Here is a 55499-nt window from a genome sequence, read left to right as displayed (position 1 = left end):
TCGCGTCCGGCACCGGCGGCTACGGCGTGCTCGCCTACGCCAGCAACGCGTCCGGCACCGGCGCCGCGTCGGTCGCCATCTCCGAGGGCTCCGGCAACGGGCTCAACGCCAACAGCGAGCGGGGGACGGGCGTGGAGGGGAGCACGAACGCCGGTACCGGCGAGGCCGGCGTGATGGGCTGGGCGCCGAACTTCGTCGCGAACGGCACCGGCGTCCGGGCCGCGGTGTTCGGCCCGAACAGCGTCGCGCTGCGGGCGACCGCGTCCGACCCGACCTCTGACGCGGCCCGGTTCGAGGGCGACGTCGACGTCCAAGGCACGCTCACCAAGTCGGCGGGCACCTTCAGGATCGACAACCCGGCGAACCCGGAGGAGGAGTACCTGTCGCACTCGTTCGTCGAGTCGCCGGACATGAAGAACCTCTACGACGGCGTCGTCACCACCGACGCTGACGGGTTCGCAACGGTGACGATGCCTGACTGGTTCGACGCGCTCAACCGCGACTTCCGCTACCAGCTCACGGTCCTCGGCCGCTCGTTCGCCAAGGCCGTCGTGTGGGAGGAGCTGCGCGGCCGCGCGTTCCGCATCCGCACCGACGAGCCGCGCGTGAAGGTCAGCTGGCAGGTCACGGGCACCCGCGAGGACGCGTACGCGCAGGCCCACCGCACGCCGGTCGTCGAGCGCAAGACCGGCGCCGAGCGCGGCCGCTACCTGCACCCCGAGGCCTACGGCAGGCCCGCGTCGGAGGGGATCGCCGCCGGGGGCCGATGAGTCGCGGGCCCGCGGGCGGTCATAGGGAGCATGAGCCTTCCTGAGATCGTCTCCCGCGAGGAGTGGCTGGAGGCGCGCAAGGCGCTGCTGGTGCGCGAGAAGGAGCTCCAGCGCGCCCGCGACGCGCTCTCCGCCGACCGGCGGCGGCTGCCGATGGTCGAGGTGGAGAAGGAGTACGTCTTCGACACGCCGGACGGCCCCGCCACGTTGCGGGAGCTGTTCGGCGACCACCTCCAGCTCGCGGTGCGCCACTTCATGTTCGAGCCCGAGTGGGAGGACGGCTGCCCGAGCTGCACCGCCGGCGCCGACGAGATCAACGACGGCCTGATCCGCCACCTCGCCGTCCGCAACACCGGCCTCGTGGTGGTCGGCGCCGCGCCGCTGCCGAAGATCGAGCGGTACAAGGCCAAGCGCGGGTGGACGTTCCCGTTCGTCTCCTCGTACGGCAGCGACTTCAACGCCGACTACGGCGTGCGCGTCGACCCCGCGACGCCCGGCCAGGACACCTACAACTACGTGAAGGTCGACTGGGACGGCCCGTACGAGATGCCCGGCACGAGCTTCTTCCTGCGCGACTCAGGCCGCGTCTTCCACACGTACTCGACGTACGCGCGCGGCAGCGAGTGGCTCGGCGGCTCGTACGCCTGGCTGGACCTGACCGCGCTCGGGCGGCAGGAGGACTGGGAGGAGCCGAAGGGCCGCGCCGAGCACGTGCGCCGCGACGTGCGGCCGGACTTCGCCACCTAGATCGCGCGCGCGACCGCCCGCAGGAGCGCGAGCCCGTCCGCGAGCGGCGGCAGCGCGATCCACTCCGTCGGCCGGTGCGCGTCGGCGCCGCGGGTGAGCCCGATGCCGGTGGTCGGGACGCCGGCGGCGTAGGCGGCGTTGCACTCGGTCGAGGAGACGTCGTCGCGCGCGGGCGGCAGACCGAGCGCGGCGCGCGCGTCGCGGACGACCCGCAGCAGCGGGGAGCCGGGCGCCGTGCGGCCGGCGGGGCGGTGGCCGATCCGCTCGACCTCCGCGGCGATGCCCGGCGGCACCGCGGCGAGCGCACGCTCGACGGCGCGGGTCGTCGCGCCCAGCGTCCGCTCGTCCTCGTCGCGCAGGTCGACGACCAGCTCGGCCTCCTGCGCGATCGCGTTGACCGTCGTGCCGCCGCCGACCGTCCCGACGTTGACGTGGCGGCCAGCGGGGACGGCACGCACCGCGGCGGCGCCGCACGTCAGCGCGGCGTGCACGGCGCTGGGCGTGCCGCGGTCGCTCCACGAGTGGCCGCCGGGGCCGCGGTAGCGGGCGCGCAGGCGCACCGAGCCGACCGCGCCGGTGACGACGTCGTCGAGCATGTGGCCCTCCAGCGCGACGAACGCGCGCGCCGGGACGGTTGCGAGGAGGTGCTTGGCGCCGCGCAGGTCGCCCAGACCCTCCTCGCCGACGGTCGCGGCGAGCAGGAGCGGCCGGGCCGGCGGCGCCGCGACGAGCTCCTCCGCGAGGAGCACCAGCGCCGCCACGGCCACCGTGTCGTCGCCCACGCCCGGGCCGTGCAGCACCTCGTCGCCGTCCCGCCGGACGTCGAGCGCGACCTCGGGTCCGAAGACCGTGTCGAGGTGCGCGGAGAAGACCGCGGGCGGCTCGCCGTCGTCGCCGCCGGCCGCGGGCCCGATCCACGCCAGCACGTTGCCCAGCGCGTCGCGCTCGACCCGCGTGACGCCCGCCGCCGCGAACCGCGCCGCCACGTCGTCGCCGCGCGGGCCCTCGGCGAAGGTCGGCGCGGGGATGCGCGTCAGCTCGGTGGTCAGCGCGACGAGGCGCTCGACGTCGTCGGGGAGCGGCACGCCGCCGGAGGCTAACCGTCGCGCCCGCGCCGCCCAGCGGCCGCGCGCCGCCGCGCCACACGCCATCATCCGCCCGGCCGTGCCGCTCTCCTTCGACCAGGTCACCGTCCGCGGCGCCGACCGCCCGCGGCTCGACGGCGTCACCGCCGCGGTGCCCGACGCGGGCGTCACCGCGATCGTCGGCCCCTCCGGCGCGGGCAAGTCGACGCTGCTGCGGCTCGGCAACCGGCTGATCGCGCCGGACGCGGGCGTCGTGCGCTACCGCGGGGCGGACCTCGCGACGGTCGACGTGCTCCAGCACCGCCGCCGCGTCGGGATGGTCTTCCAGCGGCCGCTGATGTTCGCCGGCACCGTGCGCGACAACCTCCACGTCGCCGCGCCGGACGCCACCGACGACGAGCTGCGCGCGCTGCTGGACCGGTGCGAGCTGCACGACGACGTGCTCGACCGCGTCGGCGACACGCTCTCGGGCGGCGAGCAGCAGCGCGTGTGCCTGGCCCGGACGCTCGCGACGCACCCCGAGACGCTGCTGATGGACGAGCCGACCTCGTCGCTCGACGCGGAGGCCACGCACGCGCTCGAGCGGCTGATCCGCGGCGAGGCCGCGCGCGGCGTCCCGGTCGTCCTCGTCAGCCACGACCCCGCGCAGGTCGACCGGGTCGCGGACGCGCGCATCGCGCTCGACCACGGCCACGTGACCGTGGGCTGAGGCGTGTCGAGCGCGACCGACATCGGGTGGCTGGGGCTCACGCTCTCGCTGCTCGCGGTCGCGCTGGCGGCCGGCGCGTCGTGGCGGCTCGGGCTGCGGCTGGAGCGCGACGTGCTCGGCTCGTCCGCTCGCGCGCTCGTGCAGATGCTCATCGCGGGCGCCGCGCTCGGGTTGGTGATCGGCGACGACGCGCCGCTCGCCCTCTCCTGGCTCTGGGTCGCCGGGATCATCGTGTACGCCTCGGTGGCGATCCAGCGCCGCGCGCCCGAGCTCCCCGGCGTGCTGCCCGTCGCGTTCGCGTCGACCACGGGCACCGCGGCGGTCGGGCTCGGCATCGCGTTCGGCACCGGCATCTTCCCGGTCGAGGGGCGCACGGTCGTGCCGGTCGCGGCGATGCTCGTGGGGAACGCGCTGAAGTCGGGCATCGTCGCGGCGACGCTCCTGCGCGACGACGTCGGGGCGCGGCGCGAGGAGATCGAGGCGCGCCTGGCGCTCGGGCTCTCCTCCGTGGACGCGTCGCAGCCGATGATCCGCCGCATCCTGCGCACGGCGATCAGCCCCCAGGTCGAGAACATCCGCGGCCTGGGGATCGTGTTCCTCCCGGGCGCGATGACGGGCCTGATCCTGGCCGGGGTCGACCCGCTCGACGCGGTGCTCGTGCAGTTGGCGCTGATGTACCTCATCCTGGGCGCCGTCGTGGTGACCACCGTGTTGACCACGCTCGGGGCCAGGCAGCACCTGTTCACGGGGGATCACAGGCTCGTGCCGCTTGCTCGTGCGGTCCGTGACGAGTAGTCAGCGCGCGATTTGCGGGAGGTTTGCGGGCAGTTTCTCAACCATGGAGGGATGAGTTCTGCGAAGGTCGGCTAACTAGTGGTTCCGAGGTGATCCACATGACACCGACCACACGGCACGAGCGAGCTTCACATGGCGACGACGGCGAGCATGGCTGAGAACCGTCCCCGCAAGCGGGCGGACGCACAGCGCAATCGCGAGACGGTGATCGAGACCGCGATCAGCGTTCTCGCCGAGCGACCCCAGGCGAGCATGCGCGACATCGCGGATGCGTCCGGGCTGGGCCGGACGACCGTCTACCGCCATTTCGCGACCCGCGACGACCTGGTCCGCGCGCTGTTCGAGCGCGTCGTGGCCGAGTCCCGCGACACGATCCGCGCGGCGTCCGAGCCGGGCGGCAGCGCGGCCGACGTCCTACGCCGGCTGGCGCGCGAGCTGGTCGCGCTGAGCGACCGGTACCGGTTCCTCGAGCACCACCGCTCGCTCCAGGGCGACCGGCTCCCCAGCGAGGAGGACAGCCAGCCGTTCCTGGAGTGGTTCTCCGGCGCGCAGGAGCGCGGCGAGCTGCGTCGCGACATCCCGGTCCCGTTCATGCTCACGATCCTGCGCGGCACCGCCGTCGCGACGGCCGACGAGCTGACGTCCGACCGGATGGACCGCGACGAGGCGAGCCGGCTGCTCGGCGAGGTCCTCGTCTCCTCCTTCGGCGCCAGCTAGCGCGATGCACCGCAACCTGGAGCCATGCGGATGGTTCCGGGGGCGATGCGACGACTCACGGCAGCACTCCTCCTCGGCGTCCTGATCGCGCTCGCAGCGCTCGTCCCGGCGGGCTCGGCGAGCGCGCGGACGGGCATCCGTGTCGGCATCGGCGACCAGCAGGTCGCCATGTTCGACCAGCCCGCGTTCCAGCGCGCGAAGTTCAAGCGCGTCCGCTACTTCATCCCGTGGAACGCGATGGACAACGCAGGCCAGCGGCTCGCTGCGCGGGCGTTCGTGCAGCGCGCCCGCCGGTCGGGCATCTCGGTCTTCCTCCACGTCTCCAGCCACGACCTGCGCATCAAGCGGGCCAAGCTGCCGAGCGTCTCCGCGTACCGGTCCAAGGTCGGGCGGCTCGTGCGGTACTTCCGCGGGCTCGGCGTCCGCGAGTTCGGGACGTGGAACGAGGCCAACCACGCCTCGCAGCCGACCTACCGCTCGCCGCGCCGGGCCGCGCAGTACTTCCGCGAGATGTACCGGCTCGTCAAGCGGCGCTGCTCGGGCTGCGCCGTCGTCGCGCTCGACGTGCTCGACCAGACCGGCGTCGAGCGGTACATGCGCAGCTGGTACCGCTCGCTCTCCTCGACCTGGCGCCGGCGCGCGACGATCGTCGGCCTGCACAACTACGGCGACGTCAACCGCAAGCGCACGCGCTTCACGCGCAACATCATCCGCCAGTCGCGCAGGTACAACCGCCGCACGAAGTTCTGGTTCACCGAGACCGGCGGCCTCGTCAAGTTCGGCTCGAACTTCCCGTGCTCGCAGTCGCGTGCCGCGAGCCGGCTGCGGGGCATGTTCTCGCTCGCGCGCAAGTACCGCCGCTCGGGCGTGCGGCGCGGCTACGTCTACAACTGGACCGGCGCCGGCTGCGCCGCCCGGTTCGACGCCGGCCTGACGAACCCCGACGGGAGCACGCGGCCGGGCTACGCCGAGGTGCGGCGGCAGATGCGCGACTTCCTGCGCTGAGCACGCTCCGGGAACCGGCGCATCGTGGCGGACGCCCGCGTAGCGTTCGCCACATGCGACGGGTCCTGGGGGTCTTGGCGGTGGCGTGCGCCTGCGCGTGCGCGGTGGTGCCGGCGACGGCGCGCGGGGAGGACCCGCCGTTCGTCAACTGGCCGGCGCTGCTGCCGCCGCTGGCGCTCGGGTTCACGCCGTCGACGTTCGACGTGTGCGCGGACGGCGCGCCGGAGTGCGTGGACGCGACGCTCGCGGAGATGGACCGGCGGCTGGCCGCCCACGACGCTCGGTGCGACCACAACGCGCTCTTCCTGCGCAACTACCGGCTCGTCACCCAGACGTACGCGGACCTGCCGGCGGGCTACTTCGACGACGACCGCTACCTCGCGCACGAGGACGCCGTGTTCGCGAAGCTCTACTTCGACGCGGAGGACGCCTGGCAGGAGGGGCGCCGCGCGGACGTGCCGGAGGCGTGGCGCATCGCGTTCGACGCCGCTGACGACCGCCGCGTCCAGGGCGCCGCCAACCTCCTGCTCGGGATCAACGCGCACGTCCAGCGCGACATGCCGTACCTGCTGGCGGGCATCGGCCTGACGGCACCCGACGGCACGTCGCGCAAGCCCGACCACGACCGGTTCAACGCGGTCCTCAACGCCTCGTACGACGACGTGCTCGCGCAGGCGGCGCGGACCGACGACCCGGCGCTCGCGGACTACGACCTGCCGACGGCGCTCGACGGGTTCCTCGAGTTCCAGGCGATCGCCGCGTGGCGCGAGGGGGTGTGGCGCAACGCCGAGCGGCTCACGCTCGCCCGCACCGCTGCGCAGCGCGCGCGGGTGGCGGCGTCGATCGAGGCGAACGCGACGGCGTGGGCGCGCCTGATCGAGGCCGCGTTCCCCATCGGCGGGCCGTTCACCAACGCGCGGCGCGACGCGCTGTGTGAGCAGCGCGGCGGGTCGCTACCGTGAGCCGCAGATGCTCCACGGAGTCCGCCACGCCCTGACGCCCGGCACGCCGGTCTACGGCGCGCTGAAGTTCGGCGCGCTCGGGAGCGTCTTCCTGCTCCAGCGGACGGTGCGCAAGCGCGCGCACGCGAAGGCGGAGGAGGAGCGGCTGGAGCGCGAGCGGCAGGTGGCCGAGGTGCGCCGCGCGGCCCGCGAGGCGCACCCGCGCAGCAAGAAGAAGAAGCGCCGGCGCCGCTAGCGGTCGCTGCGCGACTCGAGCCAGCCGAGCAGGTCCATGTCCGCGAGGACGAACCCGTCGGCGGGCAGGTGCACGAGCACCTCGGCGACGAGCTCCGCGCACAGCTCGACGCTCGGGTACATCCCGGTCAGGTCCTCGAGCAGCGCGTACGCCAGCTCGATCGACCCCGCCGACTGCACGGCCCAGTCGAACGGCTCCATCGACCAGCGCCGGTGGTGGCGCAGGTCGCGGACGGCGTGCCGGCCGACGGCCTGGACCGTGAGGTTGACGGTGGCGCCGCCGATCGCCACCGAGCGGCGGCCGACGTAGTAGTTGGGGTGCTCCTCGCCCGCGGCCCGCGGAGCGGCGGCGTGGTGGAGGAGGCGGGCGGTGGAGAGGTCCATGACACCTCCGAGTGTGGATGCGCACGATCCACTTCCGTGTGTCCTGCGTCAACCACGGCGCCGCCCGTGGACGAACGGCTCAGGTCGTGGCGCGCGCGGGCTCGGGGTCGGTGAACTCGCCCGGCTGCTTGGTCATGCCGGCCGTCACCGCCGCGATCTGGTTGGGGGAGCCGAGCAGGCCGACCTGCAGCTCCGTCTCCAGCACGAGCGCCGCCGCGGCGTCCGCGCCGCTCCACGTCTCGTCGTAGAGCCGCTTGGCCGCGCGCACCGCGTCGGGGGAGCGCCCGGCGATCTCGCGCGCGAGCTCCTGCGCCGCCGCCAGCGGGTCGTCCGCCGTGCGCGTGACGAGCCCGAGCGCCGCCGCCTCCTCGCCGGAGACGACCTTGGCGGTGTACGTCAGCTCCTTGGCGACGTCGATCGGGACGAGCCGGGGAAGGGTCGAGGTGATGCCCATGTCGGGCACGAGGCCCCACTTGGCCTCCATCACGCTCAGCTTCGCGTCGGGCGCCGCGATGCGGATGTCGGCGCCGAGCGCGATCTGCAGCCCGCCGCCGAACACGTTGCCGTGGAGCGCGGCGATGACGGGGACCGGCAGGTCGAGCCAGTCGATCGCGACCCGCTGCGCGAGGTTGCCGCGGTGGCCGCCGCGCTCCAGCAGGTCCTGCATCCCGATCCCGTCGCCGCCGCTCATCAGCGACGCGACGTCGAGGCCCGAGCAGAAGCTCTTGCCCTCGCCGTGCAGGACGACCGCGCGCACGCCGGGCGTGGCGGCGACCTCGGCGGCCGCCGCGAGGATGCCCTGGAACATCGCGCCGTCGAGCGCGTTGTGCTTGTCCGGCCGGGTGAGGGTGACCGTCGCGACGTGGTCGGCGACGGCGACGCTGACGCGCTCGCTCATCCCTGCACCTGGAAGGTCGCGCGGAGCGTCGCGCGCGCGAGGACGTTGAACGTCGCGTTGAAGCCGACGTAGGCGGGCGTGGCGGTCTCGTCGACCTCGAGCCTGGCCTTCAGCGCGTGGACCGCGAAGACGTAGCGGTGCTCGCGGTCGCCGGGCGGCGGCGACGCGCCCCCGTAGCCGCTCTCGCCGTAGTCGTTGCGCGCCTCGCCGGCGCCCTGGGGGGCCGCCGCGCCCTGCCGGAGCTCGGTGACCGACGCGGGGACGTTGAAGAGGACCCAGTGCCAGAACCCGCTGCCGGTCGGCGCGTCCGGGTCGAAGCACGTGACGAGGAACGCCTCGGTCTCGGCCGGGAAGCCGGACCACCGCAGGTGCGGCGACACGTTCTCGCCGCCCGCGCTGCCGTGCGCGAACTTCGCGTCGAGAGGCTGCCCGTCGGCGAGGTCGTCGCTCTCGAGCGTGAACGACGGGACCGCAGGCAGCAGGTCGTACGGATCGGGGGCGACTGGCCGGTCGAGCGACATGCGCCGGACCCTACCCAACCGTTCCTACCGCGAACTTGCCGGCGCGTTGTGCCCACGATCCGGGGGTACTCAAACGCGGGTCACCGCGTGCCGCCGCCCGGTCTCGTAAGGTGTGCGGCTGCTCGACCCGGCTGCGTTGGGGGACGCCGTCGGCCACCGCGCGCGCGTGCCGTTGTCCGGAGGACGGTGATCACGTGCGTCGAACCGTCCAACACGAGGAGGACGACATGAGGTTCACCATGCCGATCCGTGCTGGCTTCGCCGCCGCCATCATCGCTGCACTCCTAGCCGCCCTGGCGGTGGTCGCCGTACGCCCGGCCGCTGCGCCGGCGGCGCCTGGCGCCAAGGCGAAGAAGGCCGCCAGCTGCCCGGGGGCCGACTCCTGGACCAACACGAAGGCCGCGCGCAAGGCGCTCCTGTGCCTGGTCAACAGCGAGCGGGCCAAGCGCGGCCTGCCCGCCATGCGCTACTCGTCGAAGCTCTCGCGGGTCGCCGCGGTCCACGCCGCCGACCTCGTCAAGTACCGCTTCATCGGCCACACCTCGCCGGCGCACGGCGGGCTCATGAAGCGCGTCAAGAAGTCCGGCTGGGCCGCCGGCAGGTCGCGTTGGACCTACGGCGAGATCATGGGCGACGGGCTCAACGCGGGCGCGACGCCGCGCCGCATCGTGCGCGCCTGGATGACGCGGCCGATCCACTCCCGCGCGATCCTGCACCACCGCTTCACGAGCATGGGCGTCGGCGCGGTCAAGGGCCGCCCGCGCGGCAAGGCGGGCAAGAGCCGCACCCGCACCTACGTCATGACGTTCGCCGGCTAGCGCCGGTCCCGGCTCCCACGCATGCGCGCGCTCCAGGTCAGCTCCCTCGACGGCCCGGACGCGCTCCGGCTGGTCGACGACCTCCCCGAGCCCGAGGCGAGCCACATGCTCACGCCGGGCGCGGGCGTCGTCGTCGACGTCAAGGCGGCCGCCGTCTCGTTCCCCGACGTCCTGCAGACGCGGGGCCTGTACCAGTTCCGCGCCGAGCCGCCGTTCGTGCCCGGCGCGGAGGTGGCGGGCACGGTGCGCTCTGCTCCTGACGGCAGCGGGTTCGCTCCCGGCGACCGCGTGATGGCCTTCACGGCGCTGAGCGGCCTGGCGGAGGTCGCAGTCGCGCCGGTGTTCATGACGTTCGCGCTGCCCGAGCAGCTCGACTTCGCCGAGGGCGCCTCGATCATCCTCAACTACCACACGGTCTACTTCGCGCTGAAGCTGCGCGGGCGGCTGGCGGCCGGGGAGCGCGTGCTCGTGCACGGCGCGGCCGGGGGCGTCGGGACCGCCGCGCTGCAGGTGGCGAAGGGCCTCGGCGCCACGACCGTCGCGGTGGTGTCGAGCGACGAGAAGGAGCGCGTCGCGCGCGAGGCGGGCGCGGACGACGTGTTCCGCAGCGACGGCCCGTGGAAGGACCAGGTGCTGGAGAGCGGCGGGGTCGACCTCGTGCTCGACCCGGTCGGCGGGGACCGCTTCACCGACTCGCTGCGCTCGCTGCGCGAGGACGGCCGCGCCGTGGTCGTCGGCTTCACCGGCGGCTCGATCCCCGAGGTGAAGGTCAACCGCCTGCTCCTCAAGAACACCGAGGTCATCGGCGCCGGCTGGGGCGCGTACGCGATGGCCAAGCCCGAGCTCAACCGCGAGATCGGGGCGGCGCTCGACGACCTCGTCGCCAAGGGCTTCGTGAAGCCGATCGTCGGCGCGCGCATCCCGTTCGCGCAGGGCGCCGACGCGTTCCGCCTCATCGACGAGCGGAAGGCCGTCGGCAAGGTGGTCGTCGAGCTCTAGAGCGAGTCGAGCAGCTCGTGGCGGAGCGCGTAGCGGACGAGCTCCGCGCGGGACGTCGCGCGCGCCTTCTGCATGAGGTTCGCGCGGTGCTTCTCGACCGTCCGGACGCTGAGCACGAGCTGCTCGGCGATCTCCGGGTTCATGTAGCCGAGCGCGAGCAGGCGGAGCACCTCCACCTCGCGCTCGCTGAGGCCGTCGGGCCGCGCGGTCGGCGGCTCCGCCTCGGTCATCGCCGGATCGAGGTGCGTGCGGCCCGCGCGGGCGGCGTGGATCGCCTCGACCAGCTCCGCGTGCGCGGCGTCCTTGAGCACGTAGCCCGCCGCGCCGGCCTGCAGCGCCGCGCGTGCGAACGCCGGCTCCTTCTGCATCGTGAGCACGACGACGCTGGTGCTGGGCGACGCGTCCAGCAGCTCGGGGATCGCCTGGAGCGAGTCGCGGCCGGGCATCGTCAGGTCGAGCACGACGACGTCCGGGTGCAGGCCGCGCGTGGACTCGATCGCCGCGTCGGCGTCGGCCACCTGCGCGACGACGCGCATGCCCGCCTCGCCCTCCAGCAGGAGCCGGAGCCCTTCGCGGACCACGGCGTGGTCGTCGGCGAGGACGACGGTCGCAGGTGGGCTGGTCACGGCGCGACGCTACCGGCTAGCGTTGCGCCGTGTCCAGCCGCCCGCGCGACCAGGAGCTGCGCCGCGCCGTCGAGGCGTCAGAGCGCGAGCGGCTGCGCTGGGCGCACGAGCTGCACGACGAGACGCTGCAGGACCTGAGCGCGCTCAAGCTCGTCCTCCAGACGGCACGGGCGCAGGACGATCCCGCGCAGGTCGCGCACATGCTCGACGAGGCGATCCAGCGCGTGGACGGCCAGGTGGAGAACCTGCGCGGCCTCATCACGCGGCTGCGGCCGGCAGCGCTCGACCGCCTCGGCCTCGCCGCCGGCCTGGAGGCGCTGGCCGCCGACACGTCGTGGCGCAGCGGGCTGGACGTCGGCGTCCGCGTCGACCTCGCGTACGAGGCGGGCCGCCACCCGGTGCGGCTCGTGCCCGAGATCGAGCTGGCCGTCTACCGCATCGTCCAGGAGGCGCTGACCAACGTCACGCGCCACGCGGCCGCCACGCGCGCGGTGGTCTCGGTGGTGGAGCGGACCGACGAGCTGGTCGCGGAGGTCGCCGACGACGGCGCGGGGTTCGACCAGGAGACGACCGAGCGCGGGTTCGGGCTGCTCGGGATGGAGGAGCGCGCGTCGCTCGTGGACGGCGAGCTGGACGTGCAGTCGCGGGTCGGCGGCGGAACGCGGGTACGCGTCACCGTGCCCCCGCGTCACCGCAGGCCGTAGCGCGCCCAGACGAGCGCGTGGTCCGACGCGTGCGGGCCGCCGTCGGGCTGCAGCTCGTCCACGCCGCCCTCCAGCACCTCCAGCCCGCGGCTGAGGAGGTAGTCGAGCCGGCGCCGCTCGAGCGAGAACTGCGGCGCGTGGCCGAGCGTGCTGCGCCAGGCCTCGCCGAACGTCTGCTCGTTCATCGGCCACGTGGCGACCGGGTCGCCGTCCAGCGAGTCGGTCAGGTCCGCGCCGGTGAGCAGCGGGGCGACGTGCTCGGGCGTGTCGTTGAGGTCGGCGCCCAGGACGACGCGCTCGCCGGAGCGCCTGAGCAGCGCCTCGACCTGCTCGCGCCGTACGTGCTCGGGCACCGCGACGGTGTGGCCGCAGACGATCGTCACCGACTCCTCGGCGCACGCGATCGACGCGACGAGCACCTTGCGCGGCGGGTCGGACGTCGGCAGCGCCTCGGTGTGGACGCCGGTGAGCGGCAACCGGGAGAGCATCGCCAGGCCCTCGCTGCCCTCGTCGTTGCGGTGCCCCTCGACGGTCACCTGCTCGGGGTATCCGAGGATCTCCGCCAGCTCCGCCGCCTGGTCGCCGTCGCCGTCGTGGCGCACCTCTTGGAGGAGCAGCACGTCGGGGCCGGGCTGGGGGTAGCAGCGATCGAGCGCGGCGCGGCGTGCCGGCCAGTCGGCCCAGCGGCCCCAGACGTTCAGCGTCCCGACGGTGAACGTGGCGGGCATCGCGTCGCGCGCGCTCGTTACGCGGCGGCGCCGGCTCCCAGGAGCGCGGCGCGCTGGTCGGGCGTCAGGGGGCGGGAGCGGCGGGCGCCGGCGTCCCACGAGACGAGCACCGACGTGCCCTCCGCGGCGACGGTGCCGTCGGGGGTGAGGATGCGGTTCTCGATCGTGATGCTCGACTTGCCGACGTCGGTGACCGCCGACAGGATCTCGACGTGCCCGTGGTCCTTGCGGACCTCGTGGCGGTAGTTCAGCTCGACCTTCGCCAGGACGAACGCGAAGTCGCCCAGCAGCCGCCCGAGCTGCGCGACGAGCGCCGCACGCCCCTCCTCGAGGTACTCGTGGTAGACGGCCTGGTTGAGGTGGCCGAGCATGTCGAGGTCGCGCCAGCGCACGTCGACCCGGACCCGGTTCGTCAGAGTGCTCTCTTCCATCCGGCGGCGGAGGCTACCCGTCAGCGTCCGTGAGCCAATCCCGGATCAGCCGATGGGCGATCGCCTCGGGCGGCGGGAGGCGGTACGTCCCGGTCTCCGCGAGCGCGTCGCGCAGCTCGGTGCGGGTGAACCAGCGCACGTCGTCGAGCTCGCCGTCCTGCACCTGCGGCTCGCCGCCGGCGTAGATGGCGTGGAAGCCGAGCATGAGCGTGGTCGGGAACGGCCAGGGCTGGGAGGCGACGTAGCGCGGCGCGGGGTCGATGGCGACGCCGGTCTCCTCCCGCACCTCGCGCGCAACGGCCTCCTCCAGCGACTCGCCGGGCTCGACGAACCCCGCCAGCGCGCTGTAGCGGTTCGGCGGCCAGGTGGCCTGGCGGCCGAGGAGGATGCGGTCCGTCGCGGGGTCGGCGACGGCCATGATCACGACCGGGTCGGTGCGCGGGTGGTGCTGCGCGCCGCAGTTCGGGCACGTCCGGACGTACCCGGCGTCGGTGACGTCGGTGGCGTGGCCGCAGCGCGAGCAGTGCGGGTGGAAGCGGTGCCAGTTGAGCAGCGCGGACGCGTGCGCGGCGAGCGCGGCCTCCTCGGGCCGCAGCAGCGGCGCGGCGGTGCGCAGCGGCGTCGCGTCCTCGCGCCGGTCGCCGTCGACGGCGAACAGCGCGGCGCCGGCCTCGTCGATCCCCAGCAGCGTCCGCGGGGCGTCGCCGGGGAGCGGGAGGCGGGCCAGGCGCGTCTCGTCGGCGGGATCGACGAGCACGCCGCCGCCGCGCGTCGCGACGACGGCGCGCGCCGCCGGGTCGGCGGCGCGCGCGGCGACCCACGCGGGGTCCGAGCGATGCTCGCCGGCGCGGTCGAGCCGCTCGCCGGCGAAGGTCTCGCTCACCGGTCGATGGAGGACATGTCGGGGTAGCGCTCGCCCGCCGCCGCGCCCTGCGGGGCCGCGGCGTCGATGCGGCGCAGGTCGTCGGTCGACAGCTCGATCGCGGCGGCCGCGACGTTCTCCTCCAGGTACGCCACGCGCTTCGTGCCGGGGATCGGCGCGATGTCGACGCCCTGGTGGAGCACCCACGCGAGCGCGAGCTGGCCCGGCGTGACGCCCTTCTCGTCGGCGATCTCCTTCACGCGCTCGACCAGCTCCAGGTTCTTGGCGAAGTTGTCGCCCTGGAAGCGCGGGTTGTGGCGGCGGAAGTCGTCCTCGGGCAGGTCCTCCGGCGACGTGAAGCGGCCGCTGAGGAAGCCGCGGCCGAGCGGCGAGTAGGGGACGAACCCGATGCCCAGCTCGCGGACGGTGGGGAGGATCTCGTCCTCGGGGTCGCGCGTCCACAGCGAGTACTCGGTCTGCAGCGCGGAGATCGGGTGGACGGCGTGCGCGCGGCGGATCGTCTGCGGCGACGCCTCGCTGAGGCCGAGGTAGCGGACCTTGCCCTCCGCGACCAGCTCGGCCATCGCGCCGACGGTCTCCTCGATCGGGACGTTGAAGTCCACGCGGTGCTGGTAGTAGAGGTCGATGTGGTCGACGCCGAGGCGCTGCAGCGAGGCCTCGCACGCCTGCTTGACGTACTCGGCGTCGCCGCGGATGCCGAGCCGCTCGCCGTCCTCGCCACGGACGTTGCCGAACTTCGTCGCGAGCACCACCTCGTCGCGGCGGCCGGCGATCGCCCGGCCCACCAGCTTCTCGTTGGTGAACGGGCCGTACATGTCGGCCGTGTCGAGGAAGTCGACGCCGAGCTCCAGCGCGCGGTGGATGGTGGCGACGGCCTCGCCCTCGTCGGCCTGGCCGTAGAACTCCGACATCCCCATGCAGCCGAGGCCCTCGGCGGAGACGATCAGGCCCTGGGTTCCGAGCTTGCGATGCTCCATGACCTCTGGTGTACCGCAAGATCGCCGCGGCCCCGACGTTGGCGCGAACATGGGTCCTGTCCGCCGCGCGCTCCTCGCGTCGCTTGCCGCCGCCGCGCTCCTCGCTCCGCCCGCCGCCACGGCCGCCGCCGCGCCGGCGCCCGGCTCGCCCGAGTACGTCGCGCGCGACCTGCGCAACATCGCCGACGCGTACGGGCGTCAGAGCGGCCAGCAGCTCGCAGACCCGGACTACCTGCCGGGGCTGGTCACGGAGGGCGCGCGGGTGTCGCTCGGGCAGCTCGCCGACCAGCTCGCGAACCTCACGCGGCCGGCGATCACGCCGGGCAACCTCATCCCCGGGTGGAACGTCGGCAACCCGCTGCGGGCGGGGTGGAACGGCACGCGCGGCATCGAGGTCCCGGTGTCATGGGAGAACCGCTACGGCGCGCTCATCCGCGGCCACGTCTTCGCGCCCAAGCCGGGCGGGCGGGACCCGTACACCGGGCGCCGGCTGCCGTCCGGGCGGCTGCCGGGCGTCGTCATCACGACGGGCAGCGTGCAGGGCAGCGAGCGGATGTACTTCTGGCTGGCGCAGGACCTCGCCGAGCGCGGCTACACGGTCCTCACCTACGACGTCCAGGGCCAGGGGACGAGCGAGACCTTCCCGCACCAAGGCCCGATCAACGCCCTGCCGTTCTGCAACCCGTTCGCCGAGCCGGAGGAGCTCGAGCAGTTCGGCTGCCCCGGCGTGCCGTTCCAGCAGCCGGCGAACTTCGTCCACGGCACGACCGACGCGCTCGACTTCTTCACCTCCGACGCGAACCCGCTCCGCGGCCTGCTCGACGAGCGGCGGCTCGCCATCGCCGGGCACTCGCTCGGGGCGTTCGCGGTCTCGTACGTGCAGGGCGTCGACCCGCGCGTGAAGGCGGTGGTGGCGCTCGACAAGCTCGGCGGCGGCTCGGGCGGCAACCTCGGGATCGAGGGCGTCGAGCCGCGCGTCCCGGCGCTCGGCGTGCAGTCCGACTACGGCTTCATGGTCGCGCCGTACTTCGCCAACGGCGGCCTCGGCGGCGCGCCGTCCGGGCTGCCGAACCCGCTCGCCGCACCCGACCCCCGGCGCGAGCAGAAGACGGGCTTCGACGCGTGGCGCGCGAAGGGCGTCGACACGATGCTCGTCGTCCCGCGCGCCTCCACGCACCTCGACTACACCGACCTCCCGCTCGTGCTGCCCGCGTCGCGCTACGGCCAGGCGCTCACGAGCGTCTACACGCAGGCCTGGCTCGACAAGTACCTGCGCGGCGACCGCACCGCGGACGCGCGGCTGCTGGCGCGCTCGCACCGGTACCTGGAGCCGCAGGGCCAGGGCGAGTGGAGGGAGATCACCCTGAACCGGGACGCGCTGCTCTCGTTCTACTTCTGCAGCGGCTACGACTTCGCCACGAACGCCGGCGGCCGCGCGCGCGACCTCGATCCGGGTGGCGTCGGCGGCTGCTGAATCCTGGAAGGATCCCCGCGCATGGGGGAAGAACGCGCGCACGACATCGTCCTGTTCGGCGCGACCGGGTTCACCGGCAAGCTGACGGCCAAGTACCTGCTCGACCACGCGCCCGCCGGCACGCGGCTGGCGCTGGCGGGGCGCAATCGGGGGAAGCTCGAAGCGCTGCGCGAGGAGCTCGGCGCCCCCGAGCTGGAGCTCCACATCGCGGACGTCGGCGACGAGGCGTCGGTGCGCGGCGTCGCCGAGTGCGCGCGGGTGGTCGTCACGACCGTCGGCCCGTACCTGGAGCGCGGCGCGCCGCTCGTCGCCGCGTGCGCGAAGTCGGGCGCGGCGTACCTCGACCTCACCGGCGAGCCGGAGTTCCGCGACCGGATGTACCTCGAGCACCACGCCGAGGCGGAGCGGACGGGCGCGCGGATCATCCACGCGTGCGGGTTCGACTCGATCCCGTACGACCTCGGCGTCCTGCACACCGTGGGCCAGCTCCCGGACGGCGTGCCCCTGAAGGTGCGTGGGTTCGTGCGCGCGAGCGGGCTGGCGTCCGGCGGGACGTTCCACTCGGCGGTCGGCCAGTTCTCGCGCGCGTGGCAGATGCAGGGCGTGCACAAGGAGCGCCGCCAAGCGGAGGGTGCGCCTCCGGATGGGCGCAAGATCCGCGCGGAGGGCGGCAAGCCGTACCGCGAGGCCGCGATCGACGCCTGGGCGATCCCGCTCCCGACGATCGACCCGCAGATCGTGGCGGCGTCGGCGCGCGGGCTGCCGGAGGCGTACGGCCCGGACTTCACGTACGGCCACTACGCGTGGGTCAAGCACCTGCCGGTCGCGGTCGCGGGCGGGATGGGGATCGGCGCGGTGTTCGCGCTCTCGCAGCTCCCGCCGACGCGCAAGCTCCTCCTCAAGGCGCGCCCGCAGGGCAGCGGGCCGTCGGACCAGCAGATGGACAAGGCGTGGTTCCGCGCGCGGTTCGTCGGCGAGGGCGGCGGGCAGCGCGTGGTGACGCAGGTCTCGGGCGGCGACCCCGGCTACCGCGAGACGTCGAAGATGCTCGCCGAGGCGGCGCTCTGCCTGGCGGTCGACGACGTGCCGCACGTCGCCGGCCAGGTGACCACGGCGCAGGCGATGGGCACGCACCTGATCGACCGGCTGCAGGCGGCCGGCATCAGGTTCGAGACCGTCGGGTAGCGCCGCTGGGGTGAAGATCGGCTACTTCCTGTCGTGCGAGGAGCACGGCCCGCGCGAGCTGCTGCGCCAGGCGCGCGCCGCCGAGGACGCGGGCTTCAGCAACCTGTGGATCTCGGACCACTACCACCCCTGGGTCGACGCGCAGGGGCAGAGCGCGTTCGTCTGGTCGGTGATCGGCGCGCTCGCCGAGGCGACCGAGCGGATGACCGTCACGACCGGCGTGACGTGCCCGACCGTGCGCATCCACCCGGCGGTGATCGCGCAGGCGGCGGCGACGTCGCAGGTGCTGCTGGAGGGGCGCTTCCAGCTCGGCGTCGGCACGGGCGAGGCGCTCAACGAGCACATCCTGGGCGACCCGTGGCCGTCGGCGAACGTCCGCCTGGACATGCTCGAGGAGGCGGTCGACGTCATCCGCGAGCTGTGGACGGGCAAGCAGGTCGAGCACGCGGGCGAGCACTACGTCGTCGAGAACGCGCGGATCTACACGCTGCCGGACGAGCCGCCGCCCGTCCTGGTGAGCGGGTTCGGCCCGAAGGCGGTGTCGCTCGCGGCGCGGATCGGCGACGGCTACTGCACGACGGCGCCGGACGGCGAGCTGATCGGGCAGTACCGCTCCGAGGGCGGCGAGGGGCCGGTGCAGGCGGGAACGAAGGTCTGCTTCGGCACGGACAAGGCCGAGGCGGTGCGGACGGTCAAGCGCATCTGGCCGAACGAGGCGATCCCCGGCGAGCTCGCCCAGGTGCTCCCCAACCCGGCCCACTTCGAGCAGGCCGCGGAGCTGGTCACCGAGGAGCTGATCGCGGACGCCGTCCCGTGCGGGCCCGACCTCGACGAGCACGTCGAGGCGCTGCGGGAGTTCGAGAAGGCGGGCGTCGACGAGCTGTTCGTGCAGCAGATCGGGTCCGGCCACGACGCGTTCTTCTCCACGTGGGCGGACTACGTGCTGCCGAAGTTCGAGTCCGCCCGCTAGCCGTCGTAGCCCTCCTGGAAGCCGCGCCAGAACTCGTTGCGCACCGAGTCGTCGCTGTCTCCCAGGGCGTCGGTCTGCGTGCGGATCTCCTGGATCTGCGCACGGAGCTGATCGACGTCGCCGTCGGCGGCGAACTGCTCGCCGGCCGCCCGCAGCGCCGCGGCCTGCGTCTGGACCTCCGCGTCGACGTACTTGCGCGCGTCCTCGCGCAGGTCGCCGCGGGCGCTCAGCACCGCGGTGACCGCCGATGCGGCGGCCTCGGGGGAGGACGCGTCGTGCAGGTCGCGCACGGCCGCGCCGAGCTGCTCGCCGTCGTCGCGCGCCTCGTCCTCCGGGGAGTCTCCGCAGCCTGCGACGAAGGCGGCGCAGAGCAGGAGCGATGTCGCGAGCTTCCTCATGCCGCCGCCCGCAGGTCGCGGCTGACCTTCCGCCACGTCAGCCCGGCGACGATCTCCAGGGCGCCCTGGAGGATCAGGGAGACGCCGACGATGAGGACGAGCGTCACGAGCCCGATCCCCGGCTGCGCGAGGATGATCACGCCCGCCGCGACGCCGAGCGCACCCCACGCGAGCGTCGCCCAGCGGCCCTCGGGGACGGCGAGCCCGGCGGCGATCTGCAGCACGCCGAGGGTCGTCCACCAGAAGCCCAGCGCGAGCACCGCGGTCGCGACCGACTCCTCGGGCCGGACGAGCAGGAAGAGCCCGGCGAGCAGCGCGAGGACGGCGATGAGGACCTGCAGGACGCGCAGCAGCGTCGGCTCGGCGTGGTCGGTGAGCGCGCGGACGAGGAGCATCGCGCCCCACACCGCCAGGTAGGCGCCGAACAGGATGCCGACCGCGAGCAGCGTCGGGCCGGGGTAGAGGAGCGCGGCGAACCCGACGACGATCGAGAGCACGCCGGCGACGACGGGCAGCCACCAGTAGCGGCCGACGCGGTCGGTGCCGGCCGGCGCTTCCGCGCGCATGCCGGGGGTCGAGGCGAACGAGGCCATGCGGCGCATCCTGCGCGGCGCGGGGGTGAGGCGGGCTCACCTCGCGCGGGTGAACGCGCTGCCCGGCGCGGTCAGGCCTCGGCCGGCACGAGCGCGCCGGCGAGCAGCTCGCGCGAGTGCACGCCGAGCTTCTGGTACGCGCGGGCGAGGTGGTTCTCGACGGTCTTGACCGACACGAACAGGTCCTGCGCGATCTGCCGGTTCGTGCGCCCGCCCGCCGCCATCTCGGCGACCCGCCGCTCGCTCGCCGTCAGCGCCTCGGCGCCGCTGAACTGCAGCCGTCGTGGGCGCGCGCCGGCCGCCACGAGCTCCGCGTGCGCGCGCTCGGCCAGGGCGGTCGCGCCCGCCTTGCGCGCCGCGTCGAGCCCCAGGCGCAGCGGCTCGCGCGCGTCGGTCCGCCGCCCGGCACGGCGCAGCGCCGCGCCCAGCTCGGTCTGCGCCCGCGCCCACGCGAGGCCGGCCGGCGCGTGGTCGAGCGTCCGCACCGCTTCGGCCAGCAGCGTCGGCGCCTCCTCGCGCTGCGCCACCAGGCCCTTCACGGTCAGCGCCTGGCCGACGATCGACGCCGCCGCCCAGCGCCCGGCGACCTCCAGCTGCTCGTCGGCCAGCGCCCGCGCCGCCGCGTCGTCGCCGCGCCGCGCGTGGACGAGCGCCGCGCACCCGCGCCACTCGACCTCGGGGTCGGCGACGCCCCAGCGCCGCTCGCGGTCGGCGATCGCGTCGAGGTCGGCGAGCGCCTCGTCCGTCCGCTCCTGCGCGAGGCGCAGCGTCGCGCGCGCGAGCTGCAGCCGGGAGGCGACGAGCTCGTCGGGCAGCTCGCCCTGCGCGCCGTGGGCGGTCAACGCCGCGTCTGCCTCCTCCAGCGCCCCGCGCTCGACCAGCGCGTGGACGAGGCTGGCGAGCGGGAGCGCGACGAACGCCGCGTGGTCGTCCAGCGCGTCGAGGGCCGCGCGCGCGTCCGCCTCGGCCGCTGCGACCGCGCCGGTGCGGTGGCTCAGCATCGCCTGGCTGACCTCGGTGAACGCGAACCCGAGCGACGAGCCGCGCGCGCGGGCGTCGGAGAAGGCTGCCGCGATGGCCGCCGCGGCCGCCGCGTGGTCGTCGGCGAGGATGAGCGTCGCGACCGCGTGGTGGTAGGCGACCGCCTCGCTGCCCGCCTCGCCCGCCAGGTGGCCGCCGGCGAGCGCGCGCTTGGCCAGGCCGGCGACCTCGCTCGCGGGCCGGCCGGCGAGGTACGCGCGGCGGGTCAGCGCGGCGAGCACGAGGCACTCGGCCGCGGTCGCGCCGGGCAGGTCGGCGTGGCGGGCGAGGCGGTCGGCGGCGTGGCGGGCCGAGCCGGCGTCGCCCCCGAGGACGCTCAGCGAGGCCAGCTCGACCTCGGTGCGCAGCTCCAGCTCGCGGTCGCCGCCGGCGTCGCGCAGCGCGGTCTCGAGGATGGGGAGCGCGGAGCGCGGGCCGCTCGTGGCGCTGCGGGCGCGGGCGAGCTGGAGCCGCAGGCGCGCACGCTCGGTGGCCTGGGCGACGTCGCCGATCGCGTGCTCGAGGTGCGCGGCGGCGGACGCGTGGTCGCCTGCGCGCAGCTCGGCGGCGCCCAGCTCGGCCATCAGCGCCGCGCGCTCGGCCGGTGCGGGCGGCTCGGCCAGCGCGCGCTTGAGCGCTTCCACCGCGAACGCGGGCTCGCCCTCCTGGAGCGCCTGCGCGGCCGCCTCGCGGAGCTGGGCGACGACCGCGGGATCGCCGGCAGGGAGGGCGGAGAGCAGGTGCGGCGCGACCGCGCGGGCGCCCGCGCCCGCCCGCTGGAGCGCCGCGGCGGCGCGGGCGTGGGCGGCGGCGCGCTCCGCGGCCCCGAGCTCGTCGTGGACCGCGCGGCGGACGATCGGGTGGACGAAGTCGATCGTCGCCGCGCCGGGCTGGAGGAGGTCGACGCGGCGCAGCTCGTCCGCCGCGTGGGTCGCGTCGGCGGGGGAGAGGTCCGCGACGGTGGCGGCCAGGCCGGGGTCGGCGCCGTCGCCGAGGATCGCGGCCGCGCCGGCGAGCGCCTGCGCGGCGGGCCCGAGGCCGCCGAGGCGCAGGAGGATCGCGCGCGCGACGGTGCGCGGGCCGAGCGCCGGGATGCGCTCGGTGGCCTGGGCGGTGGGGGCGAGCCCGTCGCGGGCGACGGCGTCGGCAAGCTGGCGCAGGAGGAACGGGTTCCCCGCCGTGGCGGCGTGGCAGGCGGCGGCGAACGCGGGGTCGGGAAGTGTGTTGAGGACGTCGCCGAGCACCGTGCGGGCCGCGTCGACGGTGAGCGGGCGCGGCGCGAGGTGGCGCGCGGCAGGCTCGGCGAGCAGGCGGGTGAGCAGCTCGGGCGCGGCGCCGGGCTCGCCGGTGCGCACCCCGACCAGGAGCGCGATCGGGACGTCGTCGAGCCTCTGCGCAAGGTGCACGAGGAAGCGCAGCGACGCGGCGTCGGCCCAGTGGACGTCATCGACGGCGAGGACGACCGGGCGGCGCGCGGCGAGGTTCGCGACGAGCCAGTAGAGGCCGTTGAGGATCGCGAACGCGGGGTCGCCGGCCTGGGGCGGGGCGTGGGCGCCGCCGAGTCCGAGCAGCCCGGCCGCGACCCCGGCCGGGCCGGCGAGCAGCGCATCGCGCTCGTCGGGCGCGGCGGCGACGAGGGGGCGTTCGAGCAGCTGGCGCGCGACCGCGTGGGGGAACTCGCGCTCGAGCTCCCCGCCGCGCGCGGTCAGCACGGTGAGCCCGCCCGCCGCCGCGCTCACCCGCGCCGCCCGCAGCAGCCAGCTCTTCCCGGCGCCTGCCGGGCCCTCGACCACCACGAGCTGCCCGCTTCCCTCGCCGGCCCCGCGGAGGGCGGCGTCGAGCGCCCGGAGCTCCTCGTCGCGCTCGAGGAGCACGGGCGCCGCGGCGATGGTCATCGCGCCACTTTCCCCGCGCGCACCGCCCGCGTCAAGCGGTGCCGCGCCACCCGACGCCTGCGCCCCGCGCGCGGTCTCGCCGCCGCGGCCTGGGGGTGGGGACGCGAAAGTGGGGGGTGGGTCATTCATGACGTGGGGGTGCGGCGGCGGAGAGGGTCGGCCCATGCTCCATCGACACCTCCTCTCCCTCGCCACGGCGGCGGTCGCGATCGCGGTGGTCCCCGCCGCCGCGCACGCCGCCAACGCGAGCAACAACATCGGTTCCGCGCAGCTCGTCACCGGGATCGGGCCGCACACCGTCACCGCGCAGACGCAGTGGGCGAACAGCGAGGCGGGCGAGCCGCAGCACATCAACGCCGACTACGCGGGCAAGACCGTCTGGGTCAAGTGGAAGCCGACCAGCAGCGGCGGGGTCTTCGTCGACGGCTGCGGCGGCAAGCTCGGCATCGGCGACACGCTGTTCGTGCGGCAGGGCGGGCCGGCGTTCAACACCATGACCAAGCCGGCGTTCACGGCGCTGACGAGCGAGTGCCGCCAGCACTTCCCGGCGACGGCGAACACGACGTACTACATCGGCGTCGACCACAGCATCTACGAGCCGCAGTTCGAGAGCGACGGGTACTTCACGATCCAGCAGGCCGCGAACCCGTCCCCGACCGCCGCGTTCGTCGATCCACCCGTGAAGACCGGCGCGCGCCCGTACTTCCCCGCCAAGTCCGACGGCGCCTGGGGGAGCCACGCCGGCTACGAGTGCGAGATCGACGGCCAGCAGACGTCGTGCGACCTGGCGTACGGGGGCACGCCGCTCGCCAGCGGCACCCACGCCGTGCGCGTGCGCTTCCGCGACGACTACTGGAACCGGGGCCCGTGGTCGGCGAAGCACACGTTCGTCGCCGACGCGGACGCGCCGGTCATCACCTTCGGCCCGGCGCCCGACCAGCACACCGCGACGCCGAGCTTCACGTTCTCCGCGAACGAGCCCGTCACCGAGTTCACGTGCAGCTGGGACGCCGGCGCGTACACGCCGTGCACGTCGCCGTTCGCGCCGCCGAGCGCGAACATCGGCAACCACGTGCTGAAGGTCCGCGCGACCGATCTCGTCGGCAACCTGCTCGACAAGAACACCGCCGCGACGCTCGTCTGGGACCGCATGTACCAGGCGCCCAAGCCCGAGCCGAAGCCCGCCCCGCCGGCGACCATGTTCCCGGGCGGCGCCAGCACCGCCAAGCCGGGCTCGGCGCCCGGCAAGCCCAGCGGGAGCGCCGCCGCGCCGACCGCCCGCACCACGCCCGCGCCGCCCTGCCGGCCCGGCGTCGGCTTCGCCAAGGCGACCCGCCGCAAGCTCGCCTCGAGCGGGCTGGAGGTGCGGCTCCGCGCGAGCGAGCGGTGCGTCGTCGAGCTGCGGCTCCGTGCCGGCGGCCGCGACCTCGCCCGCGTCACACGGACCGTCGTGCCGCGCAAGGCGACGACCGTCCGCCTGCGCCCCGGCGCGGGGTGGAAGCGCGGCCAGCGGCTCGAGCTGCGCGTCACCACCCGCTCGGCCACCGGCGTCGCGTCGACCAAGCGCTACGGGGTGGAGGCGTGATGCGGGCGCGGACGCTCCTCGTTGCGGCCGCCGCCGCCGCCGCGGCCGCGACGCTCGCCACTGCCACCGCCGCGACGGCCGCCGAGGTCACCGCGAGCGACAGCAAGGGCAACGCCCCGGTCGTCGCCGGGCTCGGGCCGCACACGATCCACTACGCCACCACCGGCGCCGGGATCGACGCGTTCGAGCCGCGCTACGTCGGCGACGCCTACGTGGGTCAGACGGTGTGGGCGCGGTGGAAGGCCCAGCACACCGGGGGCGTGTGGCTGCGCTCCTGCGGCGCCGCGGCGGGGCTCGGCGACGGGTTCGCGGTCGTGATCGGCCCGAACGACTCGACGACGGGGAACATGAAGGTCGTGGCGCCGCGGGCGACGTCCTGCGGCGGGCGTGAGCTGAACTTCCACGCCGAAGCCGGCACGAGCTACTGGATCGTCGTCGACCACGCCAAGGACATGCCCCCGTCAGGCGGGGGGACGCTCACGCTCCAGCAGGGCGCCTTCAGCGCGCCGATCGCGCTGCTCCCGTCGGTCCCGGCCGTGACCGATCCGCGGCCGCTGTTCACCGTGACCACGAACGCGAACGTCGCCAAGCCCGTCACGTTCGAGTGCCAGGTGGACGACGTCGCGCGCGGGTGCAAGGACCTCGACGCGGCGCCGCTCGCCGGTGGCCTGCACACGATCCGGGCGCGCGCGGTGGACGCGTACCTCAACGCGGGCGAGTGGACGCCGCCGAAGGCGTTCACGGTCGACGCGACGCCGCCGGAGACGACGCTCACGCCCGACCTGCAGTTCTGGTCCAGCGAGCCCGGCGGCACGTTCCGCTGCTCGCTCGACGGCGGCGTCCCCAAGCTCTGCACGTCGCCGTACGTGCCGAAGCAGCCGCTCGGGCTCGGGGCGCACACGCTGACCGTGATCGCCTACGACGCGGTGGGGAACGCCGACCCGACGGCGGCGAAGCTGAGCTGGACGGTCACGCCCCCGGCGCCGCCCGCCGCGCCGGCACCGCCCGTCGCGGCACCGCCCGCGCAGGCGCCGGCCGGACCCAGCGCGGTCGCGCCCGCGGCCGCTCCCACACGCGGCACGACCGCGACCCCCGCGAGCACGCGCGCGGCGAAGAAGCCCCGCAAGGCGGCCAAGAAGCGCTGCGCCGCCCGCTCCACCCGCGCGGCCGCCAAGAAGCGCAAGCCGCGCGGGTGCAAGCAGCGCAAGGTCAGGCGGTCGGCGAGAGCCGCTCGCTGACCTGCCCCGGCTGGCCGACCTCGGCCGCCGCCGTGAGCGCGACGTCTGCGTACAGGCCCTTCTGCCCACGGAGGGCCTTGCGCAGCGTCCGCACCTGCGCCGCCGACAGCGAGAACCGGATGATCTTCGACTCGCCGGCCGGGATCTCGGTCTTCGTCGCCGTCAGCGTGACCACCGTCGGCTTCGGGGCCTTCTTGCCCTTGCCCTTCGGCTTCTTCGGCGCCGCCCGCGGCGTCAGCTTCAGCGTCCCGGTGATCGTGCACGCGGTGTCGCAGCCGACGCGCACGGGGAGGTTCCGCGCGCCCAGCACGCCCGCCGTGCGCAGCGCGCGGAACGTCACCGCCGGCCCCTCCGGGTCGGGCAGCGTGGGCGTCTTCGGGGCGGGCGGCGTCGCGGGCGCGCCCAGCGCGGCGCACGGCGCGGCGCTCGGGTTCGCCAGCTGGAACTGCTGGACGCGGTTGTTCTCGCGGTCGGTCACCGTGAGCTTGCCGGTGCAGTCCACGCTCACCGCCGACGGCGCCGTGAACTGGCCCGGGCCCGTCCCGCGCTCGCCGAACTTCGCCAGCCGCTCGCCGTCCGGGCCGAACTGCTGGATGCGGTGGTTGCCGGTGTCGGCGACCCACACGTTCCCCGCCAGGTCGAGCGTGATCTGGCCGGGCGCGTTGAGCTTGCCGAGCTTCGCGCCGCTCCCGCCGAACCAGTCGATCAGCTCGCCGGCCGCGTCGTAGATCGTGATGCGGTTGCGGTCCCCGGACGTGTAGATCCGCGACCCGTCCGGCGTCACCGCGATGCCGCGGATCGCCCCGACGTCGGTGATCGCGCCGAGGTAGGTGCCGTTCTTCGTGAAGCGCGCGATGCGGCGGTTGCCGGTGTCGGCGACGTAGAGGTTGCCGGCGGCGTCGGCGGCGATGCCGCTCGGGTCGAGCAGCTGGCCCGGGCCCTTGCCCTGCGAGCCGATCGGCGTCCCTGGTGTGCCCTTCGCCCGCGCGAACGGGAAGATGCGCGCGCGCCGCTGGTCGAGCACGTACGCGTCGCCCGCGCCGTCGAACGCGACCGCGACCGGGCGCTGGAGGATCGTCGGGCCGGGGTTGGGGGAGCCCCACACCGCCGCGACCTGCCCGTCCGGACCAAGCAGCTGGATGCGCCCGTTGATCGAGTCCGCGACCGCACGGAAGCCGGCGGCGTCGGCGCCGACGCCCGCAGGCGCGTTGAACTGGCCCGCCGCGCGGCCGCTGCGGCCGATCGAGCGGACGAGCTTGCCGCCGCGGTCGAAGACGTCGACGCGGTCGTTGCCCGTGTTCGTCACGTAGACGTTGCCGGCGCCGTCGGTCGCGATCGAGCGCGGGTACGCGAGCCGCCCGGGCTGCGTCCCGAACGCGCCCCAGCGGCCCTTGTACGGGTACGCGGGGCCGGTGCTGAACCGCACGACGCGGTGGTTCATGTTGTCCGCGACGAAGACGCGGCCCTGCGGGTCGAACGCGACGCCGTACGGGTGGGAGAGGTCGCCGCGGCCCGCCGACTGGTCGGTCTTGATCGTGTGGAGGAGCCGCCCGCCGTTGTCCATCACGAGCACGCGGTGGTTCTGGTTGTCGGCGACGAGGAGACGGGAGCCGCGCGCCGCGACGCCCTTCGGGTAGCCGAGCGTGCCGGGCGGGACGATGACGCCCTTCGGGTCGCCGCCGAGCGTGAAGCGCTGGATGCGGTTGTTGCCGCTGTCGGCGACGTAGACGAAGTCGCCGCCGACCGCGATGCCGCCGCCCGCGCCGGCGTCGTTGCCGCGCCCGCCGCCGAAGCGGAACTGCCCGACGTCGGTGCCCGGCCGGCCCCACTGGTTGAGGAACCCGCCGTCCGCGCCGAAGCGCAGGATGCGGTTGGAGCCGTCGACGGCGAGCAGCGACCCGTCGCCCGCGGTCGCCAGCGCGCCGACCGCCGTCACCTCGCCTGCGCGCGTGCCGGGCTTGCCGACCTCGCGCAGGAACGTCCCGTCGGTGCGGAACGCGTGGATCGTGTTCGACCCCTGGTCGCCGATGTAGAGCGTGTCGCCGGAGATCGCGACTGCCTGCGGGAACCGCAGCACGCCGCCGGAGCGCTCGCCGATCTCGCTCTGCGCGGTGTACACGCAGGCGGGCTCGGCGCCCGGGCACGCGGTCTGCGCGGAGGCGCCGGTGGTCGTGGCGGCGATGAGGCCGAGCGCCGCGATCGTGGCGGCCGCGGTGGCGGGTGGTCGTCGGAGTCGGGTCGAGCGCACGAGCATTCCGAACACCTTCGCGCGCGTCCTGTTGCGGTCCGCACGCCGGATTGCACGAACCACCGTCCGGCAGACACGCCCGCGTCCGGAGAAGTCCGCAACCACGAGCGCCCCGGATACGGATGCCGGAGCGCCAGGCCCGAGGGACGATCGGTGCGAGAGCCATGCAGACCGCGACCCCTCAGCGCACGCACGAGGCTCCCGCGGCGGCAGCGGCGGCGCGAGCGGGCACGGCCGTGACGGTCGTGGTCAACGCCAACGCGAGCTCGGCGCCGGCCGGGCGGCGCCTCGCGCGCCTGCTCGAGGCCGTGCGGGCCGCGGGTGGCGACGTCGATCTCGCGGTCACGTCGTCGCTGGAGGAGCTCGCCGACGTCCTGCGCCGGGACGACGGCCGGCGCGTCGTGCTGTGCGGCGGCGACGGCTCGGTCCACGCCGCGGTCAACGTCGGCGTCCCGCCGCGCGACCTGGCCCTCATCCCGTGCGGGAAGGCGAACAACGTCGCCCGCAGCCTGGGCATCCCGGTCGACGTGCCCCGCGCGGCGGCGCTCGCGGTCACGGGCGCGGTGCGGCCGGTCGACCTGATGGCCGCCCAGACGCCGGACCGGCGGCGGCTCGTCGTCGAGAGCGTGAGCGCAGGGTTCCTCGCCCAGGCCCGCGTCCGCTACCACGCGGGCAACTCCGGCGACGTGCTGGCCGGGCTCTCCGCGGGCATCCACGCGCTCGCGAGCTTCCACCCGCTCGCCGCCCACGTCGTCGGCCCGGACGGCGAGGCGCACGTCCCCTTGGCGCAGCTGTTCGTGGCCAACCTGCCGCTCTACGAGTTCGGCCTGCACGTCGCGCCCGGCGCAGATCCCGCGGACGCGACGCTCGACGTCGTCGGGATCGAGGCGCCGACCCGCCGAGCGGTGATCGCGATGGTCGCCGAGCTGCGGCGCGGCACCGCGTTCGCCCACCCCGGCACGCACCGGTGGCGCGCCGCGACGGTCGAGCTGCGGACCGGCGGGCGCACGCCGATCGTCGCCGACTCGCTCGACCTCGGGCCCGGTCCCGTGCGCCTGACGGCCGTCCCGGCGGCGCTCAGGCTGGTCCGGCCATGACGGCGGTCGCGCACGCTGCGCGGCTGCGCGCCCGGGCCCGCCGTGTCGCGCCGTTCGGGGTCGGGCCGCTCGTCGCGTTCAGCGCCGTGGCGGTGGGCGCCGGCCTGGGCCGCGGGCTCGTGACCACGTACCTGCCGGTGCTGCTGGAGCGCATCCGCGACGCGCCCGGGCTGATCGGCACGGTCATGCTGGTGAACACGGTCGCGGGCTTCGTGGTGCCGCTCGCGATCGGCGCGTGGAGCGACCGGCTCCGCGCCCGCGGCCACGGGCGGACGCTGCCGGTGGTCCTCGGCGGCACGCTGGTCGCGGCGGGCGGCCTCCTCGCGGTCGGGCTGGGCCACGCGAGCTCGTACTGGGCGCTCGCCCTCTGCGCCGCGATCGCCTACTTCGGCCTGAACGCGATGACCACGGGCCACCGCGCGCTCATCCCGCAGACGTACGGTGAGGACGAGCGCGGCGCGGCGACGGCGGGGGAGGAGCTCGCGATGCTCACGGGCACGCTCGCCGGGGTCCTCGCCGGCGGCGTCCTCGTGGAGGTCGCCGGCTGGGCGCCCTTCGCGCTCGGCGCGATCGTCCTGCCGCTCCTGGCGGTGCCGACCGTGCGGCAGATGCGCGGGCGTGAGCAGCCGCCCGGCGCCGATGACGCGCCGCCGCCCAGGAGCGTGCGCGACCTGTGGCGGGCGGCCTGCCGCCCGGGCGCCCGTGCGGTGCTCGTCGCTCAGGGCCTGTGGGTGCTGGGGTACGTCGGGCTGCCGCCGTTCTTCATGCTCTACGCCGAGCGGGAGCTGGGGCTGCGCCCGAGCGTCGCCGGCGCCGTGCTGGCCGTCTTCGGGCTGGTGACCGGCGCGGCGGTCCTGGCCTCCGGCGCCGTCCGTCCCGCTGCCCACAGCGCGGCGTGCTCGCGGCGGGCGCCGCCGTCATGGGCGGCGGGCTGCTCGCGGTGGCCCCCGCGTCGTCGCTGGTGGCCGCCGTCCCCGGCCTGCTCGCCGTCGCCGCCGGGTTCGGGGTCCTCACGACGCTGGGCTTCGCGGTCTACTCGGCGGCGATCCCGCCGGGGGAGGAGGGCACGTTCAGCGCCCTGTACTTCGCGGTCCGCTCGGTCGCCAGCGCCGTCGCCCTGCCCGTGGCCGGCTGGACGATCGACGTGAGCGGGAGCTACCGCGCGCTGTTCGTCCTCGGCGCAGTGCCGACGCTCGCGGCGCTCGTGCCGCTCGGCCATGCCGCCCGGCCGCCGTGGCGGCGGTGGGGACGTCGCGCGCTGCCGTACCTCCTGCTCGTCGCCGCGACCGCGCTGGCGCTCGCCGGCGGGGTCTTCGTCCAGCGCACCGAGCTGCTGCTGGCCGACGAGGCGGTGTTCCGCGCGCTCGCCGGGTTGGGTGAGACGCCGCAGGTCGTCGACGCCCTGCTGGTCGATCCGCACATCCGCAACTACGCCCTGATCGCGCTGCTGACCGGCGCGGTCGCGTGGCGCCGCCGGAGCGAGCCGCGGCGCGCCGTGGCCGACGTCGTGCTCGCCGGGCTGCTGGCGTACGCCGCCGTGCGGGCGTGCTGGCTGGTGTGGGAGCGGCCCCGGCCGGAGGAGCTGCTGGGCACCACGCCGGCGAACGGCCACGCGTGGGCGGACTACCCGTCGTTCCCGAGCGGCCACGTCGCGGTGACCACGGCGCTGGCGGTCGCGGCCGGCGTGCGCGTCCCGCCTCTGCGCTGGTGGCTCGCGGGGTTCGCGGCGATCATCGCGGTGACGCGCGTGACGTACGGTGCGCACTTCCCGTCGGACGTCCTGGCGGGGCTGGTCCTCGGCGCGCTCGCGGGGGCCGTCGCGGTCGACCCGGCGGGCGTGCGCGCCGCGGTGGCGCGGCGCTGGCGGCGGCCGTCCCCGGTCGCGCTGCGGCGGGTGGCGCGCGTCTGGAGCGCGGCGGCGATCGGCGGCTACGCGCTCCTGGCGTGGACGCTCGGGCCGCCCGCGGCGCCCGCGGGCGGGCTGCTCGACGACGCGCTCCAGCACGACCTGCAGCTCGCCCTGCTCGCGGTGAGCGCCGCCTGCGTCGCCGTGGCGTGGCGGCGTGACGTGGCGGGCGCGCTGCTCGTCGTGCTCGCCGCCGCGCTCGGGATCTTCGCCGCGGTGCAGTACACGCCGGGCTTCGCCGCGCTCGCGGTGGCGGCGCTGGGCGTCCCCGGCGTGCTGTTCCTGGTCGCCTGGGCGCGCGGGCGACGGCCGGCCGCGCTCGGCCTCGTCGGCGCCTTCGCGCTGGGCGTCCTCGCCGCAGGCGCGGCCGGCGCCGTCGCCGCCTACGACGCGGTGTACGGCCCCGCCCACCCGCAGTCCACGACGGCCGCCGCGCCGTCCGGCCCGGTCCGTTGGGCGTGGGCCGGCGCCGTCACCACGGACGGGTTCGCGGTCACCGTGCGGCTCCAGGCGGCGGGGCAGGTGCGCCTGCGCGTGGCCGAGCGCGGGGAGGCGCTCGACCGGCCGGTGCGGACCTCGCGCGCCGTCGCGGTGAGCGACGCCACCGACGGCCTGGCGACGCTCCAGGTCCGCGGGCTGCGGCCGGACGCGGCGTACGACTACGGCATCGAGGTCGACGGCCGCCTGGTCGACGGTCGTGAGGGCACGGTCCGGACGTTCCCCGCCGGGCCGGCGTCCTTCACGCTCGCGGTCGGTGCGTGCGCGCGCACCGGCTCGAACGGCGCGGTGTTCGACGCGACCCGCGCCCGCGATCCGCTGATGTTCCTCGTCACCGGCGACCTCTTCTACGGCAACGTCGACGACGACGCCCCGACGCGGATCCTCGACCAGTACGACCGGGCGCTCTCGCCGCCCGCGCCCGCGGCGCTGTACCGGCACGCGCCGATCGCGTACACGTGGGACGACCACGACTTCGGCGGCGACGGCGCGAGCAGCACGACGCGGTCGCGGCCGGCGGCGACGGCCGTCTACCGTCAGGCCGTCCCGCACTACCCGCTGCCGGCGGGCACGGACGGGGCGATCTACCAGGCGTTCGACGTCGGCGCCGTCCGGGTGCTCATGCTCGACACACGCGCCGACCGGATCGAGGGTCGCACGATGCTCGGCGCGGCGCAGAACGCCTGGCTGCGGCGGGAGCTCCTGCGCGCACGCGACCACGCGAAGCTCACGATCCTCGTCAGCTCCGTCCCGTGGATCGCGGACGCCGAGCCGGGCGCCGACCACTGGGGCGGCTACGCGGACGAGCGGCGCGCGCTGTCGCGGTTCGTCGCCGACCACGGCATCCGCAACCTCCTGATGCTGGCCGGTGACGCGCACATGGTCGCGCTGGACGACGGCAGCCACACCGACTACTCCGGCACCGGCCGGGCGGGCTTCCCGCTCCTGCACGCCGGCGCGCTCGACCGGCCGGGGCACGCGAAGGGCGGCCCGTACAGCGGCGGCGCGTTCCCCGGGGCGGGGCAGTACGGGACGGTCCGCGTGGAGGATCAGGGCGACCGGCTCGCGGTGACGCTCGAAGGCTGGCGGTACGACGGGCGGCGCCTGGTCGCGCACCGCTTCACGACCGAGCCGGTGGGCCGATGAGGCGGCAGGACGTCGCCGCGCTGATGCCGTGCTGCGGCGCGCCGCCGGCCGGGGACCTGCTGGCCGCGGTGCGCGCTCAGGTCGGCGCGCTCGTGGTGGTGGACGACGGGATGCCGCCGTGGACGGCCGACGAGCTCGACACACGGGCCGCCGCGCTCGGCGCCGACGTCGTGCGGCTTCCGGTTCGCCGCGGCAAAGGCCACGCGCTCGCGGCGGGGCTGGCCGCGCTGCGGGAGCGCCGGCGGCCGCCGGCCGCGGTGCTCACGATCGACGCCGACGGGCAACACCCGCCCGCGGCGATCCCGAGCTTCCTCGAGGCCGCCGCCACGGCCGACCTCGTGATCGGGGACCGGCTGGCGGACCCGCGCGGGATGCCGCTCGTGCGCTGGACGGCCAACACGTGCTCGAGCGCGCTGCTCTCGCTGGCCACGCTGCGGTTCGTGCCCGACGGCCAGTGCGGGATGCGCGTGCTGACGCGGCGCGCGCTGGAGGACGTCCCGTTCCGGGGTGGGGGGATGGAGGCGGAGACGCTGCACCTGCGGCGCTGCCTGGCCGCCGGCGTGCCGGTGGCATGGGTCGCGATCCCCGCGCTCTACGACGGCGAGGCCAGCGCGTTCCGCCACGTGCGCGACAGCGTCGCCGTGCTCGCCGCGACGTTCGCGCCCCGGCGCTGACGCTGGAGCGCGCGGCGGCGCGCCAAGTGACCGCGCTCACACGCCAGCGCGTGTTCGAACGTGCCGCTCGCAACGACCGTTCGTAACACGTTCGCACAAGCAAAACGCCTGCAAAAGCAGCTCAACAAGAACTTCGCTTGACACGTCTGTGATGAGCTGATGTGATCGTTCCTGTTCGTTACGGAGAGGGAATGGGTCAAAGCGAACAGGAACTCACAGAGGGTCGGTCGATGCTCGCCGACGCGCGCCGCACGGCGATCCTCACGCTGCTCAAGGCGGCCGGGTCGGTGTCGGTCGCGGAGATCGAGGCGCAGTTCGGCGTCTCCTCGATGACCGCGCGCCGCGATCTCGCGGAGCTCGAACGTCGAGGGGTAGCACGACGGACCCACGGCGGCGCGGTGCTGCCGTCGATCACGGCGCACGAGGACTCGTTCGCGTCGCGGCTCGACCGCGAGCCGCTCGCCAAGCAGCTGCTCGGCCAGCGGGCCGCCGACATGGTCCGCGAGGGGGAGTCGCTCTTCCTCGACGGCTCGTCCAGCGCCTACCACGTCGCCAAGGCGCTCGCCGAGCGCGGCACGCACTGCACGATCATCACGAACTCGCTCCCGATCATCGACCTGATCGGGACGCTGCCCACGCCCGGCATCGACCTCGTCGGTGTCGGCGGAACGCTGCGCCGCCTGACGAGCTCCTTCGTCGGCCCGCTGGCCACGCGGACGGTCGACGCGCACGTCGCAGACCGCCTGTTCTTCAGCGCCAAGGGCGTCTCCCGCGAAGGTCTGCTGACCGACGCGGACGCGCTCGAGGCGGAAGTGAAGCGCGCGATGATCGCGCGCGCCGGGGAGGTGACCCTGCTCATCGACGCCACCAAGCTGGAGTCGCGCGGCCTCAACGTCATCACGACGCTCGCCGACGTCCAGACCGTCCTCGCCCACGGCGTGGGCAACGACGACCTGCAGACCCTGAAGCTCGCCGGGCCGACGGTGCTCAAGGTCGCGGAGAGCGCCGCATGAGCGCCGCCGCCCCGATCCTCGAGCTCGACCGCGCGAGCAAGTCCTACGGCGCCGTCAAGGCGCTCGTGGACGGCACGCTGGCGATCGCGCCCGGCGAGGTCCGCGCGCTGATGGGCGAGAACGGCGCGGGCAAGTCGACCGTCGTCAAGGTCCTCGGCGGCGTCGTCCGCCGCGACCAGGGCGACATGCGCATCAACGGCGAGCCGGTCGACTTCCACAGCCCGACCGACGCGCGCGCCGCCGGCATCGCGGTCATCTACCAGGAGCCGACGCTCTTCCCCGACCTGTCGGTCGCGGAGAACATCGCGATGGGCCGCCACCCCCTCAAGCAGGGCCGGCGCATCGACTACAAGCGGATGGAGGCCGAGGCGCAGGAGCTGCTCGACCGGCTCGGCGTCAAGCTCAAGTCCGACCGCCCGGTCCGCGGCCTCTCCATCGCCGACCAGCAGGTCGTCGAGATCGCCAAGGCGCTGTCGTTCGACGCGCGCGTCCTGATCATGGACGAGCCGACGGCGGCGCTCTCCGGCCCCGAGGTCGAGCGCCTCTTCAAGGTCGTCCGGACGCTCAAGGAGCGGGGCGCCGCGATCCTCTTCATCAGCCACCGGCTGGAGGAGGTGTTCGCGATCTGCGACACGGTCACCGTCATGCGCGACGGGGCGGTCGTGTCGGACGCCAACACCGCCGACATCACCTCCGACGAGCTGGTGCGCCGCATGGTCGGCCGCGAGCTCGACGCGCTCTTCCCCAAGGAGGTCGCGGAGATCGGCAAGCCGCTCCTGCAGGTCGAGCGCCTCACGCGCGAGGGCGTCTTCACCGACGTCTCCTTCGAGGTCAAGGCGGGCGAGATCGTCGCCCTCGCCGGCCTCGTCGGCGCCGGCCGCTCCGAGGTCGCCCGCGCGATCTTCGGGATCGACAAGGCCGATGGCGGCTCGGTCACAATCTGCGGCACGAAGCTCCCCAACGGCAAGCCGACCGCCGCGATGGCCGCCGGCCTGGCGTTCGTCCCCGAGGACCGCCGCCAGCAGGGCCTGGTGATGGAGCTCTCCATCAAGCGCAACGCGACGCTGACCGGCCTCAAGCGCCTCTCGAAGTTCGGTCTCCTCGGGGGCGCGGCGGAGCGCGCGCAGGCGGCCGAGTGGGCCGAGAAGCTGCGGCTCAAGTTCCACTCCCTCGACGACGAGGTCGGCACGCTCTCCGGCGGCAACCAGCAGAAGGTCGTCCTCGCCAAGTGGCTCTCCACCGAGCCGCGCGTGCTGATCGTCGACGAGCCCACCCGCGGCATCGACGTCGGCACCAAGGCCGAGGTCCACCGCCTGCTGAGCGACCTCGCCGGTCAGGGCCTCGCCGTCCTGATGATCTCCAGCGAGCTGCCCGAGGTGCTCGGGATGGCCGACCGCGTGCTCGTGATGCACGAGGGCCGGCTGACCGGCGAGCTGTCCCGCGACGAGGCCGACGAGGAGCGCGTGATGCGCGCCGCGACCGGCCAGCTCCAGGAGGCCGCCGCATGAGCGCGCTCCCCGCCAACGCGCCGCTGCCGGAGACCCCGGCCGACTCCGGCGAGAAGGCCCACCGTCTCACCGAGACGATCTTCCGCGTGCGCGAGCTCGGCATCATCGTCGCGCTCGCCGTGCTCGTCGGCTTCACGGCGATCATGGAGCCGCGGTTCGTCGAGGCCGACAGCCTCCGCAACCTCGCGCTGAACGCGTCGATCTTCGCGATCCTCGCCGCCGGCCAGACGCTCGTCCTCATCACGCGCAACGTCGACCTGAGCGTCAGCTCGGTGCTCGGTCTGACCGCGTTCATGAGCGGCACGCTGCTCTCCAACTCGCCGGGGACGCCGATCGTCGTCGTCCTGCTGCTCGGGTTCGCGATGGGCGCGGTCGCCGGCGCGATCAACGGCTGGCTCGTGACGTTCGGCAAGGTGCCGGCGCTCGTCGTCACGCTCGGCACGCTCTACATCTTCCGCGGGATCGCGTTCCTGTGGACCGACGGCCGCCAGGTGAACGCCGAGACGCTGCCCGACGGCTTCCTCGACCTCGGCACCCAGACCCTCCTCGGGATCCCCGTCCTCGCGCTGATCGCCTTCGTCGTGGTGGTCATCGTGGGGGCGGGCCTCCGGGACCTGCGCTCGGGCCGGGAGCTGTACGCGATCGGGTCCAACCCCGACGCGGCGCGCCTCGCGGGCGTGCGCTCCGACCGCCGCGTGTTCACCGCGTTCGTGCTGTGCGGCGCCCTCGCGGGCCTGGCCGGCGTGCTCTTCACCGCGCGCTTCGGCACGGTCGACGCGACGGCGGGCACCGGCTACGAGTTCACGGTCATCGCGGCGGCGGTGGTCGGCGGCGTCGCGATCTTCGGCGGCGTCGGCACCGTCTACGGCGCGGCCATCGGCGCCGTCCTGCTGAGCACGATCACGTCGTCGCTGATCGTGCTGAAGGTCGACGCGTTCTGGCAGCAGGCCGCCATCGGCGCGCTGCTGCTGGTCGCGATCGCCTTCGACCGCTTCGTCGGGCTCCGCCTCGACGCCGCCCTGCGACAGAGGAGCGCACGCCGTGCCGGCTGACCTCACCACCGCGCCGGCGCCGCCCGCGCCGCCTGCGACCACCGCCGACCGCCGCCCGACCGGGCTGAACTGGCTGCGCTGGGAGACGCTCATCATCGCGCTCCTGGTCGTGACCGCGTTCGTCGGCCAGGGCCTGTCGAGCGAGTTCCTCAGCTGGGACTCGCTCACCACCGGGTCGCTGGACCTGAGCGAGGTCGCGCTGATGGCGCTGCCGCTCGCGCTGGTGATCGTCGCGGCGGAGATCGACCTGTCGATCGCGTCGGTGCTCGCGCTCTCCAGCGCGATCATGGCCGAGCTGTGGAACGCCGGCCTGCCGCTCGAGCTGATCATGCCGATCTGCCTCGTCGTCGGCGCGCTGTGCGGCGCGTTCAACGGCTTCCTCGTGACCCAGCTCGGGCTCCCGTCGCTGGCCGTCACGATCGGCACGCTCGCGCTGTTCCGCGGCCTCGCCTACGTCGTCATCGGCGACCAGTCGGTCACCGACTTCCCGACGACGTGGACCGACCGCGCGTTCGGCAACTTCGCCGGCACCGCGATCCCCAACACGATGATCCTGTTCGGGATCCTCGCGTTCTTCTTCGCGACGCTCCTGCACTACACGGGCTTCGGCCGCTCGATCTACGCGATCGGCGCGAACGAGGAGGCCGCGCGCTTCTCCGGCATCCGGGTCAAGCGCGTGAAGATGTGGCTCTTCGTGATGTCCGGGACGGTCGCCGCGCTGGCCGGCATCGTCATCTCGCTGCGGAACTCCACCGCGGCGGCCAACGTGGGCGTCGGGTTCGAGCTGACGGCGGTCACCGCGGTCGTGCTCGGCGGCGTCTCCATCTTCGGCGGTCGCGGGACGATCGCCGGTGTGGTCCTGGCTCTCTGCCTGGTCGGGGGGATCCAGAAGGCCCTGACCCTCAGTGAGTCGATCTCGACCTACTGGATCCAGATCGTGACCGGCGCGCTGCTCATCGGCTCCGTGCTCGGCCCGAACCTCGTGCAGCGTGCGCGGGAGGCACGTGCGCACTCACCCCGGTCCCGCGGCACGTGGCCGTCGCGCTCCGGGGCCTCTCAGACCAGGCCACAGGAGGAGAAGGCATGACCCTGTCCCGCATTCCGCGGATGCTGGCGGTGCTGAGCGCGCTGCTGGCGGTCGCGATGTTCGCCGTCGCGTGCGGTGAGACGAAGGACGACAGCAGCGAGTCGTCGGCGAGCGGCGGCAACTCGAGCGAGACGACGGCGGCGGCCGATCCGAACGCGGAGATCAAGTCCGGGCTCAAGACGGTCTCGATGCCCAAGCAGCTCGGCAACCCCTACGAGGAGATCGAGCACGGCGGCGTGACCAAGGCGCTGGAGGAGCTCAAGGGCTCCAACCGCGTCGTCGGCCCGACCGACGCCGGCGCGTCGTCGCAGGTCCCGCTCATCAACTCGACCGTCCAGCAGAAGCCGGACGCGATCATCATCGCCGGCAACGATCCCGACGCGGTGGCGCCGGCCCTCAAGCAGGCCGCCAAGCGCGACATCAAGGTCGTCGCCATGGACTCGGACGTCGCCAAGGACGCGCGGACGCTGTTCATCAACCAGGCCGAGTCCGAGCAGATCGGCCGTGACGAGGTGAAGATCCTCGCCGAGCAGATCGGCGAGAAGGGCGAGATCGCGATCCTGTCGGCGACGGCGAACGCGACGAACCAGAACGCGTGGATCGAGTTCATGAAGGACGAGCTCAAGAACTACCCGGACATGAAGCTCGTCAAGGTCGCGTACGGCGACGACGACGACCAGAAGTCCTTCCAGGAGACCCAGGGCCTGCTGCAGGCGTACCCGAACCTGAAGGGCATCATCTCGCCGACGACGGTGGGCATCTCCGCCGCCGCCCGCTACCTGTCCGACTCCAAGTACAAGGGCAAGGTCGCGCTGACCGGCCTCGGCACGCCGAACCAGATGCGCAAGTTCGTCAAGGACGGCACGGTGAAGGAGTTCGCGCTCTGGAACCCGGAGGACGTCGGCTACCTCGCCGGCTACGCCGCCGCGGCGCTCGCGTCGGGCCAGATCACCGGCGCCGAGGGCGAGAAGTTCAAGACCGGCAAGCTCGGCGAGCACACCATCGGCAAGGACGGGGAGATCATCCTCGGCCCGCCGACCCGGTTCAACAAGGACAACATCGACGACTTCGACTTCTAGTCGTCATGGCGACCAGCACCACCACCCCGAGCTGGTCCGCCGCTGATGGCCGCCGGCCCGCGCCTCGTGCGCGGGTCGGGGTCTTCGGCATCGGACTCCATGCCTACTGGGCCCAGTTCGAGGGCCTGTACGAGCGCTGCGTCGGCTACCAGCGGCGCGTGGAGGAGCGGATCTCCGCCCTCGGCGCCGAGGTCGTCTCGGCCGGGCTGGTCGACACCGCGCAGGGCGCCCGCGAGGCGGGCGACCTCTTCGCCTCCCAGCAGGTCGACATCGTCTTCTGCCACGCCGTCACCTACGCGACGTCCAGCCAGGTCCTGCCTGCGCTCCAGGCCGCGAAGGTCCCCGTCGTCCTGCTCGGCCTCCAGCCGACCAAGACGCTCGACTACGAGCGCACGGGCACCGGTGACTGGCTGGCCAACTGCGCGTCGTGCTGCGTGCCGGAGATCGCCGGCGCCTGCACCCGCGCGCGCATCCCGTACGACACCGTCGCCGGCACGATCGAGGACGACGAGCGCGCCTGGCGCAAGGTCGGCGCCTGGGTCCGCGCGGCCGCGGTCGCCCGCGACGTGCGCCGCTCGCGCATCGGCTTCCTCGGGCACACGTACCCGGGGATGCTCGACATGTACTCCGACTTCACCGCCGTGCACGCGCAGCTGGGCGCGCACGTCGAGGTGCTCGAGATCGACGACCTCGGCGCGCGCGTCGCGCAGGTCACAGGCGAGGAGCTGGCGGCCAAGCGCGAGGAGATCGCGGGCGCGTTCGCGTTCGCCGATCCGTCGTCCGACCCGATCGCCGGCCCGATCGAGGAGGAGCAGCTCGACTGGTCCGCCCGCGTCGCCGTCGGCCTGGACAAGATGGTCGCCGACTTCGAGCTCGACGCGCTGACGTACTACTACCGCGGCGTCGACGGCAACGAGGCCGAGCAGCTCGGCGCGGGCGTCATCGTCGGCAACTCGCTCCTGACCGCCCGCGGCGTCCCGACGGCGGGGGAGGGCGACCTGAAGACGAACGTCGCCCAGCTCCTCCTCGACCGGCTCGGCTCCGGCGGGTCGTACACCGAGTGGTACGCGATCGACTTCGACGAGGGCTTCCAGATGATGGGCCACGACGGCCCGGCCCACATCGCGATCGCCGAGGGCCAGCCGACGCTGCGCTCGCTCAAGCTCTACCACGGCAAGCGCGGCGCGGGTTTGAGCGTCGAGACGAAGGTCAAGTACGGCCCCGTCACGATCGTCGGCTGCACGCAGACCGCCGAGGGCAAGCTCAAGCTGATCGTCGCCGAGGGCGAGTCCGTCCCGGGCGCGACGTTCAAGGTCGGCAACACGAACTCGCGCATCGAGTTCGACCTCGGGCCGGCCGAGTTCTTCGAGCGCTGGTGCGAGGAGGGCCCGACCCACCACGTCGCGCTCGGCGTCGGCCACGTGGCCGAGGAGATCAAGCGGATCGCGCAGCTGCTCGACCTCGAGCACGTGCGCGTCCAGGCGTAGGCGGCGATGGAACGGGTCTGCTTCCTGCTCCGCGTCCGCGCCGACCGGCTGGACGAGTACAAGCGCCGCCACGCGGCGGTGTGGCCCGACATGCTCGCGGCGCTGTCCGCCGCGGGCTGGCGGAACTACTCGCTCTTCCTGCGCCCGGACGGCCTGCTCGTCGGCTACCTGGAGACCGACGACTTCGACGCGGCGCAGGCCGCGATGGAGCTGACGGACGTCAACGCCAGGTGGCAGGCCGAGATGGCGGAGTTCTTCGACGCCGAGCCCGTCGAGGGGCTCCCGTCGGGGTTCGAGCGGCTGGAGGAGGTCTTCCACCTTGCCTAGCGCCCCCGCATACGGCGCGATCGACTTCGGCGCCTCGACGGGCCGCGTGCTCGCCGGGCGGCTGTCCGGCGGGCGGGTGGAGCTCGAGGAGCTGGCCCGGTTCCCCAACCGGCCGCTCCAGCTCCCCGGCGGACTGCACTGGAACCTCATGTCGCTCTTCGAGTGCGCGGTCGACGCGCTGCGCGAGGCCGGCTCCCTGCGCGGCGTCGGCGTCGACACGTGGGGCGTCGACTACGGCCTGCTCGACGGGCGCGGGCGGCTGCTCGGGCTGCCGTTCCACTACCGCGACGGGCGCACGTCCCCGGACGTGGTGGAGCGGGCGTTCGCGCTGGCCTCGCGCGAGGAGCAGTACGCCGCCACCGGCATCCAGACGATGCCGATCAATACGGTCTTCCAGCTCGTCGCCGAGGGCGGCTCGACGGCGCTGCGCGAGGCCGAGCGGATCGCGCTGGTGCCCGACCTGCTCGCGTACTGGCTGAGCGGCGAGCTGGCCAACGAGGCCACCAACGCCTCGACGACCGGTCTGCTCGACGCGACCACCGGCCGGTGGGCGCTGCCGCTGATCGACAAGCTTGGGCTGCCCCGGCAGCTCTTCGCGGGCGAGCTGGTGGAGCCCGGCACCGTCCTCGGCCCGGCGCTCGCGCATCACGGGCTGGGGCCGGTGCCGGTCACCGCCGTCGCCTCGCACGACACCGCGTCGGCGTTCGTCGCCGCGCCGATCCGCGACGAGCACTCGGCGATCCTGTCGTCGGGCACGTGGTCGCTGCTCGGCCTGGAGCTGCCGGCCCCGGTGCTGAGCGCCGCCGCGCGCGACGCGAACCTCACCAACGAGCGCGGCGTCGGCGGCACGACGCGGCTGCTGAAGAACGTCATGGGCCTGTGGCTCGAGCAGGAGTGCGCGCGCGCCTGGGGCGCCGGGCACGCGGAGCTGTTCGCCGAGGCGGAGGCCGAGGCGCTGCACCGCTCGCTCGACGAGGTGCCGCTGTTCGACCCCGACGCCGACGAGTTCCTCACGCCCGGCGACATGCCGGCCCGGATCGAGGCCGCGTGCGCCGCGTCCGGCCAGCTGCGGCGCGGCGACGGGACGATGTCGCGCGGGCAGATCGTCCGCTCGATCCTCGTCTCGCTGGCGTGCAAGTACCGCTACGTGCTCGAGCGGCTGGAGGCCGTCAGCGGCCGCGACGTGCGCCGCATCCACGTGATCGGCGGCGGGGTGCAGGTCACCCCGCTGTGCCGGCTGACCGCCGACCTGACCGGCCGCGAGGTGCTCGCCGGCCCGGTCGAGGCGACCGCGCTGGGCAACGTCCTCATCCAGGCGCTGGCCGCCGGCGAGCTGGGCTCGCTCGCCGAGGTCCGCGCCGTCGCCGCCGCGTCCGCCGACTGCGTCTCCTACGCGCCGTCGGGCGACGACGCCGCCGAGCGCACGTACCAGCGCTTCCTCGAGCTCACCCGCCTGTCCTCTTCGCACCCCACCCCGGAACCCTCATGGACCTGACCCAGGAGTACGACCTCCTCGCGCGCCGCCTCGGCGACGCGGGGATCGACGTGCCCGCCGCCGAGCGCGCGCTCTCAGAGCTCGTGATCGAGACCCCCTCGTGGGGCTACGGCGACAGCGGCACGCGCTTCGCCACCTTCCAGCAGCCCGGGCGTCCGCGCGACGTCTTCGAGAAGATCGACGACGCCGCCGAGGTGCATCGGCTCACCGGCACCGCCGGCGCGGTCGCGCTCCACTTCCCGTGGGACGCCGTCGACGACTACGCGGCGCTGTGCACGTACATCGAGGACCGCGGCCTGCAGGTCGGCGCGGTCAACCCGAACCTCTTCCAGGACCCGGACTACAAGCTCGGCTCGATCACGCACCCGGACGCCGCGGTGCGCGAGAAGGCGATCGCGCACCTGCTCGAGTGCGTGCAGATCGCGGTCACGCTCGGCGCGACCGCGCAGTCGCTGTGGTTCGCCGACGGGACGAACTACCCGGGCCAGGACGACCTGCGCGAGCGGCGCGCCCGCCTGTACGACGCGCTCGGGCGCGTGTACGCGGAGCTGCCGGAGACGCAGGAGCTGCTCGTCGAGTACAAGCTCTTCGAGCCGGCGTTCTACGCCACCGACCTCGCCGACTGGGGCTCGTCGCTGCTGACGTGCCTGAAGCTGGGCGAGCGCGCCAAGGTGCTCGTCGACCTCGGCCATCACGCGCAGGGCGTGAACGTCGAGCAGATCGTGGCGATCCTCGCCGCGGAGGACCGCCTCGGCGGCTTCCACTTCAACAACCGCAAGTACGCCGACGACGACCTCGTGGTCGGGTCGGTCAACCCGTTCGAGCTGTTCCTCATCTTCTGCGAGCTGGCCGCAGACGCCGGCCGCGGCCTCCCGCGCCTGACGATCGATCAGGCCCACAACGTGGAGGCGAAGGTCGAGGCGATGGTTCTGAGCGTCGTGAACCTCCAGGAGTCCTACGTGAAGGCACAGATCGTCGACCGGGCCGCGCTGCGCTCGGCCCAGGAGCGCGGGGACGTGCTCGGCGCCCACGAGGTGCTGCTCGACGCGTTCCGCACCGACGTGCGCCCGCTCGTCGCCAAGGTGCGCGAGTCGCTCGGCGCCGCCGCCGACCCCGTCGCCGCGCTGCGGTCGTCGGGCTACGTCGAGAAGGTGAGCGCGGACCGTGGCAGCGTCAGCGCCGTGGCCGGGGGGTGGGGTCGATGAGCACGATCACCCCGATCGTCCAGACGCCGGACAACCGCTGGCCGGAGGGCGACGCGCCCACCGACGCGCTCGAGCAGCTCGTCCTCGCCTCGAATCTGCTCGGCTCCGACCGCCGCGTCGCCAACTTCGGCGGCGGCAACACGTCGGCCAAGGGCACGATCGTCGACCACACGGGCCGTGAGGTCCGCGTGATGTGGGTCAAGGGCTCCGGCTCGGACCTCGCGACGATGGAGGCCAAGCACTTCACCGGGCTGCGCCTCGACGAGGTCGAGCCGCTCATGGAGCGCGACGAGATGAGCGACGAGGAGATGGTCGGCTACCTGGCCAAGTGCATGGTCGACCCGGCGATGCCGCGCTCCTCGATCGAGACGCTGCTGCACGCGTTCGTGCCGGCCGCGCACGTCCACCACTCGCACCCGGACGGCATCAACGTCCTGGCGGGGACGAAGGACGGCGAGGCGTTCGTGCGCGAGTGCTTCGGCGACGAGGCCGCCTGGATCCCGTACATCCGGCCGGGCTTCACGCTCTCCAAGCAGGTCGGCGAGGCCGTCCGCAACAACCCGGGCCTGAAGCTCGTCGTGCTCGCCAAGCACGGCCTGGTCTGCTGGGGCGACACCGCCGAGGAGGCCTACAAGACCACCATCGAGGTGATCGAGAAGGCCGTCCGCTGGACGAACGAGAAGCTCGGCGACGCGGTGCGCTTCGGCGGCCCGACGGCGTCGGCCTCGGTCCTCGACGATGCCGGCCGCGCCGCGCTGCTCGACCAGATCCTCCCGGCCCTCCGCGGCGCGCTGTCGTCCGAGCGCCACAAGCTGCTGACGATCGACACCTCGCCGTCGTCGGTCGAGTTCGCGTCGTCGGTGCAGGCCGAGAAGCTCGTCGCCGTCGGCGCCGCGTGCCCGGACCACCTCGTGCACACCAAGCGCGTACCGATGTGGGTGCCGTTCGACCCGGCGTCCGAGGACGCGTCGGTCCTGGTGGACCGCATCCGCGAGGCGGCCGAGGCGTACCGCGTCGACTACCGCGAGTACGTCGACCGGTTCGGCGACGAGACGACCGTGCCGGGCGACCCGGACGCGCGCGTCGTCGTCATCCAGCACGTCGGCCTCGTGACCGCGGGCGTGACGCCCAAGGCCTCGAAGCTCTCGCGCGACCTGTACCACCGCGCGATCGAGGTCATGGCCGGCGCTGAGGCGCTGGGCGGCTTCGTGTCGCTGAGCGACGAGGAGTCGTTCGCGATCGAGTACTGGCCGCTCGAGCTCTACAAGCTGTCGCTCGCTCCCCCTCCTGGCGAGCTGCAGGGGCAGGTCGCGCTCGTCACGGGTGCGGCCGGTGGGATCGGCTCGGCCATCGTGGACTCGCTGGCCGCCGCCGGCGCCGCGGTGGTCGGGTTCGATCTCGACGCCGAGGGCGCGGCCGCGTCGGTCGCCAAGTACGGCGACCTGGGCCACGCGGTCGGCGGTGACGTGACGTCCGAGGAGGCCGTGGCCGCGGCGTACGCCGAGGCCGTCCGCGCGTTCGGCGGCGTCGACATCGTCGTGTCGAACGCCGGCATCGCGTCGTCGTCGCCGATCGAGGAGACGTCGCTCGCCGAGTGGGAGCGCAACCACAAGATCCTCGTGACCGGCTACTTCCTGGTGGCGCGTGAGGCGTTCAAGACGCTGCGACTGCAGGACAACGGCGGCTCGATCGTCTTCGTCGCGTCGAAGAACTCGGTCGTCGCGGGCAAGAACGCGAGCGCGTACTCGTCGGCCAAGGCCGCCGAGCTGCACCTCGCGCGCTGCCTGGCCGAGGAGGGCGGGAGCGCCGGCATCCGCGTGAACACGGTCAACCCCGACGCCGTGCTCTCCGGCTCGCGCATCTGGGGCCCGGACTCGACGTGGCGCAAGGAGCGCGCGGCGGCCTACGGCATCGAGCCCCACGAGCTCGAGGAGCACTACCGCAAGCGCAACACGCTCAAGGTCCACATCCTCCCTGAGGACATCGCGCAGGGCGTGCTGCACTTCGCGTCGCCCGCGCGGTCGGGCAAGTCGACGGGCAACCTGCTGAACGTGGACGGCGGGGTCCCCGCCGCCTACGCGCGGTAGAACAGCCGCAGTGAAGGTCGCCCTCTTCATCACCTGCGTGAACGACACGCTGTTCCCGCAGACGGGGAGGGCGACCGTGTCGCTGCTCGAGCGGCTCGGCTGCACGGTCGACTTCCCGATCGAACAGACGTGCTGCGGGCAGATGCACGCCAACAGCGGCTACCGCGACGAGGCGGTGCCGCTGGTGCGGCGGTTCGCGCGTGCCTTCGGCGATCCGTCGTACGACGCGATCGTCTGCCCGTCCGGGTCGTGCGCCGCGATGGTGCACGACCAGTACCGCGGGCTCGCCGCCGGCGATCCGGAGCTCCTCGCCGAGGTGGAGCGGATCGTCCCGAAGGTCTACGAGCTGTCGCAGTTCCTGATCGACGTGCTGGAGGTCGAGGACGTCGGCGCCTCGTACCCGCACCGCGTGACGTACCACCCGACGTGCCACTCGCTCCGCCTGCTGAAGGTGGGCGACCGGCCACTGCGGCTGCTCCGCAACGTGCGCGGCATCGACCTCGTCGAGCTGCCCGAGGCCAAGCAGTGCTGCGGGTTCGGCGGGACGTTCGCGGTCAAGAACGCCGACACGTCCGCCGCGATGCTCGCCGACAAGGTGCGCGCGGTGATGGACACGGGCGCCGAGGCGTGCACGGCGGCCGACAACTCGTGCCTGCTGCACATCGGCGGCGGGCTCTCGCGCGGGCGCACGGGCGTGCGCGCGGTGCACCTCGCCGAGATCCTGGCGTCGGTGGAGTAGGCGTGGCGGTCGAGGCGGGCTTCCCGACCGCGGCGCGCGCTGCGCTGCAGGACACGCAGATGCGGCGCAACGTCCGCAAGGCGACGACGACGATCCGCGGCAAGCGCGAGGCCGTCGTCGGCGAGCTGGACGACTGGGAGGAGCTGCGCGAGGCGGGGCGCCGGATCAAGGATCGCGCGCTGCGGCACCTCGACGTGCACCTGGAGCGCCTCGAGGCGTCCGTGACCGCGGCCGGCGGCGTCGTCCACTGGGCGCGCGACGGGGCGGAGGCGAACGCGATCGTCGCGCGGCTCGCGCGCGAGGCGGGCGCGGAGCAGGTCATCAAGGTCAAGTCGCTCGCCACCGACGAGATCGGGCTGAACGCGGGCCTGGCCGAGCACGGCATCGAGGCGATCGAGACCGACCTCGCCGAGCTGATCGTCCAGCTCGCCGGCGACCACCAGTCGCACATCCTCGTCCCGGCGATCCACCGCAACCGGGCGGAGATCCGGGCGCTCTTCAAGCGCTCGCTGCCGGACACGGAGGACCTGACCGACGAGCCCGCCGCGCTGGCCGAGGCGGCGCGGCGCTACCTGCGCTCGAAGTTCCTGTCGACGCGGGTCGCGGTGTCGGGCGCGAACTTCGGCGTGGCCGAGACGGGGACGATCTGCGTCGTCGAGTCCGAGGGCAACGGGCGCATGTGCCTGACGCTCCCGGACACGCTCATCACGGTGATGGGGATCGAGAAGGTGCTCCCGCGGGTGGAGGACCTCGAGGTCATGCTCCAGCTCCTGCCCCGCTCGTCGACCGCCGAGCGGATGAACCCGTACACGTCGCTGTGGACGGGGGTGACGCCCGGCGACGGCCCGCAGGCGTTCCACCTCGTGCTCCTCGACGCGGGGCGGACCGACGTGCTGCGCGACACCGTCGGGCGGCAGGCGCTGCAGTGCATCCGGTGCTCCGCGTGCCTGAACGTGTGCCCGGTGTTCGAGCGGACCGGCGGCCACGCGTACGAGTCGACCTATCCCGGGCCCATCGGCGCGATCCTGACGCCGCAGCTGCACGGGATGAAGAGCGGCACCACGCTGCCGTGGGCGTCCTCGCTGTGCGGCGCGTGCTACGAGGCGTGCCCGGTGAAGATCGACATCCCGTCGGTGCTCGTGCACCTGCGGTCGGAGGTCGTGCGCGACGCGAAGTCCGGTGGGCTGAAGGGCCGGCTCGCCGCCGAGAAGCTGTCGATGCAGGCGCTGGGGCGCGTGTTCGCCAACCGCCGCCGGTACGAGCGCGCGCAGAAGCTCGCCGCGCTTGGTGCTGCGCCGCTCTCGCGCGACGGGAAGATCGAGGCGCGGCTGCCGGGCCCGCTCGCCGGCTGGCTGGCGGTCCGCGACCTCCCGGCGCCGCCCAAGCAGACCTTCCGCGACTGGTGGCGCGAGGAGCACGAGGCGTCGTGAGCGCCCGCGAGCAGATCCTCGCGCGCGTGCGCGAAGCCACCGCCGACGTGCCGCGCGGCGAGGCGCCGGCGTGGTCGCGCGCCGACGACCCCGATCCCGCGGTCGCCTACCGCCTCGACTCCGGCCAGCCGGGGGAGACCGTGGAGCGCTTGGCAGAGCGCGCCGCCGAGTACCGCGCGCACGTCACGGTGGTCACCGCGCTGGACGCGCTCCCCGACGCGATCGCGGCCGCGCTCGACCGCGCCGCCGTCACCGTCGCCCCCGCCGCCGCGCCCGGCCGGGGACGCATCGCGGTGCCGGAGGACCTGCCGGAGGAGTGGCTGCCGCGAGGGCTCGATCTCCTCCGCACCGCCGACCCCACGGTCGCGGACCTCGACGCGTCCGCCGGCGCGATCACCGGCTGCGCGGCGGCCATCGCGGACACCGGCACGCTCGTCCTGGACGGCGGCTTCGCGCAGGGCCCGCGCCGCCTCACGCTGCTCCCTGATCTCCACGTCTGCGTCGTCCGCCGCGCCCAGGTCCACGCCTCCGTCCCCGAGGCGATGCGCGCGCTGGAGCCCTCCATCCGCGCGGGCAACCCGCTCACCCTGGTCTCCGGCCCTTCCGCCACCTCCGACATCGAGCTCAACCGCGTCGAGGGCGTCCACGGCCCACGCACGCTGGAGATCGTCATCACGCCCGACGGGTAGCATCGCCCGGCGATGCGCCACGTCCTGACCTTCCTCGCGGCGTTGGTGGCCGCGCTCGCTCTCGCCGCGCCCGCCGGTGCGCAGGCTCCGCAGGGGTACGACGACTGCGGCTACATCGACCTCGAGTCGCAGACGCTCACGGACGAGCCGGAGCCCGGCGTCGTCATCCGCCTCTACGCGCGCGACATGAGCTGCCCGGCCGCGCTGCGCAACTGGAAGCGCATCCGCTTCTCGTCGCAGGCGCCCTACGGGCCGGTCCGCGCGGGGTACCGGTGCGTGACGATCGCCAACAACGGCGACGGGGGCACGTTCCGCTGCACGAAGCGGTCGCGGCCACGGGTCGCGTTCCGCTGGACCACGGCGGCCTGATCCCGCGCGGGGCGCTCCCGTGGCTCGGCGTCGGCGCGGCGGTCGCCGCGGCGGGCGCCGGGCTGGGCGCGGTCGGCGTCCCGTCGTCGTTCCTCTTCGCCGCGCTGCTGGTGGGGATGGCCGTCGCGCTGGCGCGGCCGGGCGTGCTCGACGTGCCGCCGCGGGTGTTCGTGGGCGCGCAGGCGGTGACGGGCGTCGCGCTCGGGGCGTACCTGCAGTCGTCGTCGCTGGAGGCGCTCGCGGACGATTGGCTGCCGGTGGCGGTCGTGAGCGCCGGGACGCTGCTGCTGTCGCTCGTCGCGGGCTGGGTGCTGGCGCGGACGACCGAGGTCGACGACCCGACGGCCGCGCTCGGGATGATCGCCGGCGGCGCATCGGGGATCGTCGCGATGGCGGGCGAGCTCGACGCGGACGACCGGCTCGTCGCGTTCATGCAGTACCTGCGCGTGCTCGTGGTGGTGCTCGCGACGCCGGTGCTCGCGGCGGTCGCGTTCGGGGCGGGCCCGGGCGACGGGGGCTCCGGCGGCGCGGGCGCGGCGGCCGACCCGCCGCTCGTGGGAGACCCGCTCGACTGGCTCATCACGGCGGGCGCCGCGGTGCTCGGCGTCTGGGTCGGGCGGCTCGTGCGCCTCCCGGCCGCGCCGCTCCTCGGCCCGCTGCTGCTGTCCGCGGCGGTGACGCTCGGCGCGCCCTCGCTCGACTTCGCGGTGCCGGAGCTGGTGCAGGAGGTCGGGTTCGCGCTCATCGGCCTCCAGGTCGGCCTGCGCTTCACCGTCGCGACGATCCGCGCGGCCGGCCGCCTGCTCGTCCCGGTCCTGCTCTCGATCGTCGCGCTGATGGTCGCCTGCTTCGGCCTCGCGCTCATCCTCGACGCGACGACCTCCGCCTCGCTCCTCGACGCCTACCTCGCGACGACCCCCGGCGGCCTCTACGCGGTGCTCGCCGCCGCCGTCGGCGCGGGCGCCAACACGACCTTCATCGTCGCGATCCAGTCGCTGCGCGTGATCGTCATGGTCGCGCTCGCGCCGGTCGCGGTGCGGACGATGCTGCGGCTCGCCGGGCGGCGAGCGCCAGCGGCTCCGCCCCGATGAGGCGGTCGAACCGGCCGACGACGAGCCAGAGGGAGCGCAGGAGGACGCGCGCGTGGCGGTCGACGGGCTCGACGCGCGCCTCGCTCACCAGGACCGACTCGCCGGGCGACGCGCCGGGCTCGACCCAGTGCGCGAACAGGACGCGGACGGTGCCGGCCGTGGACCAGGCACGGAACTCGTCGGGGCCGGTGAGGCACGGGTAGTCGCGGGCGAGGGTCCAGATCCGGCCGCACAGGCCCGACAGCGACCAGCGTTCGCCCTCGGCCAGCACCACGAACGGCGGGCGGGCGAACAGCTGGGCGTACGTGATGTCCGCCGGCGTGCCCGGCAGGCGCCACTGGACGAGCCGGCCGACCGTCCGCGTCTCGTCGAGGCGCACGCCGGCAGCGGCGTCCCACAGCGCGTCCGGGGAGCACGCGGCGCTGCGGCGGTGGCGCGTGCGCACCGCGGGGGAGGGGAGCCACGCGTCGAGGTCGGCGGTCCTCACGTCCCCACGCCTGCGCGCGGCGGCGCGCCCGCGCCGGCCTTCCGCCGCTCCAGCTCCGCGGCCGCGCGCGCGAGCGAACCGTGCTCCAGCCCGGCGAGCCCCGACACGCCCTCGTAGACCACACGCCCGCGCCGGCGCACGACCAGCCGCACCGTCCCGCCGAGGTGCTCCAGCGCGCCCGGGACCGTCCGCCGCTCGGCCGGCAGCGGTACGGGGAGCACGTGCGCGTCGCCGAGCTGGGCGGTCCCGTCGACCTCGACGCTCCACCGCGCGGTGCGCCCGCTCAAGCGCCAGCGCGTGTCGTCGAGCTCCGCCCGCACCGGCGTCAGCACGGGGTCGCCGAGCCGGATCACGCGGTCGCCGAGCCGCACCACGAGCGCGGTCGCGAAGAGCCGCACCGGCCCGACCTGCACCGGCCCGCCGGCGAACGCCAGGCAGACGTCGGAGCGCTCGAACGCCTGGGCCTGACCCCACCACCAGTGGTCGGGGAACCCGTCGCTGCCCCAGTTCTTCTCCGCGTACACCTGCGCGCCGTCCAGGACGATCTCCTCGCCGCCGAGCACCGCCCGCCCGAACGCGCGCCCGCCGAGCACGTGCGGGTGCCAGTACTGGCTGAGCCCCGGCAGCGCGTGCGCGAGCCCGCTGCCGCCGTACGGCCGCGCGCGGGGGAACCCGGCCAGGTCGCGCAGCTCGACGTCGAGCGCCGAGTCGGCCAGCGCGACGTGCACGCCGCGGTCGCCCGCGGAGAACGCGCGGCCGCCGTCGGCCCACACGCGCAGGTCGCGCGCGTCCGCGCCGCACGCGCCGAACACGCCCTCCTCGTGGAAGCCGCTCGGGTGCCCGGCGAGCGAGACGTTCGCCCACGGCCCGCCGCCGTCGCGCGGGCGCATGATCCCGCAGAGCGCGATGACGACCCGCCCGGCCGCGGCGTCGGTGAACCGCCAGAACCAGCCCTCCATCGTCACCCCGTGCGCGGTGCGCGGGTCCCCGAACGGCAGGTCGGCCCCGGAGGCGCGGTAGCGGCGCAGCATGCTCGGCATCCTCGCGCACCGGGCGGGCGGGTGCCGCATCGCGCGTAACGTGTGCGCTGTGGGGGAGGAGAACCGCCGGGCGCTCGAGCCCGAGATCAAGCGCGACCTCGACGGGATGACGTACGCGTCGTACCTGCGGCTCGACACGCTCCTCACCGCCCAGCAGCCGGTCTCCGGCCACCACGACGAGCTGCTCTTCATCGTGCAGCACCAGACGACCGAGCTGTGGATGAAGCTCGTCATCCACGAGCTGCGCAGCGCGATGGAGCTGCTCGCGCAGGACGAGCTCGGCCCGGTGCTCAAGCGGCTCGCCCGGATCAAGCACATCCAGCGCCAGATGACCGAGCAGTGGTCGGTGCTCGCGACCCTGACGCCCGCCGAGTACGTCCAGTTCCGCGACGAGCTGGGCCACGCGTCCGGGTTCCAGTCGCCGCAGTACCGGCTGCTCGAGTTCCTGCTCGGCAACAAGAACGAGGAGCTGCTGCGCGTCTTCGCGCACGACCCGTCCGCGCAGGAGACGCTGCGCGCCGCGCTGCACGCGCCGAGCCTGTACGACGAGCTGATCCGCTACCTCGCACGGCGCGGCTACGCGGTGCCGCCGGCGCTGGTCGAGCGCGACTGGGCCGAGCCGCACCGGCTCGACCAGGGCCTGGTCGAGGTGTTCAAGGCCGTCTACGCGGACCCCGAGCACCACTGGGACGTCTACGAGACGTGCGAGGAGCTGGTCGACGTCGAGGAGTCGTTCCAGACCTGGCGGTTCCGCCACCTCAAGACGGTGGAGCGGATCATCGGCCACAAGCGCGGCACCGGCGGCTCGTCCGGCGTGCCGTTCCTCCAGCAGGCGCTGTCGCTGACGTTCTTCCCCGAGCTGTACGCGGTCCGGACCGAGCTGTAGCGCCTAGCCCGTCACGAGCCGCACGACCGAGCCCGCGTGCTCCACGACGCCCTCGCGGGTGAGGTCGGCGATCGCGGCCTCCAGCTCCACCTCGACCACCGGCTCGTCGTCCGCGCACACCGCGAGCAGCTCGCGCTCGCTGAAGCCCCCGTGGGCGCGGGCATGCCGCTCGATCGCCGTGCGCCGCGCCTCGCCGTCGAACGTCCGCAGCGCGTCCAGGGCGGCCGCGCGCGCCTTCGCGCGCACGATCCGCCGTTCGTCGTCATCGAGAGGGAGGTCAGACACGCTCCCGTACTCGGAAGCGCGCCGCGCGACTTGAACGCGTGCTCAGGAGCGCCGCTTGGGCTTCGCCTTCGCCGCCCGCACCGTCACCCGCCCAGGCCGGCCCTGCCGCCCGTCGGCGCGGATCGCCACGACGCTCACGCTGCCGGTGACGGCGCCCGCCACCGCCGGCACCCGGTACGTCCCGGCCCGCCGGCCGAGCCGCACGACCTGCGCCAGGCCGCTCGACAGCCGCACGCGCAGCTCCTGCGCCGCGGCGTTCCGGCCGGGCGTCCAGCGCACGACGAGCGCCCCGCGCGACCGCGCCACCCGCAGCCGCCGCGCCGTCCCCGGCGGCGCCGGCCGCGGCACGGTGTACGACGCGAGCACCACGCGCGCCTGGGGGAGGCCGGCCTGCTCGACCACGGCGGTGACGCGCCGCTTCCCACCGCGCACGACCTCCGGCGACCACCGCACGACGCCGGCCTGCCCGCGGGCCACGCCGAGCTTGCGCAGCACGCCGTCGCCCTCCTCGTAGAGGGTGACGACCTGCCCGCTGCGGCCGGCGACGGTCCACCGCAGCTCGCGCCGCGCGCCGGCGCGCCCCAGCCGCCCGCGCACCCGGGCCGGCGGTGCGTCGCGCGCGAGGTCGACCTTCACGATGCCGGGCGAGCCCTCCGCGGGCTGCACCGTCCACGTCCCCGCCGGCGGCCGCGCGATCAGGAGGACCTGCCGCCGGCTGACGGTCGAGCCGACCGCCGCGTGGGTCGGCGACGTCACGGTCTCCCCGGCCGGCGCGCCCGCGTACGTCACGCCGCCGGGCCCGACCAGGGTCGCCTGCGGCACCCCGGCGTCACCCGTCAGCGCGACGTTGAGCTGCTTGACGCCCGGCTTGACCGTGAACGTCCGAGCCCCGCCCGCCTGCGCGCCCTGGGCGACGGCGTACGGCGCGGTGTCGCAGCCGACGGCCATGACGTCCACGCCGTCGGTGCCCCACACGTGCCCGGCGCCCGCGGAGATCGGCGGGACGGAGAAGTCGGCGCACGCGGCGATGCCCTTCGTGGACACCACGGCGGACGCTCCGGCCGACAGCTTGCCCAGGCATGCGCGGCCCTGGCCCGCGGCGTTCATCGCGAACGACGAGCCGACGTGGATGAACCCGTCGATCTGCGCCTCCGCACCCGCGATCCCACCGCCGCACGAGCCGAGCTGCGCCTTGGCCCCGAACGCGATGTCGCCCGGGTACGTGTAGTTGAAGTACCCGCTGCCGACGTTGAAGCCGAGCACGTGGATCGGCCCCTCGGCGGCGACCGAGAAGGGGTCGGTGAGCCGCACGGTGACCTTGCCGAACGCGTCGTACGGGCGCCCGACGCTCACGATCCCACCCGGGCCGCCGGCCAGCACGGTCTTGCCCGTGATCGTGAGGGGATCGGTCGTGAGCTCGAGGCCCGCGTAGCGCAGGTAGACGAGCGGCGGGTAGAGGCTCAGGCCGGGCGCCGCGAACTGGCCGTCGACGGCGACGCGCTCGAGCTTGCCGTTGACGATCCGGACGGTCGCGCTGAACCGGTTCGCGCTCTCGTCCTTGGGAAGCACCGACGGGCGGAAGGCCATCTTCCCGGTCCAGGTCGGCGGGTCAGAGGTGTAGGAGAGGTCGAGGTCCTCGAACCCGAACCCGAGGCTGTCGGCGTGCGCCGTCAGCCCGTCGAGCTGCAGGCCGGTGAAGTTGTCGCCCTTCAGGTCCAGCGCCCCGCTCACGCCGCCGAACGGCGCCGGCAGCCGCAGGTAGGTCGACAGGACGCTGCGGCCGTCGGTCAGCTTCAGCGTGGCGTCGCCGACGACCTTCAGGCCGAGCAGCTCGGCCCCGAACCCCGCCTTGTCGAGGTCGAGCGTGGCGGGGACCTTCCACGTCCCCGACGCCGGCAGCGTCCACTCGAACGCCCCCTTGACGAGCATCACCGGGCCGAACGCGACCGTCCCGCCGGCCGGTCCGCTGACGGTCCGCTTGGCGGTCTCGACCGTCGCCGTCTTGCCCTTCGGATCGACGGTCAGCCCGTTGAGGAGGAACGGCGCCGCCGTCGTGAGCTTCGTCCCGGAGCGCTTGAAGCACCCGCTCGACAGCAGCCGCCCGGTGCCCACCGCCGCCGTCTTGACGCACGACGGATCGACGGGCGGCGGGGTCGGCGTGGCGCCCCCGCCGCCGGGCGCGGGTGGCCCGGGCGGCGGCGGGTCGGTGGGCCAGGCCGATCCCGGACCGCCGACGCGCCCGAGGTAGATCTCGTCGTCCGCGCTGCTGCCGCTGCCCGCTGAGCGCGCCCACACCGCGACGCCGGTGCCGTCCTGCCCGGCGCCCAGCGCGACCGGGGTCGACACCGTGGTGTCGCGGTCGAGCACGATGCCGTACTTCGGCCACGCGGCGCCGGTCTGCGACGCCGTGTACACGAGCGCGTGGCTCGCGCTCTCGGCGTACCGGCGCGTGTTCGTCGTGAAGAGCGCGTGCACGTTGGAGGCGGCGTCCAGGAAGACCTCCAGCTGGTGCGCCTCGTCGTCGTCGCTGACGGTCACCGGCGCGGTGAACGCGTCGGCCGCGTCGTCGTAGCGCCGCAGCGCGATCCGCCGGTCCGTGCCCGCGACCGGGTCGATGCTCGCCAGGGCCGGGGGCGCGATCGCGTTGGCGGCGAGGTCGATCGTGCCGCCGACCGCGCCGGGGCCGGTCGACCGCTGCGGCCGCCACTGCGCGACGTCGCGCGGGTTGGAGCCGCTCTGCGCCCGCCACACGAGCTGCCCGCCGTCCTGGTCGAGCCTGCGGGCGACCAGCAGCGCCCGGTCGTGCGCGATGAGCCCGATGTTCGACTCGGCCGCGCCGGGGACCAGGTTGTCGATCGCGCCCTGCGTTCCGCTGCCGTCCGTCGGGGCGAACGTCAGGCGCGCTCCGGGCGTCGCGTTGACCGCCGACATCCAGGTGAGCTGGTAGGCGCCGGGGCCGAAGACCGTGCCGACGTGGGTGTTGCCGACCTCGTACGCCGCCACCGCCGTCGTCCTCCGCACCGGCCCGGTCCACGTGTTCGTGGCCGCGCCGGCCTCCGTCTGCGTCGCGACGTACAGGCCGCCGCCCGCGTTGTACGGCGCGTTCGTCGAACCGCCGGTCGCCTTGACCGAGATCACGACGTGGACGTCGCCGTTGCCTGGGTTGCGGACGACGTCCGCGGCGGCCGACCCGACCGCCTGCACGTCCCAGTCCTTGGTCACG

53 protein-coding genes (2 of these 53 running past the window's edge) are annotated in these 55499 nt (G+C 74.4%); 36 read left to right on the top strand and 17 right to left on the bottom strand.

Going from position 1 to position 55499, the window contains the following annotated elements; translation table 11 throughout:
* Both AC1UE5_RS04565 and AC1UE5_RS04560 read left to right on the top strand, forming a co-directional pair.
* Positions 1-770, top strand: partial view of a hypothetical protein gene (locus tag AC1UE5_RS04565; protein WP_482920895.1) — the 3' portion only. The gene continues 559 nt to the left of window position 1, outside the view; 770 of the gene's 1329 nt are visible here — the last part of the coding sequence; the start codon falls outside the window, past its left edge; the stop codon is at positions 768-770.
* Positions 771-800: 30 nt separating this feature from the next.
* On the top strand, positions 801-1517 hold the full coding sequence (locus AC1UE5_RS04560) for a DUF899 domain-containing protein (RefSeq protein ID WP_482920894.1): 717 nt from the start codon (positions 801-803) through the stop codon (positions 1515-1517).
* Here the strand turns inward: AC1UE5_RS04560 and AC1UE5_RS04555 are convergent.
* Positions 1514-2602, bottom strand: a complete 1089-nt coding sequence (locus AC1UE5_RS04555; RefSeq protein WP_482920893.1) for a M20/M25/M40 family metallo-hydrolase — start codon at positions 2600-2602, stop codon at positions 1514-1516. The two genes, AC1UE5_RS04560 and AC1UE5_RS04555, sit on opposite strands and share 4 nt — an antisense overlap.
* A 79-nt stretch (positions 2603-2681) precedes the next feature.
* On the opposite strand from AC1UE5_RS04555, the gene AC1UE5_RS04550 reads away from it, so the two are divergent.
* The 6 genes from AC1UE5_RS04550 (at position 2682) to AC1UE5_RS04525 (ending at position 7025) form a co-directional block, all read left to right on the top strand.
* On the top strand, positions 2682-3311 hold the full coding sequence (locus tag AC1UE5_RS04550) for an ABC transporter ATP-binding protein (RefSeq protein WP_482920892.1): 630 nt from the start codon (positions 2682-2684) through the stop codon (positions 3309-3311).
* A gap of 3 nt (positions 3312-3314) precedes the next feature.
* Complete coding sequence (locus AC1UE5_RS04545) at positions 3315-4106, top strand: ABC transporter permease (protein ID WP_482920891.1); 792 nt, start codon at positions 3315-3317, stop codon at positions 4104-4106.
* Positions 4107-4256: 150 nt separating this feature from the next.
* Positions 4257-4823: a TetR/AcrR family transcriptional regulator gene (locus AC1UE5_RS04540; RefSeq protein ID WP_482920890.1), complete on the top strand. Its 567-nt coding sequence runs from the start codon at positions 4257-4259 to the stop codon at positions 4821-4823.
* Positions 4824-4868: 45 nt separating this feature from the next.
* Complete coding sequence (locus tag AC1UE5_RS04535; RefSeq protein WP_482920889.1) at positions 4869-5828, top strand: glycosyl hydrolase; 960 nt, start codon at positions 4869-4871, stop codon at positions 5826-5828.
* Positions 5829-5881: 53 nt separating this feature from the next.
* Positions 5882-6790, top strand: a complete 909-nt coding sequence (locus tag AC1UE5_RS04530) for a DUF5995 family protein (protein ID WP_482920888.1) — start codon at positions 5882-5884, stop codon at positions 6788-6790.
* A gap of 7 nt (positions 6791-6797) precedes the next feature.
* The gene (locus tag AC1UE5_RS04525; protein WP_482920887.1) at positions 6798-7025 is read left to right on the top strand and encodes a hypothetical protein; all 228 of its coding nucleotides are present in this window, start codon (positions 6798-6800) and stop codon (positions 7023-7025) included.
* Here AC1UE5_RS04525 and AC1UE5_RS04520 read toward each other — a convergent pair.
* From AC1UE5_RS04520 to AC1UE5_RS04510, 3 genes are all read right to left on the bottom strand, one after another.
* On the bottom strand, positions 7022-7408 hold the full coding sequence (locus AC1UE5_RS04520; RefSeq protein WP_482920886.1) for a DUF6166 domain-containing protein: 387 nt from the start codon (positions 7406-7408) through the stop codon (positions 7022-7024). The genes AC1UE5_RS04525 and AC1UE5_RS04520 overlap by 4 nt on opposite strands.
* A 79-nt stretch (positions 7409-7487) precedes the next feature.
* On the bottom strand, positions 7488-8306 hold the full coding sequence (locus AC1UE5_RS04515; RefSeq protein WP_482920885.1) for a crotonase/enoyl-CoA hydratase family protein: 819 nt from the start codon (positions 8304-8306) through the stop codon (positions 7488-7490).
* Positions 8303-8827, bottom strand: a complete 525-nt coding sequence (locus tag AC1UE5_RS04510; RefSeq protein ID WP_482920884.1) for a YbhB/YbcL family Raf kinase inhibitor-like protein — start codon at positions 8825-8827, stop codon at positions 8303-8305. Before AC1UE5_RS04510 ends, AC1UE5_RS04515 begins: the two co-directional genes overlap by 4 nt.
* A gap of 239 nt (positions 8828-9066) precedes the next feature.
* Here AC1UE5_RS04510 and AC1UE5_RS04505 point away from each other — a divergent pair, with 239 nt between their 5' ends.
* Together AC1UE5_RS04505 and AC1UE5_RS04500 are read left to right on the top strand one after the other, a co-directional pair.
* Positions 9067-9645: a CAP domain-containing protein gene (locus AC1UE5_RS04505; protein WP_482920883.1), complete on the top strand. Its 579-nt coding sequence runs from the start codon at positions 9067-9069 to the stop codon at positions 9643-9645.
* A gap of 21 nt (positions 9646-9666) precedes the next feature.
* A complete protein-coding gene (locus tag AC1UE5_RS04500) occupies positions 9667-10644 on the top strand; it encodes an NADPH:quinone oxidoreductase family protein (RefSeq protein ID WP_482920882.1) in 978 nt (325 codons plus the stop codon).
* Here AC1UE5_RS04500 and AC1UE5_RS04495 read toward each other — a convergent pair.
* Complete coding sequence (locus AC1UE5_RS04495; RefSeq protein ID WP_482920881.1) at positions 10641-11270, bottom strand: response regulator; 630 nt, start codon at positions 11268-11270, stop codon at positions 10641-10643. The genes AC1UE5_RS04500 and AC1UE5_RS04495 overlap by 4 nt on opposite strands.
* 29 nt (positions 11271-11299) lie before the next feature.
* On the opposite strand from AC1UE5_RS04495, the gene AC1UE5_RS04490 reads away from it, so the two are divergent.
* Positions 11300-11974: a sensor histidine kinase gene (locus tag AC1UE5_RS04490; protein WP_482920880.1), complete on the top strand. Its 675-nt coding sequence runs from the start codon at positions 11300-11302 to the stop codon at positions 11972-11974.
* Here the strand turns inward: AC1UE5_RS04490 and AC1UE5_RS04485 are convergent.
* The 4 genes from AC1UE5_RS04485 to AC1UE5_RS04470 are packed head-to-tail and all read right to left on the bottom strand — an operon-like array spanning position 11959 to position 14993.
* Positions 11959-12702, bottom strand: a complete 744-nt coding sequence (locus tag AC1UE5_RS04485; RefSeq protein ID WP_482920879.1) for an endonuclease/exonuclease/phosphatase family protein — start codon at positions 12700-12702, stop codon at positions 11959-11961. The two genes, AC1UE5_RS04490 and AC1UE5_RS04485, sit on opposite strands and share 16 nt — an antisense overlap.
* A 17-nt stretch (positions 12703-12719) precedes the next feature.
* The gene (locus AC1UE5_RS04480; RefSeq protein ID WP_482920878.1) at positions 12720-13133 is read right to left on the bottom strand and encodes an acyl-CoA thioesterase; all 414 of its coding nucleotides are present in this window, start codon (positions 13131-13133) and stop codon (positions 12720-12722) included.
* Between the two features lie 13 nt (positions 13134-13146).
* On the bottom strand, positions 13147-14016 hold the full coding sequence (gene nudC, locus AC1UE5_RS04475) for an NAD(+) diphosphatase (RefSeq protein ID WP_482920877.1): 870 nt from the start codon (positions 14014-14016) through the stop codon (positions 13147-13149).
* A complete protein-coding gene (locus AC1UE5_RS04470) occupies positions 14013-14993 on the bottom strand; it encodes an aldo/keto reductase (protein WP_482920876.1) in 981 nt (326 codons plus the stop codon). Before AC1UE5_RS04470 ends, nudC begins: the two co-directional genes overlap by 4 nt.
* Before the next feature lie 49 nt (positions 14994-15042).
* On the opposite strand from AC1UE5_RS04470, the gene AC1UE5_RS04465 reads away from it, so the two are divergent.
* Genes AC1UE5_RS04465 through AC1UE5_RS04455 form a run of 3 tightly spaced genes read left to right on the top strand, consistent with a single transcriptional unit; the run spans position 15043 to position 18622 of the window.
* Positions 15043-16467: an alpha/beta hydrolase family protein gene (locus tag AC1UE5_RS04465; protein ID WP_482920875.1), complete on the top strand. Its 1425-nt coding sequence runs from the start codon at positions 15043-15045 to the stop codon at positions 16465-16467.
* 21 nt (positions 16468-16488) lie between these two features.
* A complete protein-coding gene (locus tag AC1UE5_RS04460) occupies positions 16489-17652 on the top strand; it encodes a saccharopine dehydrogenase family protein (protein ID WP_482920874.1) in 1164 nt (387 codons plus the stop codon).
* Between the two features lie 10 nt (positions 17653-17662).
* The gene (locus tag AC1UE5_RS04455; protein WP_482920873.1) at positions 17663-18622 is read left to right on the top strand and encodes an LLM class F420-dependent oxidoreductase; all 960 of its coding nucleotides are present in this window, start codon (positions 17663-17665) and stop codon (positions 18620-18622) included.
* Here AC1UE5_RS04455 and AC1UE5_RS04450 read toward each other — a convergent pair.
* The 3 genes from AC1UE5_RS04450 to AC1UE5_RS04440 form a co-directional block, all read right to left on the bottom strand.
* Entirely contained in the window at positions 18619-19020 is a 402-nt protein-coding gene (locus AC1UE5_RS04450) for a hypothetical protein (RefSeq protein ID WP_482920872.1), read from the bottom strand. The genes AC1UE5_RS04455 and AC1UE5_RS04450 overlap by 4 nt on opposite strands.
* Positions 19017-19613 carry an HdeD family acid-resistance protein gene (locus AC1UE5_RS04445; RefSeq protein WP_482920871.1) on the bottom strand — a complete coding sequence of 199 codons (597 nt, stop codon included), beginning with the start codon at positions 19611-19613 and terminating at the stop codon, positions 19017-19019. Before AC1UE5_RS04445 ends, AC1UE5_RS04450 begins: the two co-directional genes overlap by 4 nt.
* Positions 19614-19684: 71 nt before the next feature.
* The gene (locus AC1UE5_RS04440; RefSeq protein ID WP_482920870.1) at positions 19685-22528 is read right to left on the bottom strand and encodes a helix-turn-helix transcriptional regulator; all 2844 of its coding nucleotides are present in this window, start codon (positions 22526-22528) and stop codon (positions 19685-19687) included.
* A 163-nt stretch (positions 22529-22691) separates the two neighbouring features.
* Here AC1UE5_RS04440 and AC1UE5_RS04435 point away from each other — a divergent pair, with 163 nt between their 5' ends.
* Positions 22692-24113 (top strand): hypothetical protein, encoded by a 1422-nt coding sequence (locus tag AC1UE5_RS04435; RefSeq protein WP_482920869.1) that lies wholly within the window; start codon positions 22692-22694, stop codon positions 24111-24113.
* Positions 24113-25351 (top strand): hypothetical protein, encoded by a 1239-nt coding sequence (locus tag AC1UE5_RS04430; protein ID WP_482920868.1) that lies wholly within the window; start codon positions 24113-24115, stop codon positions 25349-25351. The genes AC1UE5_RS04435 and AC1UE5_RS04430 overlap by 1 nt, the downstream gene beginning before the upstream one ends.
* Here the strand turns inward: AC1UE5_RS04430 and AC1UE5_RS04425 are convergent.
* A complete protein-coding gene (locus AC1UE5_RS04425; protein ID WP_482920867.1) occupies positions 25323-27605 on the bottom strand; it encodes an NHL repeat-containing protein in 2283 nt (760 codons plus the stop codon). The genes AC1UE5_RS04430 and AC1UE5_RS04425 overlap by 29 nt on opposite strands.
* Before the next feature lie 158 nt (positions 27606-27763).
* On the opposite strand from AC1UE5_RS04425, the gene AC1UE5_RS04420 reads away from it, so the two are divergent.
* The 19 genes from AC1UE5_RS04420 (at position 27764) to AC1UE5_RS04330 (ending at position 49578) form a co-directional block, all read left to right on the top strand.
* Complete coding sequence (locus AC1UE5_RS04420) at positions 27764-28696, top strand: diacylglycerol/lipid kinase family protein (protein WP_482920866.1); 933 nt, start codon at positions 27764-27766, stop codon at positions 28694-28696.
* Positions 28693-29844 (top strand): MFS transporter, encoded by a 1152-nt coding sequence (locus AC1UE5_RS04415; protein WP_482920865.1) that lies wholly within the window; start codon positions 28693-28695, stop codon positions 29842-29844. The genes AC1UE5_RS04420 and AC1UE5_RS04415 overlap by 4 nt, the downstream gene beginning before the upstream one ends.
* Positions 29820-32246, top strand: coding sequence for an alkaline phosphatase D family protein (locus AC1UE5_RS04410; RefSeq protein ID WP_482921486.1), 2427 nt, complete (start codon positions 29820-29822; stop codon positions 32244-32246). The genes AC1UE5_RS04415 and AC1UE5_RS04410 overlap by 25 nt, the downstream gene beginning before the upstream one ends.
* Entirely contained in the window at positions 32243-32920 is a 678-nt protein-coding gene (locus tag AC1UE5_RS04405; RefSeq protein ID WP_482920864.1) for a glycosyltransferase family 2 protein, read from the top strand. Before AC1UE5_RS04410 ends, AC1UE5_RS04405 begins: the two co-directional genes overlap by 4 nt.
* A 230-nt stretch (positions 32921-33150) precedes the next feature.
* The gene (locus AC1UE5_RS04400; RefSeq protein ID WP_482920863.1) at positions 33151-33933 is read left to right on the top strand and encodes a DeoR/GlpR family DNA-binding transcription regulator; all 783 of its coding nucleotides are present in this window, start codon (positions 33151-33153) and stop codon (positions 33931-33933) included.
* Entirely contained in the window at positions 33930-35441 is a 1512-nt protein-coding gene (locus tag AC1UE5_RS04395) for a sugar ABC transporter ATP-binding protein (protein ID WP_482920862.1), read from the top strand. Before AC1UE5_RS04400 ends, AC1UE5_RS04395 begins: the two co-directional genes overlap by 4 nt.
* Complete coding sequence (locus AC1UE5_RS04390; protein ID WP_482920861.1) at positions 35438-36493, top strand: ABC transporter permease; 1056 nt, start codon at positions 35438-35440, stop codon at positions 36491-36493. Before AC1UE5_RS04395 ends, AC1UE5_RS04390 begins: the two co-directional genes overlap by 4 nt.
* Positions 36483-37580, top strand: a complete 1098-nt coding sequence (locus tag AC1UE5_RS04385; protein ID WP_482920860.1) for an ABC transporter permease — start codon at positions 36483-36485, stop codon at positions 37578-37580. The genes AC1UE5_RS04390 and AC1UE5_RS04385 overlap by 11 nt, the downstream gene beginning before the upstream one ends.
* Positions 37577-38659, top strand: a complete 1083-nt coding sequence (gene rhaS, locus AC1UE5_RS04380) for a rhamnose ABC transporter substrate-binding protein (RefSeq protein WP_482920859.1) — start codon at positions 37577-37579, stop codon at positions 38657-38659. Before AC1UE5_RS04385 ends, rhaS begins: the two co-directional genes overlap by 4 nt.
* 5 nt (positions 38660-38664) lie before the next feature.
* Positions 38665-40146: an L-arabinose isomerase family protein gene (locus AC1UE5_RS04375; RefSeq protein ID WP_482920858.1), complete on the top strand. Its 1482-nt coding sequence runs from the start codon at positions 38665-38667 to the stop codon at positions 40144-40146.
* 6 nt (positions 40147-40152) lie between these two features.
* Positions 40153-40473, top strand: coding sequence for an L-rhamnose mutarotase (locus AC1UE5_RS04370; RefSeq protein ID WP_482920857.1), 321 nt, complete (start codon positions 40153-40155; stop codon positions 40471-40473).
* Positions 40466-41968 carry a rhamnulokinase gene (locus AC1UE5_RS04365; RefSeq protein WP_482920856.1) on the top strand — a complete coding sequence of 501 codons (1503 nt, stop codon included), beginning with the start codon at positions 40466-40468 and terminating at the stop codon, positions 41966-41968. Before AC1UE5_RS04370 ends, AC1UE5_RS04365 begins: the two co-directional genes overlap by 8 nt.
* Positions 41959-43173, top strand: a complete 1215-nt coding sequence (gene rhaI / locus AC1UE5_RS04360) for an L-rhamnose isomerase (protein WP_482920855.1) — start codon at positions 41959-41961, stop codon at positions 43171-43173. The genes AC1UE5_RS04365 and rhaI overlap by 10 nt, the downstream gene beginning before the upstream one ends.
* The gene (locus tag AC1UE5_RS04355) at positions 43170-45260 is read left to right on the top strand and encodes a bifunctional aldolase/short-chain dehydrogenase (RefSeq protein WP_482920854.1); all 2091 of its coding nucleotides are present in this window, start codon (positions 43170-43172) and stop codon (positions 45258-45260) included. Before rhaI ends, AC1UE5_RS04355 begins: the two co-directional genes overlap by 4 nt.
* 10 nt (positions 45261-45270) lie before the next feature.
* On the top strand, positions 45271-45999 hold the full coding sequence (locus tag AC1UE5_RS04350) for a (Fe-S)-binding protein (RefSeq protein WP_482920853.1): 729 nt from the start codon (positions 45271-45273) through the stop codon (positions 45997-45999).
* 59 nt (positions 46000-46058) lie between these two features.
* On the top strand, positions 46059-47429 hold the full coding sequence (locus AC1UE5_RS04345) for a lactate utilization protein B (protein ID WP_482921484.1): 1371 nt from the start codon (positions 46059-46061) through the stop codon (positions 47427-47429).
* Positions 47426-48118, top strand: coding sequence for a LutC/YkgG family protein (locus AC1UE5_RS04340; protein ID WP_482920852.1), 693 nt, complete (start codon positions 47426-47428; stop codon positions 48116-48118). Before AC1UE5_RS04345 ends, AC1UE5_RS04340 begins: the two co-directional genes overlap by 4 nt.
* A 12-nt stretch (positions 48119-48130) precedes the next feature.
* Complete coding sequence (locus AC1UE5_RS04335; protein WP_482920851.1) at positions 48131-48487, top strand: hypothetical protein; 357 nt, start codon at positions 48131-48133, stop codon at positions 48485-48487.
* Complete coding sequence (locus AC1UE5_RS04330; RefSeq protein ID WP_482920850.1) at positions 48391-49578, top strand: AbrB family transcriptional regulator; 1188 nt, start codon at positions 48391-48393, stop codon at positions 49576-49578. Before AC1UE5_RS04335 ends, AC1UE5_RS04330 begins: the two co-directional genes overlap by 97 nt.
* Here the strand turns inward: AC1UE5_RS04330 and AC1UE5_RS04325 are convergent.
* Positions 49496-50065, bottom strand: a complete 570-nt coding sequence (locus tag AC1UE5_RS04325; protein ID WP_482920849.1) for a hypothetical protein — start codon at positions 50063-50065, stop codon at positions 49496-49498. The two genes, AC1UE5_RS04330 and AC1UE5_RS04325, sit on opposite strands and share 83 nt — an antisense overlap.
* On the bottom strand, positions 50062-51105 hold the full coding sequence (locus tag AC1UE5_RS04320) for a tocopherol cyclase family protein (protein WP_482920848.1): 1044 nt from the start codon (positions 51103-51105) through the stop codon (positions 50062-50064). Before AC1UE5_RS04320 ends, AC1UE5_RS04325 begins: the two co-directional genes overlap by 4 nt.
* Positions 51106-51211: 106 nt before the next feature.
* Between AC1UE5_RS04320 and kynA the strand changes: the two genes are divergently transcribed.
* Complete coding sequence (gene kynA, locus AC1UE5_RS04315) at positions 51212-51991, top strand: tryptophan 2,3-dioxygenase (protein WP_482921482.1); 780 nt, start codon at positions 51212-51214, stop codon at positions 51989-51991.
* 3 nt (positions 51992-51994) lie between these two features.
* Here kynA and AC1UE5_RS04310 read toward each other — a convergent pair whose 3' ends face one another.
* Together AC1UE5_RS04310 and AC1UE5_RS04305 are read right to left on the bottom strand one after the other, a co-directional pair.
* Complete coding sequence (locus AC1UE5_RS04310; protein ID WP_482920847.1) at positions 51995-52276, bottom strand: hypothetical protein; 282 nt, start codon at positions 52274-52276, stop codon at positions 51995-51997.
* A 42-nt stretch (positions 52277-52318) separates the two neighbouring features.
* Positions 52319-55499, bottom strand: the 3' portion of a protein-coding gene (locus AC1UE5_RS04305; RefSeq protein WP_482920846.1) for a hypothetical protein. 221 nt of this gene lie beyond the right edge of the window; only the last 3181 of its 3402 coding nucleotides appear in the window; its start codon lies off the right edge, out of view — the gene reads right to left on this strand; it ends in the stop codon at positions 52319-52321.

It is taken from the genome of Parviterribacter multiflagellatus (assembly GCF_056863265.1).
The sequence above is the reverse complement of the archived record's forward strand: the minus strand, read 5'-3'. Positions and strand labels throughout refer to the sequence as shown.

What these genes read in the sequence shown, in the direction of transcription:
- AC1UE5_RS04470 (WP_482920876.1), bottom strand. Translation starts at nt 14,993, where the DNA reads ATGGAGCATCGCAAGCTCGGAACCCAGGGCCTGATCGTCTCCGCCGAG.
- AC1UE5_RS04335 (WP_482920851.1), top strand. Translation starts at nt 48,131, where the DNA reads ATGCGCCACGTCCTGACCTTCCTCGCGGCGTTGGTGGCCGCGCTCGCT.
- AC1UE5_RS04370 (WP_482920857.1), top strand. Translation starts at nt 40,153, where the DNA reads ATGGAACGGGTCTGCTTCCTGCTCCGCGTCCGCGCCGACCGGCTGGAC.
- AC1UE5_RS04540 (WP_482920890.1), top strand. Translation starts at nt 4,257, where the DNA reads ATGGCTGAGAACCGTCCCCGCAAGCGGGCGGACGCACAGCGCAATCGC.
- AC1UE5_RS04520 (WP_482920886.1), bottom strand. Translation starts at nt 7,408, where the DNA reads ATGGACCTCTCCACCGCCCGCCTCCTCCACCACGCCGCCGCTCCGCGG.
- AC1UE5_RS04355 (WP_482920854.1), top strand. Translation starts at nt 43,170, where the DNA reads ATGAGCACGATCACCCCGATCGTCCAGACGCCGGACAACCGCTGGCCG.
- AC1UE5_RS04480 (WP_482920878.1), bottom strand. Translation starts at nt 13,133, where the DNA reads ATGGAAGAGAGCACTCTGACGAACCGGGTCCGGGTCGACGTGCGCTGG.
- AC1UE5_RS04425 (WP_482920867.1), bottom strand. Translation starts at nt 27,605, where the DNA reads ATGCTCGTGCGCTCGACCCGACTCCGACGACCACCCGCCACCGCGGCC.
- AC1UE5_RS04450 (WP_482920872.1), bottom strand. Translation starts at nt 19,020, where the DNA reads ATGAGGAAGCTCGCGACATCGCTCCTGCTCTGCGCCGCCTTCGTCGCA.
- rhaI (WP_482920855.1), top strand. Translation starts at nt 41,959, where the DNA reads ATGGACCTGACCCAGGAGTACGACCTCCTCGCGCGCCGCCTCGGCGAC.
- rhaS (WP_482920859.1), top strand. Translation starts at nt 37,577, where the DNA reads ATGACCCTGTCCCGCATTCCGCGGATGCTGGCGGTGCTGAGCGCGCTG.
- AC1UE5_RS04415 (WP_482920865.1), top strand. Translation starts at nt 28,693, where the DNA reads ATGACGGCGGTCGCGCACGCTGCGCGGCTGCGCGCCCGGGCCCGCCGT.
- AC1UE5_RS04460 (WP_482920874.1), top strand. Translation starts at nt 16,489, where the DNA reads ATGGGGGAAGAACGCGCGCACGACATCGTCCTGTTCGGCGCGACCGGG.
- AC1UE5_RS04535 (WP_482920889.1), top strand. Translation starts at nt 4,869, where the DNA reads ATGCGACGACTCACGGCAGCACTCCTCCTCGGCGTCCTGATCGCGCTC.
- AC1UE5_RS04500 (WP_482920882.1), top strand. Translation starts at nt 9,667, where the DNA reads ATGCGCGCGCTCCAGGTCAGCTCCCTCGACGGCCCGGACGCGCTCCGG.
- AC1UE5_RS04530 (WP_482920888.1), top strand. Translation starts at nt 5,882, where the DNA reads ATGCGACGGGTCCTGGGGGTCTTGGCGGTGGCGTGCGCCTGCGCGTGC.
- AC1UE5_RS04395 (WP_482920862.1), top strand. Translation starts at nt 33,930, where the DNA reads ATGAGCGCCGCCGCCCCGATCCTCGAGCTCGACCGCGCGAGCAAGTCC.
- AC1UE5_RS04345 (WP_482921484.1), top strand. Translation starts at nt 46,059, where the DNA reads ATGCGGCGCAACGTCCGCAAGGCGACGACGACGATCCGCGGCAAGCGC.
- AC1UE5_RS04485 (WP_482920879.1), bottom strand. Translation starts at nt 12,702, where the DNA reads ATGCCCGCCACGTTCACCGTCGGGACGCTGAACGTCTGGGGCCGCTGG.
- AC1UE5_RS04400 (WP_482920863.1), top strand. Translation starts at nt 33,151, where the DNA reads ATGCTCGCCGACGCGCGCCGCACGGCGATCCTCACGCTGCTCAAGGCG.
- kynA (WP_482921482.1), top strand. Translation starts at nt 51,212, where the DNA reads ATGACGTACGCGTCGTACCTGCGGCTCGACACGCTCCTCACCGCCCAG.
- AC1UE5_RS04445 (WP_482920871.1), bottom strand. Translation starts at nt 19,613, where the DNA reads ATGGCCTCGTTCGCCTCGACCCCCGGCATGCGCGCGGAAGCGCCGGCC.
- AC1UE5_RS04390 (WP_482920861.1), top strand. Translation starts at nt 35,438, where the DNA reads ATGAGCGCGCTCCCCGCCAACGCGCCGCTGCCGGAGACCCCGGCCGAC.
- AC1UE5_RS04420 (WP_482920866.1), top strand. Translation starts at nt 27,764, where the DNA reads ATGCAGACCGCGACCCCTCAGCGCACGCACGAGGCTCCCGCGGCGGCA.
- AC1UE5_RS04525 (WP_482920887.1), top strand. Translation starts at nt 6,798, where the DNA reads ATGCTCCACGGAGTCCGCCACGCCCTGACGCCCGGCACGCCGGTCTAC.
- AC1UE5_RS04430 (WP_482920868.1), top strand. Translation starts at nt 24,113, where the DNA reads ATGCGGGCGCGGACGCTCCTCGTTGCGGCCGCCGCCGCCGCCGCGGCC.
- AC1UE5_RS04505 (WP_482920883.1), top strand. Translation starts at nt 9,067, where the DNA reads ATGCCGATCCGTGCTGGCTTCGCCGCCGCCATCATCGCTGCACTCCTA.
- AC1UE5_RS04320 (WP_482920848.1), bottom strand. Translation starts at nt 51,105, where the DNA reads ATGCCGAGCATGCTGCGCCGCTACCGCGCCTCCGGGGCCGACCTGCCG.
- AC1UE5_RS04435 (WP_482920869.1), top strand. Translation starts at nt 22,692, where the DNA reads ATGCTCCATCGACACCTCCTCTCCCTCGCCACGGCGGCGGTCGCGATC.
- AC1UE5_RS04465 (WP_482920875.1), top strand. Translation starts at nt 15,043, where the DNA reads ATGGGTCCTGTCCGCCGCGCGCTCCTCGCGTCGCTTGCCGCCGCCGCG.
- AC1UE5_RS04440 (WP_482920870.1), bottom strand. Translation starts at nt 22,528, where the DNA reads ATGACCATCGCCGCGGCGCCCGTGCTCCTCGAGCGCGACGAGGAGCTC.
- AC1UE5_RS04510 (WP_482920884.1), bottom strand. Translation starts at nt 8,827, where the DNA reads ATGTCGCTCGACCGGCCAGTCGCCCCCGATCCGTACGACCTGCTGCCT.
- AC1UE5_RS04405 (WP_482920864.1), top strand. Translation starts at nt 32,243, where the DNA reads ATGAGGCGGCAGGACGTCGCCGCGCTGATGCCGTGCTGCGGCGCGCCG.
- AC1UE5_RS04515 (WP_482920885.1), bottom strand. Translation starts at nt 8,306, where the DNA reads ATGAGCGAGCGCGTCAGCGTCGCCGTCGCCGACCACGTCGCGACGGTC.
- AC1UE5_RS04375 (WP_482920858.1), top strand. Translation starts at nt 38,665, where the DNA reads ATGGCGACCAGCACCACCACCCCGAGCTGGTCCGCCGCTGATGGCCGC.
- AC1UE5_RS04560 (WP_482920894.1), top strand. Translation starts at nt 801, where the DNA reads ATGAGCCTTCCTGAGATCGTCTCCCGCGAGGAGTGGCTGGAGGCGCGC.